52 protein-coding genes and 1 tRNA gene (1 of these 53 running past the window's edge) are annotated in these 57350 nt (G+C 70.0%); 26 read left to right on the plus strand and 27 right to left on the minus strand.

All coding sequences use genetic code 11. The features are described from left to right. Window positions 1-157, minus strand: the start of a protein-coding gene (locus tag DT073_RS11545; RefSeq protein ID WP_124293517.1) for a CDP-glycerol glycerophosphotransferase family protein. 1136 nt of this gene lie to the left of the window's left edge; only the first 157 of its 1293 coding nucleotides appear in the window; its start codon is at window positions 155-157; its stop codon lies off the left edge, out of view. 109 nt (window positions 158-266) lie between these two features. On the opposite strand from DT073_RS11545, the gene DT073_RS11550 reads away from it, so the two are divergent. Continuing rightward, the gene (locus DT073_RS11550; RefSeq protein ID WP_124294490.1) at window positions 267-1292 is read left to right on the plus strand and encodes a glycosyltransferase family 2 protein; all 1026 of its coding nucleotides are present in this window, start codon (window positions 267-269) and stop codon (window positions 1290-1292) included. Window positions 1293-1313: 21 nt separating this feature from the next. Here the strand turns inward: DT073_RS11550 and DT073_RS11555 are convergent, their stop codons facing one another. The 3 genes from DT073_RS11555 to DT073_RS11565 are packed head-to-tail and all read right to left on the minus strand — an operon-like array spanning window position 1314 to window position 5557. Then, entirely contained in the window at window positions 1314-2762 is a 1449-nt protein-coding gene (locus DT073_RS11555) for a CDP-glycerol glycerophosphotransferase family protein (RefSeq protein WP_124293518.1), read from the minus strand. Then, a complete protein-coding gene (locus DT073_RS11560) occupies window positions 2759-4030 on the minus strand; it encodes a CDP-glycerol glycerophosphotransferase family protein (RefSeq protein WP_124293519.1) in 1272 nt (423 codons plus the stop codon). Before DT073_RS11560 ends, DT073_RS11555 begins: the two co-directional genes overlap by 4 nt. 42 nt (window positions 4031-4072) lie before the next feature. Then, the gene (locus DT073_RS11565) at window positions 4073-5557 is read right to left on the minus strand and encodes a S1C family serine protease (protein WP_124293520.1); all 1485 of its coding nucleotides are present in this window, start codon (window positions 5555-5557) and stop codon (window positions 4073-4075) included. Between the two features lie 156 nt (window positions 5558-5713). Here DT073_RS11565 and DT073_RS11570 point away from each other — a divergent pair, with 156 nt between their 5' ends. Next, on the plus strand, window positions 5714-6943 hold the full coding sequence (locus DT073_RS11570) for an aminotransferase class I/II-fold pyridoxal phosphate-dependent enzyme (RefSeq protein ID WP_124293521.1): 1230 nt from the start codon (window positions 5714-5716) through the stop codon (window positions 6941-6943). Here DT073_RS11570 and DT073_RS11575 read toward each other — a convergent pair. Together DT073_RS11575 and DT073_RS11580 are read right to left on the minus strand one after the other, a co-directional pair. Next, window positions 6940-7749: a carbon-nitrogen hydrolase family protein gene (locus DT073_RS11575; RefSeq protein ID WP_124293522.1), complete on the minus strand. Its 810-nt coding sequence runs from the start codon at window positions 7747-7749 to the stop codon at window positions 6940-6942. The two genes, DT073_RS11570 and DT073_RS11575, sit on opposite strands and share 4 nt — an antisense overlap. Beyond that, a complete protein-coding gene (locus DT073_RS11580; protein ID WP_124293523.1) occupies window positions 7746-8279 on the minus strand; it encodes a DUF6328 family protein in 534 nt (177 codons plus the stop codon). The genes DT073_RS11575 and DT073_RS11580 overlap by 4 nt, the downstream gene beginning before the upstream one ends. Window positions 8280-8373: 94 nt before the next feature. Between DT073_RS11580 and DT073_RS11585 the strand changes: the two genes are divergently transcribed. From DT073_RS11585 to DT073_RS11620, 8 genes are all read left to right on the plus strand, one after another. Then, a tRNA-Met gene (locus DT073_RS11585) sits at window positions 8374-8447 on the plus strand. Window positions 8448-8647: 200 nt separating this feature from the next. Continuing rightward, complete coding sequence (idi, locus tag DT073_RS11590) at window positions 8648-9199, plus strand: isopentenyl-diphosphate Delta-isomerase (protein WP_124293524.1); 552 nt, start codon at window positions 8648-8650, stop codon at window positions 9197-9199. Then, complete coding sequence (locus tag DT073_RS11595; RefSeq protein WP_124293525.1) at window positions 9196-10251, plus strand: polyprenyl synthetase family protein; 1056 nt, start codon at window positions 9196-9198, stop codon at window positions 10249-10251. The genes idi and DT073_RS11595 overlap by 4 nt, the downstream gene beginning before the upstream one ends. Continuing rightward, complete coding sequence (locus tag DT073_RS11600) at window positions 10248-11129, plus strand: phytoene/squalene synthase family protein (RefSeq protein ID WP_124293526.1); 882 nt, start codon at window positions 10248-10250, stop codon at window positions 11127-11129. Before DT073_RS11595 ends, DT073_RS11600 begins: the two co-directional genes overlap by 4 nt. Next, the gene (crtI, locus tag DT073_RS11605) at window positions 11126-12700 is read left to right on the plus strand and encodes a phytoene desaturase family protein (RefSeq protein ID WP_124293527.1); all 1575 of its coding nucleotides are present in this window, start codon (window positions 11126-11128) and stop codon (window positions 12698-12700) included. The genes DT073_RS11600 and crtI overlap by 4 nt, the downstream gene beginning before the upstream one ends. Before the next feature lies 1 nt (window position 12701). Next, on the plus strand, window positions 12702-13055 hold the full coding sequence (locus tag DT073_RS11610; RefSeq protein ID WP_124293528.1) for a lycopene cyclase domain-containing protein: 354 nt from the start codon (window positions 12702-12704) through the stop codon (window positions 13053-13055). After that, window positions 13052-13372, plus strand: a complete 321-nt coding sequence (locus tag DT073_RS11615) for a lycopene cyclase domain-containing protein (protein ID WP_124293529.1) — start codon at window positions 13052-13054, stop codon at window positions 13370-13372. The genes DT073_RS11610 and DT073_RS11615 overlap by 4 nt, the downstream gene beginning before the upstream one ends. Beyond that, window positions 13369-14268 carry a prenyltransferase gene (locus DT073_RS11620; protein ID WP_124293530.1) on the plus strand — a complete coding sequence of 300 codons (900 nt, stop codon included), beginning with the start codon at window positions 13369-13371 and terminating at the stop codon, window positions 14266-14268. Before DT073_RS11615 ends, DT073_RS11620 begins: the two co-directional genes overlap by 4 nt. Window positions 14269-14368: 100 nt before the next feature. Here the strand turns inward: DT073_RS11620 and DT073_RS11625 are convergent, their stop codons facing one another. Together DT073_RS11625 and DT073_RS11630 are read right to left on the minus strand one after the other, a co-directional pair. After that, entirely contained in the window at window positions 14369-17299 is a 2931-nt protein-coding gene (locus tag DT073_RS11625) for a UPF0182 family membrane protein (protein WP_124293531.1), read from the minus strand. Window positions 17300-17378: 79 nt separating this feature from the next. Continuing rightward, on the minus strand, window positions 17379-18521 hold the full coding sequence (locus DT073_RS11630; protein ID WP_205782934.1) for a YlbL family protein: 1143 nt from the start codon (window positions 18519-18521) through the stop codon (window positions 17379-17381). 197 nt (window positions 18522-18718) lie between these two features. Between DT073_RS11630 and DT073_RS11635 the strand changes: the two genes are divergently transcribed. After that, the gene (locus tag DT073_RS11635; protein ID WP_124294492.1) at window positions 18719-20032 is read left to right on the plus strand and encodes a zinc-dependent metalloprotease; all 1314 of its coding nucleotides are present in this window, start codon (window positions 18719-18721) and stop codon (window positions 20030-20032) included. Between the two features lie 765 nt (window positions 20033-20797). Here the strand turns inward: DT073_RS11635 and DT073_RS11640 are convergent. Beyond that, window positions 20798-22612: an ATP-dependent helicase gene (locus DT073_RS11640; protein WP_124293532.1), complete on the minus strand. Its 1815-nt coding sequence runs from the start codon at window positions 22610-22612 to the stop codon at window positions 20798-20800. Then, the gene (gene nudC, locus DT073_RS11645; protein WP_124293533.1) at window positions 22609-23526 is read right to left on the minus strand and encodes an NAD(+) diphosphatase; all 918 of its coding nucleotides are present in this window, start codon (window positions 23524-23526) and stop codon (window positions 22609-22611) included. The genes DT073_RS11640 and nudC overlap by 4 nt, the downstream gene beginning before the upstream one ends. A 77-nt stretch (window positions 23527-23603) precedes the next feature. On the opposite strand from nudC, the gene DT073_RS11650 reads away from it, so the two are divergent. Continuing rightward, window positions 23604-24836 carry a phosphotransferase gene (locus DT073_RS11650; RefSeq protein ID WP_124293534.1) on the plus strand — a complete coding sequence of 411 codons (1233 nt, stop codon included), beginning with the start codon at window positions 23604-23606 and terminating at the stop codon, window positions 24834-24836. A 12-nt stretch (window positions 24837-24848) separates the two neighbouring features. Here the strand turns inward: DT073_RS11650 and DT073_RS11655 are convergent, their stop codons facing one another. Both DT073_RS11655 and DT073_RS11660 read right to left on the minus strand, forming a co-directional pair. Beyond that, window positions 24849-28169, minus strand: coding sequence for an ATP-dependent DNA helicase (locus DT073_RS11655; protein WP_240638592.1), 3321 nt, complete (start codon window positions 28167-28169; stop codon window positions 24849-24851). Continuing rightward, complete coding sequence (locus tag DT073_RS11660; protein WP_240638593.1) at window positions 28166-31381, minus strand: ATP-dependent helicase; 3216 nt, start codon at window positions 31379-31381, stop codon at window positions 28166-28168. The genes DT073_RS11655 and DT073_RS11660 overlap by 4 nt, the downstream gene beginning before the upstream one ends. 150 nt (window positions 31382-31531) lie before the next feature. Here DT073_RS11660 and DT073_RS11665 point away from each other — a divergent pair, with 150 nt between their 5' ends. Together DT073_RS11665 and DT073_RS11670 are read left to right on the plus strand one after the other, a co-directional pair. Then, window positions 31532-31756 carry a DUF3107 domain-containing protein gene (locus DT073_RS11665; RefSeq protein WP_124293535.1) on the plus strand — a complete coding sequence of 75 codons (225 nt, stop codon included), beginning with the start codon at window positions 31532-31534 and terminating at the stop codon, window positions 31754-31756. 10 nt (window positions 31757-31766) lie between these two features. Then, the gene (locus DT073_RS11670) at window positions 31767-32057 is read left to right on the plus strand and encodes a hypothetical protein (RefSeq protein ID WP_124293536.1); all 291 of its coding nucleotides are present in this window, start codon (window positions 31767-31769) and stop codon (window positions 32055-32057) included. Between the two features lie 37 nt (window positions 32058-32094). On the opposite strand, the gene DT073_RS11675 is transcribed toward DT073_RS11670, so the two are convergent. After that, window positions 32095-32811 (minus strand): ferritin-like fold-containing protein, encoded by a 717-nt coding sequence (locus tag DT073_RS11675; protein WP_124293537.1) that lies wholly within the window; start codon window positions 32809-32811, stop codon window positions 32095-32097. A 189-nt stretch (window positions 32812-33000) separates the two neighbouring features. On the opposite strand from DT073_RS11675, the gene DT073_RS11680 reads away from it, so the two are divergent. After that, the gene (locus DT073_RS11680) at window positions 33001-34464 is read left to right on the plus strand and encodes a DEAD/DEAH box helicase (protein WP_124293538.1); all 1464 of its coding nucleotides are present in this window, start codon (window positions 33001-33003) and stop codon (window positions 34462-34464) included. A gap of 89 nt (window positions 34465-34553) precedes the next feature. Then, window positions 34554-34979 carry an SHOCT domain-containing protein gene (locus DT073_RS11685; RefSeq protein WP_240638594.1) on the plus strand — a complete coding sequence of 142 codons (426 nt, stop codon included), beginning with the start codon at window positions 34554-34556 and terminating at the stop codon, window positions 34977-34979. A 27-nt stretch (window positions 34980-35006) separates the two neighbouring features. Here DT073_RS11685 and DT073_RS11690 read toward each other — a convergent pair whose 3' ends face one another. Then, complete coding sequence (locus tag DT073_RS11690) at window positions 35007-35867, minus strand: PHP domain-containing protein (RefSeq protein WP_124293540.1); 861 nt, start codon at window positions 35865-35867, stop codon at window positions 35007-35009. A gap of 96 nt (window positions 35868-35963) precedes the next feature. On the opposite strand from DT073_RS11690, the gene DT073_RS11695 reads away from it, so the two are divergent. From DT073_RS11695 to DT073_RS11705, 3 genes are read left to right on the plus strand one after another with little or no spacing between them, the layout of a single operon-like run. Continuing rightward, window positions 35964-36986: an endonuclease/exonuclease/phosphatase family protein gene (locus tag DT073_RS11695; protein ID WP_124293541.1), complete on the plus strand. Its 1023-nt coding sequence runs from the start codon at window positions 35964-35966 to the stop codon at window positions 36984-36986. Between the two features lie 56 nt (window positions 36987-37042). Further along, the gene (locus tag DT073_RS11700) at window positions 37043-38455 is read left to right on the plus strand and encodes an aminopeptidase P family protein (RefSeq protein WP_124293542.1); all 1413 of its coding nucleotides are present in this window, start codon (window positions 37043-37045) and stop codon (window positions 38453-38455) included. After that, window positions 38452-40272, plus strand: a complete 1821-nt coding sequence (locus DT073_RS11705; RefSeq protein ID WP_124294495.1) for a gamma-glutamyltransferase family protein — start codon at window positions 38452-38454, stop codon at window positions 40270-40272. Before DT073_RS11700 ends, DT073_RS11705 begins: the two co-directional genes overlap by 4 nt. On the opposite strand, the gene DT073_RS11710 is transcribed toward DT073_RS11705, so the two are convergent. After that, window positions 40254-40949 (minus strand): alpha/beta hydrolase family protein, encoded by a 696-nt coding sequence (locus DT073_RS11710; RefSeq protein ID WP_124293543.1) that lies wholly within the window; start codon window positions 40947-40949, stop codon window positions 40254-40256. The two genes, DT073_RS11705 and DT073_RS11710, sit on opposite strands and share 19 nt — an antisense overlap. Beyond that, window positions 40946-41629, minus strand: a complete 684-nt coding sequence (locus tag DT073_RS11715; RefSeq protein WP_124293544.1) for a YflT domain-containing protein — start codon at window positions 41627-41629, stop codon at window positions 40946-40948. Before DT073_RS11715 ends, DT073_RS11710 begins: the two co-directional genes overlap by 4 nt. Before the next feature lie 35 nt (window positions 41630-41664). On the opposite strand from DT073_RS11715, the gene DT073_RS11720 reads away from it, so the two are divergent. The 3 genes from DT073_RS11720 to DT073_RS11730 are packed head-to-tail and all read left to right on the plus strand — an operon-like array spanning window position 41665 to window position 44641. Further along, window positions 41665-42960, plus strand: a complete 1296-nt coding sequence (locus DT073_RS11720; RefSeq protein ID WP_124293545.1) for a magnesium transporter MgtE N-terminal domain-containing protein — start codon at window positions 41665-41667, stop codon at window positions 42958-42960. Continuing rightward, window positions 42960-43487, plus strand: coding sequence for a DUF1003 domain-containing protein (locus DT073_RS11725; protein ID WP_124293546.1), 528 nt, complete (start codon window positions 42960-42962; stop codon window positions 43485-43487). Before DT073_RS11720 ends, DT073_RS11725 begins: the two co-directional genes overlap by 1 nt. Further along, on the plus strand, window positions 43484-44641 hold the full coding sequence (locus DT073_RS11730; RefSeq protein ID WP_240638595.1) for an Mrp/NBP35 family ATP-binding protein: 1158 nt from the start codon (window positions 43484-43486) through the stop codon (window positions 44639-44641). Before DT073_RS11725 ends, DT073_RS11730 begins: the two co-directional genes overlap by 4 nt. Before the next feature lie 33 nt (window positions 44642-44674). Here the strand turns inward: DT073_RS11730 and DT073_RS11735 are convergent, their stop codons facing one another. Further along, window positions 44675-45055, minus strand: coding sequence for a twin-arginine translocase TatA/TatE family subunit (locus DT073_RS11735; RefSeq protein WP_124293547.1), 381 nt, complete (start codon window positions 45053-45055; stop codon window positions 44675-44677). A gap of 85 nt (window positions 45056-45140) precedes the next feature. On the opposite strand from DT073_RS11735, the gene DT073_RS11740 reads away from it, so the two are divergent. Further along, window positions 45141-45779, plus strand: a complete 639-nt coding sequence (locus DT073_RS11740; protein ID WP_124293548.1) for an O-methyltransferase — start codon at window positions 45141-45143, stop codon at window positions 45777-45779. A gap of 80 nt (window positions 45780-45859) precedes the next feature. Here DT073_RS11740 and DT073_RS11745 read toward each other — a convergent pair whose 3' ends face one another. From DT073_RS11745 to dapE, 3 genes are all read right to left on the minus strand, one after another. After that, window positions 45860-46030 carry a DUF3117 domain-containing protein gene (locus DT073_RS11745; protein ID WP_124293549.1) on the minus strand — a complete coding sequence of 57 codons (171 nt, stop codon included), beginning with the start codon at window positions 46028-46030 and terminating at the stop codon, window positions 45860-45862. Between the two features lie 90 nt (window positions 46031-46120). Then, window positions 46121-47350 carry a hypothetical protein gene (locus DT073_RS11750; RefSeq protein ID WP_240638596.1) on the minus strand — a complete coding sequence of 410 codons (1230 nt, stop codon included), beginning with the start codon at window positions 47348-47350 and terminating at the stop codon, window positions 46121-46123. Further along, window positions 47335-48408, minus strand: a complete 1074-nt coding sequence (gene dapE, locus DT073_RS11755; RefSeq protein WP_124293550.1) for a succinyl-diaminopimelate desuccinylase — start codon at window positions 48406-48408, stop codon at window positions 47335-47337. The genes DT073_RS11750 and dapE overlap by 16 nt, the downstream gene beginning before the upstream one ends. A 71-nt stretch (window positions 48409-48479) precedes the next feature. Here dapE and dapD point away from each other — a divergent pair, with 71 nt between their 5' ends. Then, window positions 48480-49436, plus strand: a complete 957-nt coding sequence (dapD, locus tag DT073_RS11760) for a 2,3,4,5-tetrahydropyridine-2,6-dicarboxylate N-succinyltransferase (protein ID WP_124293551.1) — start codon at window positions 48480-48482, stop codon at window positions 49434-49436. Between the two features lie 10 nt (window positions 49437-49446). Further along, the gene (ppk2, locus tag DT073_RS11765; protein WP_124293552.1) at window positions 49447-50289 is read left to right on the plus strand and encodes a polyphosphate kinase 2; all 843 of its coding nucleotides are present in this window, start codon (window positions 49447-49449) and stop codon (window positions 50287-50289) included. A gap of 29 nt (window positions 50290-50318) precedes the next feature. Here the strand turns inward: ppk2 and DT073_RS11770 are convergent, their stop codons facing one another. The 6 genes from DT073_RS11770 to DT073_RS11795 form a co-directional block, all read right to left on the minus strand. Beyond that, entirely contained in the window at window positions 50319-51614 is a 1296-nt protein-coding gene (locus DT073_RS11770; protein WP_124293553.1) for a citrate synthase, read from the minus strand. 171 nt (window positions 51615-51785) lie between these two features. Next, window positions 51786-52901 carry a succinyldiaminopimelate transaminase gene (gene dapC, locus DT073_RS11775; RefSeq protein ID WP_124293554.1) on the minus strand — a complete coding sequence of 372 codons (1116 nt, stop codon included), beginning with the start codon at window positions 52899-52901 and terminating at the stop codon, window positions 51786-51788. A 2-nt stretch (window positions 52902-52903) separates the two neighbouring features. Next, window positions 52904-53224, minus strand: a complete 321-nt coding sequence (gene fdxA / locus DT073_RS11780; protein WP_124293555.1) for a ferredoxin — start codon at window positions 53222-53224, stop codon at window positions 52904-52906. A 4-nt stretch (window positions 53225-53228) separates the two neighbouring features. After that, window positions 53229-53621: a histidinol dehydrogenase gene (locus DT073_RS11785; protein WP_124293556.1), complete on the minus strand. Its 393-nt coding sequence runs from the start codon at window positions 53619-53621 to the stop codon at window positions 53229-53231. Between the two features lie 37 nt (window positions 53622-53658). Further along, window positions 53659-53973 (minus strand): AzlD domain-containing protein, encoded by a 315-nt coding sequence (locus DT073_RS11790; protein WP_124293557.1) that lies wholly within the window; start codon window positions 53971-53973, stop codon window positions 53659-53661. Continuing rightward, a complete protein-coding gene (locus tag DT073_RS11795; protein ID WP_124293558.1) occupies window positions 53970-54686 on the minus strand; it encodes an AzlC family ABC transporter permease in 717 nt (238 codons plus the stop codon). The genes DT073_RS11790 and DT073_RS11795 overlap by 4 nt, the downstream gene beginning before the upstream one ends. Before the next feature lie 105 nt (window positions 54687-54791). Between DT073_RS11795 and DT073_RS11800 the strand changes: the two genes are divergently transcribed. After that, the gene (locus tag DT073_RS11800; protein WP_124293559.1) at window positions 54792-55340 is read left to right on the plus strand and encodes a helix-turn-helix domain-containing protein; all 549 of its coding nucleotides are present in this window, start codon (window positions 54792-54794) and stop codon (window positions 55338-55340) included. A gap of 27 nt (window positions 55341-55367) precedes the next feature. Here DT073_RS11800 and typA read toward each other — a convergent pair whose 3' ends face one another. Next, window positions 55368-57281, minus strand: a complete 1914-nt coding sequence (typA, locus tag DT073_RS11805; protein WP_124293560.1) for a translational GTPase TypA — start codon at window positions 57279-57281, stop codon at window positions 55368-55370. Between the last annotated feature and the right edge of the window lie 69 nt (window positions 57282-57350).

The following is a 57350-nucleotide window of genomic DNA, read 5'->3' on the forward strand; positions in this document are numbered from 1 at the left end:
CCGCGCCGTCGGCGAAGTACACCGCGATCCGGTAGTGATCCTTCGGGAGAGGCGGCGCCGCCGCCTGCCGTCGACGGACATCGGCGACGGCAGCCCGATTGTCCAGAGCCCGCCGCACCAGGGCGAGGGCCTTCCCCGCGTCGGACACCCATCTCACCCGTCCAGACTAGCCAGCGGTCGCGTGACATGATCGACGGGTGGAGGCAGACGACCGGAAACGACGGGATGCGCCCGCCGTCCCTGCCGACGCCGGAGTGTCGTTCGTCATGCCCGTGCTCAACGAGCGCGACTATCTGGCCCGCGCGGTCGAAACCGTGCTGATGCAGGACCTCGACGTCCCGATCGAGCTGATCCTGGCCCTCGCGCCTTCCAGCGACGGCACCACCGAGCTCGCCTCCGCGCTCGCCTCCGCCGACTCCCGCATCGTTCTCGTCGACAACCCCGCCGCCGACATCCCGGTCGGATTGAACATCGCGATCCGCGCGAGCAGGTACCCCACGATCGTGCGGGTCGATGCGCACTCCGAACTCGAGCCCGGGTACACCCGCCGCGCCCTGGACACCCTCTCGCGCGTCGGAGCCGCCAACGTCGGCGGTGTGATGCGAGCCGACGGACGCACGCCCTTCCAGCGCGCGGTGGCACGGGCCTACAACTCCCGAATCGGCCTGGGTGGGGGCGCCTATCACGGAGGGGCCGACGAGGGCGACGCGGAATCGGCGTATCTCGGTGTCATGCGACGCACGGTCCTCGACGAGGTGGGCCTGTTCGACGAGTCGATACGCCGCGGCGAGGACTGGGAACTGAACCTGCGCATCCGCCGAGCAGGTTACCGCGTATGGTTCGACCCGACCCTGTCGGTGACGTACTGGCCACGGGAGAGCTGGACCCGCCTCGCGCGGCAGTTCTTCGCCACGGGAAGGTGGCGCGGCGAACTGGTACGCCGCTACGGCCTCGTCAACTCGCTGCGCTTCTTCGCACCGCCCGCCCTCGTCATCGTCGCCGCGGCATCCGTCGTCGTGGCCGTCCTTCAGGTCACCGGCGTCCTCAGCGGCATCCCATCGATCCTCGCCTCCGCCGTGCACCTGCCGGTGCTCGCATACCTCGTGCTCCTCCTGGCCGTAGCCGCGGGCCCCGGTGGCGGGAGAGGGTGGCGCGACAAGACGTGGACGCTCGCGGTGCTCCCGACGATGCACCTCTCGTGGGGCACGGGGTTCCTCATCGGCCTCGTCCGCGGAGCCGACGACACCGTCGACACCTCGCGCATCGGGGATCGCAACACACCGCTGCCGTGACCGCGCGACGGCGCCGCCGTCTCACTCGCGTTCGATGAGCCCCTGGTCGAGGATGCGACGGACGACGCGTTCGGCCGCCCGACCGTCATCGCGGGCATTGAACGCCCGCCGCCACGCGTCGTATTTCTCGGCGAACGGCGCGGTCTCCTCCGCCGTCAGCGCGGCGACGAGCTCAGGCTGCGTGCGCACCACGGGCCCCGGGGCGCGAGCGGCGAGGTCGAAGTAGAAGCCCCGCAGCGTACCCCGGTAATGATCCATGTCCGGCACCAGGAAGTACATCGGCTTGCCGGTGACGCTGAAGTCGAACATCACCGACGAATAGTCCGTGACCAGAGCGTCCACCGCCAGGAGAAGCGCTGACGTGTCGGGGTAACCCGTGACGTCGATGACCCGGGGACCGGCGAGGTCGTGACCGGGCTGAAGCGTGCGGGAGTGACCGCGCACGAGCACGACCGACCCGGTGTCGGCGGCCAGGCTCGTCGGATCGACGAAGTCGACGATCTCGTCGCGGTCGTCTCGCCAGGTGGGGGCGTAGAGGATGACCCGCTCCTCGGCACCGATCCCCAGCGCCGCGCGCGTGCTCGCACCGTCACCGGTCACCAGCACGTCGTTGCGCGGGTACCCCTCGACCCACAGCGGCCGACGCAGGAAGGCGTAGGCCTTCCGCAGCACCGACGCGGCGTACGGGTTCTGCGCCAGCAGGATGTCCCACCGGAACGACTCGCGGAGGACCGCCGCCGCCCGTCGTGGGTCGAAGCCCGGCCGGTGGAGGGCCAGCCGCTTCAGCGGCGTGCCGTGCCACGTCTGCAGGACGACCTGCCCGCCGCGGCGCGAGAAGCGACGGCGGAGCCAGTCGTTGACGACGAGGAGCCGTGAGACGCCTCGGGCCCGCCACCACTCGGGGCTCCCCTCGACCACGGCCACCGCGCCCTCCGGGACGACGACGGAAAGATCCGCGACACTCCAGTAGCGGGTCACCCCGGGAGCCCGCCGAGCGATCTCGCGATCGATGGCGAGCGGGTTGCAGCTGGCGTTGCGTCCGTAGAAGCTCTCGAAGAAGACCGCGTTCTCGAGCTCCCCCGGCCTGGTGGCGTATCGACGTTCGAGCGCGGCCTGGCCCTCACCGGAGTCGTACACCGGATCGATCGGCGGGCCGATCTCGACCGCACCGTCACGCAGCTCGGCGCGGAGGGTGCCCAGCACGCGCAGGGGGACGTCCGGCAGCTCGGCGTCATCGATCCCCGCCCCGCTCACGCGCAGAGCGTACGAACCGCGGGGAAGCGGAAGATCCGGTCCGCCCCATCGCGCGACGTGCAGGGGCAGATCCGCCCGCCAGCCGTCATCATCGGCGACGACCTCCGCGGACACACGGGCCCGCGGCCCCTCGAGGCTCGCACGCTCGGGCGCGGGGCCGGTGCCCGACAGCACAAGGGCGGGCGCGGGGTCGGCGTGGAACCGGGCGTCTGTCATCTGCGTCCTCTCGTGCGGCCGTCGGCGGTGGCGGCGCCCGTGGCGTTCAGGATGGCACGGTGGACCCGTGCGGTGTTGCCTCCGTCGCGGAAGGCATGGACATCGGCGCTGCGCGCCGCGGAGCGATCGGCCATGCGCGCGCGCTCCGGGCCGTCGGTGATCGCAGAGCGGAGTCGCCGCACGATCTCCGTCCAGTCCGACGCGAGGTCGCCCGCGGCGATCTCCTCGAAGGAGCCGTAGAAGCCGCGGCGGGCCGAGTACTCCTCGATGTCGGGCGCGAGGAAGAGAACGGGCGTGCGGTTGAGCCCCGCATCGAACACCAGCGACGAGTAGTCGGTGATGAGGAGATCGACGCCGGGGAGGACCGGCGTGACATCACGCAGAAGGTCGCTGCCGAGCATCCGGATACGCGGCGTCGGAACGGGCGGTGTGTACTCCCCCGCGCCGAGCGGGTGCGATCGAACGAGCAGGATGGCGTCCTGCGCCTCGAGGACGTCGCCGAGCGCCGACCAATCCGCCGGCGACGGTACGGCCGGATCCGGTGCGCCGTCTCGCCACGTCGGCGCGTAGAGGATGACCCGCGTTGCGGCCTCGATCGTCCCCACCGTCGTCGACAGCAGATCGCGAGCCAGACGGCGACGCTCCGCGGCCGAGCCACGCGACAGCACGTCGACACGCGGCTCGCCGGTCACGGGCACCCGTTCGTCGGTGAGCGAGAAGGCGGACTCCAGACGGCCGCGCACCAGGTGCGAGGCGGCGGGGATGAGCCCGATGCGTCGGGTCGCACCGCGATACATGGCGCGGATGAGTGCGCGCATCGCGCGCGATCGGGGCAGGATGCTGCTGCGCAGCGTCTCCGGGGAATCGAGGCCGATGCGCTTGAGCGGGATACCGTGCCACAGCTGCACCACGAAGGCGCCACCGGTGGCGTATCGGTTGACGTCGCCGAACCCATGGGTGACCACGAGCACGCGTGCCCGGGCGGTGAGCCAGAAACCCCGGAGTGTGGATTTCCTGACCGTCGGGATGCCGCGGGCCGCGGCATCCCGCTCCTCGCCCTGCGACGCGGTCAGCCACACCGCGCGCCGTCCGTGCGCCTCCGCTTCCTCCCAGAGAGCGAGAGCCCCATCGGCGATGCCCACCGCGCAGCCGAACACCCACAGGTCGGGCCGGCGCGGGACGACGAGCGTCACGACACGACCGAGCGCGTACAGCGGAATGCTCGCCACTTTGCGTGCATTTCCCGCGCCGAACGAGAAGGACGCCATCCCGCGAGCCTATCGCGGGATGGCGTCCGAACCGGGAGGACCCTACTGCTCGAGCTCGCCCAGGGTCACATCCGCGGTGGCGTCACGACCGTCGCGGACGTAGGTCAGCGAGACCTCGCTGCCGGCGGCGAGTGCGCGGACCTGCGCGGTGAGGTCGACGGAGTCGGTGATCGGAACGCCGTTAAACTCGGTGACGATGTCGCCCGCGCGAAGTCCCGCGGCCTCCGCCGCACCACCGGCGGTGACCTCGGCGATGTAGGCGCCGGTGATGTCCGCGTCGTCGACGTAGGCGGCGGACTGCACGTTGGCACCGAGCAGGCCATGGGTCGCCGAGCCGTTCTCGATCAGCTCATCGGTCACGCGCTGGACGATGTCTGACGGGATGGCGAACCCGACGCCGATGTTGCCCTGCGTGGACGAGGTTCCCCCCGCGGAGGCGATGGCCACGTTGACGCCGATGAGGCGGCCCTGCGAGTCGACCAGTGCGCCGCCGGAGTTCCCCGGGTTGATCGCTGCATCGGTCTGGATGACGGCGATCTTGATGGACTCCGCCGGCTGACCCGACTGCTGACCCTGGCCGAAGTCGAACGAGAACGGCGGAGCCTCGCCCTGGTTCTCATCGGCATCATCCTCGTCGGGAGCGGCGGAAGACGCGATCTCGATCGACCGGTTGAGCGCGCTGACGATTCCCGTCGTGACGGTGTTCGACAGCCCCAGGGGTGCTCCGACGGCCGTCGTCTCGTCACCGACGTTGAGGTCCGACGAGTCGGCGAACTCGATCGGGGTGAGTCCGTCGGCGTCCTGGAGCTTGATCACCGCGAGGTCGTACAGCGGATCGGTGCCGACGATCTCGGCGTCGAACACTCGCCCGTCCGAAGTGGTCACCCGGATCGCGGCGTCTCCGGTCGCCCCATCGAGGGTCACCACGTGCGTGTTGGTCACGACGTATCCATCACTGGAGAGGATGACGCCCGACCCGGTGCCGCTTCCCGCACCACCCGCAGCCTCGATCGTCACGACGCTTGGCACCACTTTGGCGGCGATCGCGGTGGTCTGGTTGACGTCGTCGGTGTCGTTGACCGTCACGCTGGTCGGTCCGGTCGCCGTGGTCGCGGTCGATGCCGGCTGGAACAGGGAGACTCCGGCGTAGGCGCCGCCGAGCCCGGCGGCTCCGCCGACGACGGCGGCCGCCACCAGGAGCCCGGCGACGCGGACGGCGCCGGACTTGCGCTTGGTCGACGTCGCCGTCTCCTGCGCTGCGGCGGGCGTCTCGCCGTACCCGCGCCCCCCCTCACCGAGCGGAAGGGTCGGCTGGGTCGGCTGAGTCGGCTGGCTCGGCGAGCCGAACGAGGCCCCGGCGCCCACCGGATATGGCGCACCCGACGTGGGGGTCGGCGGCGCCGGGCGCGGCGGAACGTGCCAGCCGGCGGGCGGAGTGTGCTGGGCGGCCGCCGCCGCCGGCGTCTCAGGGACGGGGGGCGTGGCAGGGACGTCTTCCGGCTGACGGTCGCTGGTGTTCTCGCTCATCTTCGTTCCTCCTCGGGCCGAAGGCCCATCGAAACCTTCGATCGCGTGTTGTTCGATCTGCTGACCAGCGTGGTCATCCATCCTGTGGGTTTCTTATGATCCGCCCGCGATGCGCCTATGCAATGCTGAGGAACCCGTGCAGGAGGGATGCCCACGATGCCGCGAATCGTTCCCGGAGCCTGGCGGCGCACGGCCGAGGGTGCCGGGCTGCTGTCCTCGGACGGACGCCCCCGCCCCACCATCTTCGCCGACATGTCGGCACTCGCGGCCCGAACCGGCGCCATCAACCTCGGTCAGGGATTCCCCGACGAGGACGGGCCGGCGATCGTTCTGGAGACGGCCCGCGCAGCCATCGCCCACGGCGTCAATCAGTACCCGCCCGGACGAGGCGTCGCCGAGCTGCGGGAAGCGATTGCGTTGCACCAGCAGAGGTTCTACGGGATGCACCTCGACCCCGAACGTCACGTCCTCGTCACCGCAGGCGCGACCGAGGCGCTCGCGGCCGCCCTCCTGGCCCTCGTGGACGGTGCCGACGACGAGGTCGTGGTCTTCGAGCCCTTCTACGACGCGTACGCGGCACTGGTCGCGCTGTCGGGCGCGCGCCTGGTCACCGTCCCGCTGCGCTTCCCGCACTTCCAACCCGATCCGGACGATCTGCGGGCCGCCGTGGGCGAGCGGACCCGGGTCATCCTCGTCAATGATCCGCACAACCCCACCGGAACGGTGTTCTCGGATGAGCTCCGCGCCGAGGTGGTGCGGCTCGCGCACGAGCACGATGCCTGGATCGTCACGGACGAGGTCTACGAGCATCTGGTCTTCGACGGCCGGCACGCGCCGATCGCTGCGATGCCGGGGGCGTGGGAGCGGACCGTGTCGATCTCGTCCGGGGGGAAGACCTTCTCCACGACCGGCTGGAAGATCGGTTGGGCCACCGGACCTGCTGATCTGATCGACGCACTCGTCGCCGTGAAGCAGTACCTCACCTACTCCGGGGGCGCACCCCTCCAACCCGCCATCGCCGCGGGGCTGCGGCTCCCCGACGACTGGTTCGCCGCGGTCGCGGATTCGCTCCGGCACAAGCGGGATCTGCTCGGCGAGGGGTTGCGCGCAGCCGGCTTCGACGTGCCGGTCCCCGCGGCCTCCTACTTCACCGTCGTGGATGCCCGGGCCCTCGACGTGGATGACGCCGACGCGTTCTGCCGAGAGATGGCCGAGCGGATCGGGGTCGTCGGCGTACCTCTCACCGCCTTCGTCCGGCCCGAGGAGCGTCCCGCTGTGTCGAGCCTCATCCGTTTCGCCGCCTGCAAACAGGCGTCCGTCCTGGATGAGGCCGTACGTCGTCTGTCGAGACTGCAGGACGGGCGAGCCGGCGGCGGGCCGGGCTAGGAGTCGACGATCACGCGGAATCGACGAAGCCCGAGCGCGGGGTTCTGTCGACGAACGCGGTCGACCAGCGCGGGATCCAGGTGCGCGATCGCGACATCCGTCCCCGACCCGACACCCGCGACGACGACCCCCTGGGGGTCGACCACGCTCGACAGCCCGACTCCGAGGGGCGGCGGGTGGTCAGCGGCGACCACGTAGACGATGTTCTCGATCGCGCGGGCCTGCAGGAGGGTCTGCCAGTGATGCTCTTTGAGCGGGCCCCGCACCCACTCCGCGGGCACGAGGAAGGCGGTGGCACCGGCATCGACGAGCATCCGTCCCATCTCGGGGAATCGCAGGTCGTAGCAGGTCATCAATCCGAATCGGATGCCGGCGACGCTGAAGGTCTCCGGCGCAGAGGTCTCGCCCGGCTGGATCCAGTCCGACTCGCGCTGTCCGAAGGCGTCGTAGAGGTGGATCTTGCGGTAGACCGCGACCACGCCGCGATCGGCGACGGCGACGACGGTGTTGCGGACGCGACCTTGCTCGCCGCGCTCCAGGAACCCCGCGACGATATGGGTCCGCGTCTGACGGGCGAGCTGCTGCAGCGCGGCGACGAAGGGCCCGTCGAGGGTCTCGGCGTGCGCGGCCAGCGACTGGTCGAAGGGGTCGATGAAGTAGTTCGAGTATTCGGGGAGGACGATGACGCGGGCGCCCCGGTCGGCGGCGGTGCGCACGAGCTCAGCGACCGTGCGGCGATTGGCCTCGACATCGGCGGCGGGCGCGAACTGCACGACCGCCGTGGCGACGGTGCTCACGGCCGTCATCGTCCCTTTCCTTCCGATGTCGCGTGGATGGTCGCGCGATGGCGGAGCCGGACGACAGCCGGGACGACGATCCACAGCACGATGACCAGCAGCACGAGGCCCGCTGCGACGAACGCAGCCCACGCCGTGTCGAGGACGACGTCGAACACGAACGCGACGACACCGGAGAGGAGGAGCGCGACGATGGTGAGGGCGGTCAGGAGCGCCCCGTGACCGAATCGTACGACCGTGGCCTTCAGACCCTGCCCGAAAAGCACGCGATGCAGCGCCACCGGAGCGAGGGCGATGATGGCGCTCAAAGCGGAGAGAACGACGAGCACGAGGTAGAACCCCCGCTGCGCGCCACTCAGGTCGGCGAAAGCAGGCTGGAACGCCAGGGCGAGCAGGAAACCGGTGAGGATCTGGGTGCCGGTCTGCAGCACGCGCAGTTCCTGCAGCACCTCGTTCCAGTTCCGATCGGCACGCTCCGCCGGCGATTCGTCGCGCCCGTCGAGCCTGTCGTCGACGACGTTCTCGGGCACAGCGGGCATGCAGCTACCCTGCCCGTCAGCGGGGGCGTTCGGCAACCGCGGCCCGTCCCGGTTCGACGACGGCGGTCTCGCGTGCTAGGCTTTTCTCTTGTGCCGCGGGGTGGAGCAGTTCGGTAGCTCGCTGGGCTCATAACCCAGAGGTCGTAGGTTCAAATCCTGCCCCCGCAACAAAAGGAAGGCGTCCCGGAAGGGGCGCCTTCCGCATTTTCCAGGGCATCATGGAACTGCAGGCGCCTGGGGCGCCCGCCATCGCCGCGCGCGCGGGGGTGCGGAGCAGCAGGGGCGCCGTGTAGACACCCCTACAGCCTCCTTGTATCATCGACCAACCGATATCGCTAGGAAAACTAGCGAAATGATCAGGAGGTGCCATGACGGAGATCGACCACGTCGTCCTTCTCGACGAGGCCGGCCGCGCCATCGGCACCGCGCCCAAATCGAGCGTGCACGGCAGTGACACTGCGCTTCACCTGGCCTTCTCGTGCCACGTCGTCAATGACGCCGGCGAGGTTCTCGTGACTCGCCGTGCCCTGTCGAAGAAGACCTGGCCGGGCGTGTGGACCAACTCGTTCTGCGGCCACCCCCGACCGGCTGAGCCCGTGCTCTCGGCCGTGCGACGCCACGCCGATTCCGAGCTGGGACTCGTTCTCAGCGACATCCAGCTCGCCCTCCCCCTCTTCCGCTATCGCGCCACCGATGCCAGTGGCGTCGTGGAGTACGAGGTGTGCCCGGTCTACACCGCTCGCGCCGAGCACGAACCCGTGCTCAACCCCGCGGAAGTGATGGATGCCCGCTGGGTCGACCCCGCCGATCTCGCGGCGTCATTGGTGACCACCCCGTGGGCTTTCAGCCCGTGGCTCGTCCTCCAGGCGCAGCAGCTGCACCTCTTCGACGCCTCAGAACCCCAACGACGGGCCTCATGATCCCCGCTGCCACCAGTGCCGAGATCGACCTCGCCATCGACTCGGCGGTGCAGCGCATCAGCGACCGCGCCGCGCGCCTGGGTGACGGTTTCTGCGTGCTCGGCGAGGCCATCGCCCGCGCGGCGTCCGGGGGCAAGCGTCTTCGACCCGCCCTCGTCGTGGCGTCCTTCCACGCCTTCGGCGGCGATGAAGGTCAGTTGCCGACCGTCTACCGAGTCGCGGCGGCGTTCGAGCTGCTCCACACCGCGTTCGTCGTTCACGACGATGTGATCGACCACGATCTCATCCGTCGCGGCATCCCCAACGTGGGCGGCGAGTTCCGCCTGCGTGCGCTCACGGCGGGGGCAAGCCCCGGCGGTGCCGCGACCCTCGGCGACGCGGCCGGGATCCTGGCGGGCGACCTCCTGCTGCACGAGGCCGGCCGGCTCATCGCGACCTCCGACGCCACCTCGCATGCACGCGAGGCGCTCTTCGGGCTTCTCGACGACGCGGTCTTCGTCTCCGCGGCCGGAGAACTCGCCGATGTCGAGAACGCCGTCGTCCCCGATCTCGCGGAAGACGCCGCACTCATCGCGGCGGCGCGGGACAAGACCGCCGTGTACTCCTTCAGCGCACCTCTGCAAGCCGGTGCCGTTCTCGCCGACGCCGACGAGGCCTCGATCGCGGCGCTGGGCGATGCCGGCGCGCGCATCGGGCTGGCCTTCCAGCTCGTCGACGACCTCATCGGCGCCTTCGGGACCGCCGACCAGGCCGGGAAGGAGGAGGGCGGCGACCTCCGCGAAGCCAAGCGCACCCCGCTCATCGCTTTCGCCCGGCAGACGGCGGCGTGGTCGCGCGTCAACGATGCACTCGCGGTCGCCCACACCGGTCCGATCGCCATCCGCGAAGCGCAGGAGGCTCTCGAGGCCAGCGGCGCCCGCACCCGCCTGCGCGAACTCATCGACGACACACTCGCCGGAGCGGGAAAGCACTCCGCCGCCCCGGAGCTTCCCGTCGCTGCGAGAATGCTGTTGCAGGACCTCTGCGTCCGCATTCAGGAGAGGATTCCGTGACCGCATCCGGCGATCGTCCCACCGGGCTCGCACAGTACGACCGCACGGCTGAGGACGCATCCGCTGCCGTCATCGCCGCGTACTCGACCTCGTTCGGTCTCGCGACCCGGCTGCTGGGCACGCGGCCGCGACCGCACGTGCGCAACGTCTACGCGCTGGTCCGAGTGGCCGACGAGATCGTCGATGGCCCCGCGCATGAGGCCGGCCTCGATCCCGCTGCCGAGCGGGCGGTCCTGGACGATCTCGAGAGCGAGACGATGGCCGCGATCGAGCGCGGTTTCAGCTCCAATCTGGTCGTGCACGCCTTCGCCCGTACAGCGCGCGAGTGCCTCATCGGCGCCGATCTCATCGCCCCCTTCTTCCAATCCATGCGCACCGACCTCACCGTTGCGAACCACGACGACGCGTCGCACGACTCCTACGTGTACGGGTCAGCCGAGGTCGTGGGGCTGATGTGCCTTCACGTGTTCGTCAACGCCGACAACCCCCGTCCCGCCCTCCCCGATCCGGCTCTGGTCGAGGGCGCGCGGCGCCTCGGAGCCGCGTTCCAGGACGTCAATTTCCTCCGAGACCTCTTCCACGACGAGGGGGCTCTCGGCCGGGACTACCTCGGTGTCACCACCGGGCGTCGCAGCCGTACCGAGGTCCTCGACCGCATCGACTCCGACCTCGCCGCCGCCGCCGCGACGATCCCCTCGCTTCCCGCGGACTGCCGACGAGCCGTGACGGTCGCCCACGACCTTTTCGCCGAGCTCTCGCGACGGCTCCGCCGCGAGGGCGACGACAGCCGCACCCGGGTCCGCGTACCCGACACCGTCAAGGCCGCTCTCGCCGCGCGCGCGATGCTGGGCCTGCACCCGAGAGGAGCCCGCGCATGACCGCCGAACGAACCGTGGTGATCGGCGGCGGGATCGCCGGGCTCGCCACAGCGGCACTGCTTGCCGCCGAGGGTCACGACGTGACCGTCCTGGAGGCACGCGACGACGTCGGCGGGCGCGCCGGCTCGTGGGAGAGCGATGGCTTCCGCTTCGACACCGGTCCGAGCTGGTACCTCATGCCCGAGGTGTTCGACCACTTCTTCCGGCTGGTCGGCACCACGGCCGACGCCGAGCTCGATCTGGTCAAGCTCGACCCGGCGTACCGGGTCTACCGCGAGCCCCAGACCTCCGGCACTGCGGGCGAATCCGTCGACGTCCGGTCCGGCCGGGAGGAGGCGACCGCCCTGTTCGAGTCGATCGAGCCGGGCGCGGGGAAGACCCTGGCGACCTATCTCGACTCAGCAGGGAGCGCCTACGATCTCGCGGTCTCGCGGTTCCTCTACGACACGTACGAGACCACGGCGGGCCTGCGCGACCCGGCGCTCCTCAAGCGCCTCCCCCAGCTCCTGCCGCTGTTGACCACGACGCTGGCGCGTTTCGTCGATCAGCGATTCCGCGAGCCCATGCTCCGTCAGATCCTCGAGTACCCCGCGGTCTTCCTCGGCGGCTCACCCTACGGTGTGCCGAGCCTCTACCACCTGATGAGCCACCTCGATCTCGATGACCGCGTGCTCTACCCCCGCGGGGGTTTCACCGAGGTCATCCGCGCCGTCGAACGCGTCGCACGCCGACAGGGCGTCACGATCCGCACAGACGCCGAGGTCGGTGCGATCCTCACCTCCACCGACACCGGACCGGTGCGGGCGACGGGCGTTCGGTTGCGCAGTGGAGAGGTGATCGACGCCGACCTCGTGGTCTCGGCCGCCGACCTGCACCACACCGAAACCGCCCTCCTCCCCCGCGAGCTCCAGACCTATCCTGAAGAGTGGTGGACCCGCAAGCAGCCGAGCCCCGGGGCGCTGCTGCTCCTTCTCGGAGTCGAAGGCGAACTGCCCGAACTCGCCCACCACACGCTGATGTTCGTCGACCAGTGGAAGGCGAACTTCGAGGCGATCTTCGGCGCCAATGCACACATCCCGGACCCCGCGTCGATCTACATCTGCCGGCCGAGCGCCACCGACGAGACCGTTGCGCCCGCGGGGCACGAGAACCTGTTCGTCCTGGTTCCCATTCCCGCCGACCCCTCGCTCGGACGAGGCGGGGTCGACGGAGACGGAGATCCGCGCATCGAGGCGGCCGCCGACCACGTGATCGCGCAGATCGCGCAGTGGGCGGGTATCCCCGACCTCGCCGATCGCATCGTCGTACGCCGCACGATCACGCCCGGCGATTTCCTGCACGATCTGCACGCGTGGCGAGGCAACTCGCTCGGGCTCGCCCACACGTTGAACCAGAGCGCGATCTTCCGACCGCGCAACGCGTCGAAGAAGGTGCGGGGTCTGGTCTATGCCGGGTCCTCGACCCTTCCGGGGATCGGTCTGCCGATGTGCCTCATCTCGGCCGAGCTCGTGCTGAAGCGGCTGCGGGGCGACCGGAGCCCGGGGCCGCTCCCCGAGCCTGCGAGGGTCTGAGGTGCCGGGACTCTACCTTCTTGCGATCGTTTTTTCGGGCGCGGGGATGGCGGTGATCGACGCGCGCTTCCGCCTGGCCCTGTGGCGGACGCCGCTGGCCACGGTCGTCTCGATCGCCGTCGGCGTGCTGTTCTTCCTCGCGTGGGATGTCGTCGGCATCCTCACCGGGGTGTTCTTCCAGGGGGACAGTCCCCTCTACATCGGGATATCGATCGCGCCCGAGCTGCCGATCGAGGAAGTCTTCTTCCTCACCTTCCTCTGCTATCTCGCGGTGCTGTTCTACAGCGCCGCGATGCGTCTGGGAGAGCACCGGGCCCGCCGCCGCGCGGCCCGTGATGAGGAGCGACGGCCATGACCTACGTGCTGATCAACATCCCGTTCCTCCTCCTCGCGGCCGCCACGACCCTGGCCACCGTGCGATTGCCGCGATTCCGCGAGAGGATGGGAGCATCCCTCGCCGGTGCGGTGGTGCTCGTCATCCTCACCGCCATCTTCGACAACGTGATCATCGGAACAGGACTCGTGGCCTACGACGAAGAACACCGCAGCGGCATCCTCATCGGGCTCGCGCCCATCGAGGATTTCGCCTACGCGATCGCCGCGGCGTTCCTCGTCCCGGCCGTTCACACCCTGCTGACCGCCCGACGGCCCCGCCGGGAGCAGACCTCATGACAACCCCGACTCCCCTGCGCCCGGGCCCCGTCGTCCGTCAGCTCTTCGTCTCATCGCGCCCCGTCAGCTGGATCAACACCGCCTACCCGTTCGCCGCGGCCTACCTGCTGGCGACCCGACAGGTCGACCTGACGCTCATCCTGGGCGCCCTGTTCTTCCTCATCCCCTACAACGTCGCGATGTACGGCATCAACGACGTCTTCGACTACGAGTCCGACCTGCGTAACCCTCGGAAGGGCGGGGCGCACGGCGCAGTGCTCGATCGACGGCTGCATGCGCTCACCCTGTGGGTCTCGGGCCTGCTGTGCCTGCCCTTCGTGGCCTACCTGGTGTGGGTCGGCTCACCCGCGTCGTGGCTGGTCCTGACGGCGAGCCTGTTCTTCGTGGTGTTCTACAGCGCCCCGCCGCTTCGGCTGAAAGAGCGGCCCTTCGCGGACTCGATCACCAGCAGCATCCACTTCTTCTCCCCCGCCGTGTACGCCCTCGTCCTCGCCGGGGTCGCGTGGACCTGGCAACTCGTCGCCGTCGTGGTCGCCTTCGCCCTCTGGGGGATCGCCTCCCACGCCTTCGGGGCCGTACAGGACGTGCTCGCCGATCGAGCGGCGGGCATCAGCTCCATCGCGACGGCGCGCGGTGCGCGATGGACCGTTCGATTCGCCCTCGCCTGCTACTTCGCCGCCGGCCTGGTGATCCTCGCCACGGCGTGGCCCGGTCCCCTGGCGGTCATCGCGGTCCTCCCCTACATCGCGATCGTGTGGCCCTACCGTTCCGTCACCGACGAGACCGCCGAGACGGCGACGACCGGCTGGCGCCGCTTCCTCTGGATAAACCAGATCGCGGGCTTCATCGTCACGGTGCTGCTGATCTCCTACGGTCTTCTCACCGCCGACGCCTGATCTTCCAGCCGCAGAGCAGGAAAGAGAGGATGCCCCGGTCCGGCGCCCCGGTGGGGACGCGGTGCCGGGGCATCCGCTCTGCTCTCGCTCGTGTCGAGGTCTACTGCTCTCCGAGCTCGATGAGCCGCTCGACCGCCGCGGTCAGTCGCGCGTCGGCTTCGCCGTAGGCCGCCCAGTCGGCCGCCTGAAGGGCCGCCTGGCGGTCCATCATCGCGTCCTGGGCCTCCTGCAGCGCAGCCTGATACTCGTCGGCCGGGGGCACCGTCGGCGCCGGGGTCTCGCCGGCGTCACCGGTCTCGGAGGGCGTCGGCGTCGGCGTCGGCGTCGGCGTCGGCGTCGGGTTGGCGTCCGGTGGCACATCCGTGTCACCGGCCGTGGCCCCCGAATCCCCGCCGAAGAGGGTGTCGAGCGCCTCGTTCAGAGTGTTCTCGAAGGCGATCCGATCACCGAAGGCGACGAGCACCCGCTGGAGGGTGGGCAGCTGCGTGCCGCCCGAGGACTGCACGAACACCGGCTGGACGTAGAGCAGACCGCCGCCGACGGGGAGCGTCAGCAGGTTGCCGTTGAGCACGTCCGACTGTCCCTGCGACAGGATGTTGATCTGCGCGGAGACGGTGGGATCGGCGTCGAACGTGTTCTGCACCTGTCCAGGTCCGGGAACCGGGGTCTCGGCGTCGATCTCCAGCATCCGGAGCTTGCCGTAGCCCTCGCTCTTGACCCCCGCCTCGGAGCCGGCATTGGAATCGACCGCGAGATACCCCATCAGGACGTTCCGGCTCGCGCCGCCCTCGGACGAGGGGATGAAGGTCGTGAACATCGAGTAGCTCGGCGCCTCCTGGCCCGGCATCTGAATCGTGGAGTAGTACGGCGGCTGGAAGCTGCCCGGGTCCTGCGGATCCTCGGGGGTCGCCCAGGCGTTGTCGCGCTGGTAGAAGGCCCGGGCGTCATCGACGTGGTACACCCCGAGCATGGCGCGCTGGATCTTGAACAGATCCGTCGGGTAGCGCACGTGGCTCATCAGGTCTGCCGACATCTCGCTGATCGGCTGCACCGTCGACGGGTAGACCTTCTGCCAGGCCTGGAGGATCGGGTCCTCCTCGTCCCACGCGTACAGGGTCACCGACCCGTCGTAGGCATCGACCGTGGCCTTGACCGAGTTGCGGACGTAGTTGATGTCGTCGATCGCGAACCGCGGCTGGACGTTGTTGGCGTCGGCGATCGCCTGCTGCAGACTGACCGTCGTCGAGTACGGGTAGTTGGCGCTCAGGGTGTAGCCGTCGACGATCCACACGATCCGGCCGTCCACAACGCTCGGGTACGGGTCGCTGTCGAGGGTCAGGTAGGGGGCCACCTTCTCCACGCGCGTCAGCGGATCGCGGTCGTAGAGGATCTGCGATTCCTCGTTGACGAAGTCCGAGAAGAGGATCTGCTCCGACTGGAACTTCAGCGCGTAGATCAGGCGGTTGAAGACGTTGCCGACGCTCGGTCCCCCGTCGCCGGTGAAGGTGTAGCGGGTCTCGTTCTCGCCATCCGCGCCCGACGGGTAGTCGAGCTCGAACGGCTCCGTTCCCGCCGGAGCGCCCACGATCGAATAGGGCGGGGAATTCTCGCCGAAGTACACACGCGGCTGGTACTCCTCCTCCTCGGTGAGGACGCCCGAGACCGGGATCCCGCGCTCGATGAACTCGGGGAAGCCCTCGACGGTGCGCGCGTTGCCACGCGCGGCGACCATGCCGTAGCCGTGCGTGTAGACCACGGTGGTGTTCTGCCAGGTCGAAGCCTGCCCCAGACGCTCCACGTCCAGCTCGCGCACCGAGACGATGGCGTCTTGCGACTGGCCATCGATTTCGTAGCGGTCCACATCCAGCGTCTCAGGGAACTGGTAGAACGCGCGGTACTGCTCCTGCTGACGCACGGTCGGGCTGATGATGGCCGGGTCCATGATGCGGATGGATGCCGTCGTCTCGGCGTCCTCGCGCAGCTGTCCGGGCTCGACGTCGGTGACGGCGGAGAAGTCCGTCTTCTCCAGCCCGTCGATGCCGTAGGCCATCTTGGTCATGTCGATGTTGCGCTGGTAGTACTCGCTCTCGAGCGTGAGCTGATTCGGCCTCACCTGGAAGGTGTTCAGCACCCACGGGTAGCCGACACCGACCACGATGGCGGAGATGACCAGGAGCGCCGTGGCGATGAGGGGATAGCGCCACCGACCGATCACGGCCGTGATGAAGAACAGGATCGCGACGATCGCGGCGACGATCGCGAGGATCGTCTGACCGGGGATGACGGCGTTGACGCCGGTGTAGCCGGGGCCGGTGATGCGGTCGTAGGGCTCGACGAGTGTGCGGTACCGGTCGAGCCAGAGGCTTCCCGCCTGAACGAGGAGGTACAGGCCGGCGATGATCGCGAGCTGGATGCGCGCCGCCTTGGAGATGCGCAGTTCGCGCTGGCCGACGCGGACCGAACCGTAGAGGTAGGCCACGAGCCCCGACACCAGGAGGCACACCAGCAGCACGGCCGACGCGAAACCCAGGACAGCGCCGTAGAACGGCATCGCGAACATGTAGAAGCCGGTGTCCAGACCGAACTCCGGGTCGGTGACCGTGGTCTGGACCCCGTTGAACCACAGCCAGGTCACCTCCCACTGCGTCGAGGCGGCGAAGCCCGCGAAGAAGCCGAAGAAGACCGGGATCCCCCACATGGCCAGCCGGCGCAGCGGCTCGACGACCTCCTGGTACCGATCGAGTTGCGAGCTCAGGCGTGCATAGACCGGCCGCAGTCGATAGGCCAGCTGGATGGCCAGCCAGACCGGGATCCCCATGGCGAGGAAGCCGACGGCGAACATCACCACGCGCGCGACCCACTGGGTCACCAGCACCGATGTGAACTCCAGTTGGTCGTACCAAAGCCAGTCGGCGTAGAGGTTGGCGAAGATGAAGAAGGCCGCCACAAGCGCCGCGATCACGGCGAGGGTGATGGCGATCGCCCGTCGGGATCGGGAGGGTGCGGCCTGCGGCGCGGGGGTCGTGGTCACAGAGTCAATCCTAAGAGGGCGTTTCCCGGCCCACGCGCGAGCCGGGTGTGGTCAGGGTGAACGCTCAGCCCGCTGTCGGTCAGCCGGCCGCGGACGTCGTCGCGGTGCAGGTGGGAAGCGCGTCGAGGTCGCCGCCATCTGCCACGGTCTCGACGGCGGTGAGGGCGTCATCGAGGTCTTCCACGGCGAAGACGCGCAGCCCGTCGGGGACGTGCCCGACCACCTCGTCGCAGTTCGCCTGCGGGGCGAGGAACCACTCCGCACCGGCGCCCACCGCGCCCCACATCTTCTGGCGGATGCCGCCGATGGGGCCGACGGCGCCATCGGCGGTGATGGTGCCGGTGCCGGCGACATCCTCTCCGCCGGTCAGGTCGCCGGGAGTGAGAAGGTCGACGATGCCGAGGGCGAACATCATTCCGGCACTCGGGCCGCCGACGTTGTTCAGCTGGATCTGCACGTCGATGGGAAAATCGAACTCGGTGGCGAGGACGACGCCGATGACCCACGAGGTGGTGCCGTTCGCGTCCGTCTGTTCGGTCGGGGTGACCGAGACCGTCTGCTCCGCTCCGTCTCGCAGAATCGTCAGTTCGACGTCGTCGCCGTCGCCGTCGTTGATGACCTCACGCAGATCGACGACCCCGTCGACAGGGGTGCCGTTCGCCGCCAAGATGACGTCATCGACCTCGAGGACGGCCTGCGAGACGGAGCCTTCGGAGAAGTCGTAGACGACGATGTCCGACGGCACATCGAATCCCGCCTCCGTGAGCGCTGCCGCCGTGGCGTCCTGCTGGGAGTTGACCATCATCGTGGTGCTCTGATTCCGACGCTCCTCCGTGGTCTGCCCCGCGGGGAAGACCGACTCGAGGGGAAGGACCGCGCGGGTGCGGTCGAACCACGCGCCGGCGAGCTCCAGCCACGAGGGCGTCCGCTGCGGGTTGCCCACGACCTGCACGGTGAGAAGGTCCAGCGACCCGTCGGTGGGATAGGTCTGCGCACCGTCGACGGTGATGAGCGGAACGTCCTCACCGTCGGCGTTCTGCGCGGTGCCCAGGGTGTTGTACACCGGTCCGGGCTGCTGGATCACGTAGGCGGTCGGGAGGAAGGTGAGGACCAGCAGCACGACCAGCGCGACCACCAGCGCCCAGATGCCCGCCAGCGTGGCTCGGCTCATCGGCCGCCGTGGCGGCGGCGTGACCGTCACCTTCTCGTCGAACAGCACCACCGGTGTCCCTGCTTCCTGCTGTGAGCCTCGTGCCGATGTCGCTGATCGTTCGCGACCGGCGTAAGGGTTCGCCCGGTCTGTTCGGAGAGTGCGATCATCCGTGGGACTAGCGTAGACACCACGTCTTTGACCCGGCTGAGAGGGCGATACACGTGCCAGACGACGACCGCAGCCCCGAGGATGAGTTCCAGGAGCTCATGCGCCAACTGTTCGGCGGAGGTGGCGGTGCTCCCGATCCGGAGGCGCTCGCCCGACTGTCGGGGATGAACATCGATCCCGCCATGATGCAGACGATCATGTCGCAGCTGCAGGGGGCGTTCGCCGCCGGCAGCGACGGCATCCCGTGGGACATGACGAAGCGCGGCGCCCTCCACATCGCCAACCAGGACGGCCTGAGCGTCACCGGCGGCCAGCGGACCGACCTCGATCAGGCGTTCTCGCTGGCGAACCTGTGGCTCGGCGAAGCGACCTCGGTGTCGGACCTGTCGACGACACCGAAGGTCATCACGCGTGGCGCCTGGGTCGAGGCGACGCTTCCTGTCTGGCAGGAATTGGCCGAGCCCGTGGCCACGAGCATCACCGACGCTCTCACCCGGGCCCTCAGCGAGCAGGCTCCGGAGGAGATGAGGGCACTGATCGAGGGCGCCGGCCGGCTCATGCGCACCGTCGGCGGGTCGCTGTTCGCCTTGCAACTGGGTCAGGTCGTCGGAAACCTGTCCAAGGAGGTCGTCAGTGGCGGAGACGTCGGCATTCCGCTCATGCCCGACGGCGAAGCGGCGATCCTGCCGCAGAACTTCGCCGACTTCGGGCGCGACCTCGAGATCCCCGACGATCAGCTTGCGCTCTACGTCGCCGCCCGCGAGCTCGCCCACGCCCGCCTGTTCCGTCACGCCCGCTGGTTGCGGCTGCACGTCATCTCGCAGGTCACCGAGTTCGCTCGTGCGATCCACGTCGACACCGATGCGCTGGAGGACCTGGCGACGCGATTCGATCCGTCCGAGCCCGACGAGCTGCGCCGGGCCCTGGAGAGCGGCGCTCTTCTCCCCCCGCGCACCGATGCGCAGAACGCTGCCCTCGCCCGCCTGGAGAACCTTCTCGCGACCATCGAGGGATGGGTGGATGTGGTCACCGAGGACGCCACCTCCCGCCTCCCCTCCGCCGCGCGGATCGCGGAAGCGGTCCGCCGTCGCCGCGCGGTCGGGGGACCTGCCGAGCGCGCACTGGGCTCGCTGGTGGGCCTCGAACTCCGGCCGCGGCGCATGCGGGAGGCCGCCGCGATGTGGCGTGCGGTGACGGACGCGGTCGGCATCGCCGGTCGAGACAGCCTGTGGGACTACCCCGACCTCATGCCCGGAGCCGATGACATCGACGACCCGTCGGCGCTCGTCGCGCGACTGCAGGCACGTGCGCGGGGCGAAGTACCGGCGCGTGACGAGATGGACGATGCGCTGGAACGTCTGCTGTCGGGTGAGGCGGACTCGGGCGAGCCGGAGGATCCCCGGCCGGTGTGACCCCCGACCTCTCCTGCACAGGCGTGCGGTGAGGGGCAGGAGCACCCCGGATCTGTGGACAGTCGCCGCACGACGATCGCGGCGACGAGGATCGGGGCATGCTCCGATTGGATCCGGCTTTCCCTCCGCTGTGGCGCTCCCCCTGGGCGGTGCAGTTCGGGCTTGATCCGGTGGCGACACTGACCGCTCCGGCCGTGTGGCAGGAGCGTCTGATCCACGAGCTGGGGAACGGTGTTCCCACCGCGGCTCTGCCTCTCGTGGCGGCGTCGGTGGGCGCCCCCGCAGGAGCCGCCGAAGATCTCCTCGCCGAGATCTCACCGGCGCTGGAGAGACCACGCCCGCCGTCTCCGACGCGAGTGGTCATCCAGGTGGGAGATGATGTCGCCCCGGCGGTGATCGAGACGCTCCAAGATGCGCTGTCGTGCTGCGGTCTCGCGTGGGAACGCGCCGTCTGGCCCGGCGACACGCCATCGGATCCCGCCGTGCCGGTGATCGCCCTCGCGGCTCACCTCGTCCACCCCGCTCGGGCGGCCGCTCTGATGGCCTCAGACGTGACACATCTGCCCGTCATCCTGGCCGGGAGCCGTGTGCGCGTCGGTCCCCTCGTCGTGCCGGGTGTCACGGCCTGCCTCAGCTGCCTGGCTCTGGCGTCGACCGATGCGGACGGCGGCTGGCCCCTGCTGGCTGCCCAGCTCTGCGGGCGGCCGATCTCCGAGGTCGCGGCGACCCTCCTCGTCGAGGCCGCAGCGGGAGCGGTGCGGCTCCTCAGCGGCGAGGGGACGACGCCGTCGACGACGACGACGACGACGACGACGACGACGACGACCGAGCTTGTCTTGTCGACCGTGTCGGTGCTCCGATCCCTCCGGCACCACCCGCACGAACGGTGCGGGTGCCGATCTCCTGCAGGAAGCGCGACGGGCGGCGATCACGCGCTCCGCGCGACCAGCTGAGATCCAGGGTCCGCACGGCGCGCGTGATGCCCACGTAGGCCAGTCGTCGCTCCTCGTCGATCGTCTCGAACGTCTGCGCATAGGAGATGGGCAGCACGCCCTCCGCGAGGCCGACGAGATACACGTGATCCCACTCCAAGCCTTTCGCGGCGTGGAGGGTGGCGAGCGTCACCGTCCGGAGCGTGGGCTCCTCCTGCACCTTCGCCCGCCGGAGCAGATCGTCGGCGAACTCCCGCAGGGTCGTCCCCTCCGGCGCCTCCTCCGCCAGACGGAGCAGAGCCGCCCGCGCCTCCCACGCATCGCGCACGGCGCCGCCGGCCGGCGGCGGGTCGTCCGTCAGACCGAGCGAGCGCAGCACATCGCGAACCGCCTGCACGAACGTCCCTGTCAGGGGTGCCACGGCGGCGGCGCGCAACGCCATGACCGCTTGACGCACCTCGGGGACGTCGAAGAACCGTCGACCGCCGAGCACGCTCGCCGCGATCCCGACGTCCGCCAGCGCCCGCAGGAGCTCGGCCGACTGCGCGTGGGCCCGGTAGAGCACCGCGATCCCGGCGGGATCGGCGCCCGCCGCGATGCGGGCGCGGATGCGAGCAGCCACCGCCCGAGCCTCGTCACGCTCATCGTCGAAAGCGGTGACCGTCGGCAGCGGCGCGGCGTCGGCGCCATCCGCGTGCCCCGCGGGATGCTCTCCCGCGTTGCGTCCGGCAGCCACCAGGCGCAGCGCACCGGGACGGTCCTTCATCAGCGCGTTGGCGACCCCGAGGATGGCCTGCGTCGAGCGGTAGTTGCGTTCCAAGCGGATGACGCGGGCGTCGGCGTGGCGCCGCTCGAAGTCCAACAGGAACGTCGGGTCCGCTCCTGCGAAGGAGTAGATGGTCTGGCTGGCGTCGCCGACCACGCACAGGTCGCGTCGATCGCCGAGCCACAGCTCGAGGAGGCGGGCCTGGAGCGGCGAGACGTCCTGATACTCATCGACGGTGAAGTGACGGTACTGCTCGTGGATGGTCGCGGCCACGCGCGGCTCGGCCTCGATCATCCCCGCGCACGCCAGCAGGACGTCTTCGAAGTCGATCTGCCGACGCTGGTCCTTCAGCTCCTCGTAGGCACGCTGCAGGCGCGTCACCCGCTCGACGTCCAGGCCCCCCACCCCCTGGGGTCGAGCGCGGACGTAGTCCTCGATCGAGCGCATCGTGACCTTCCGCCACTCGATCTCGGAGGCGACATCCCGCAGAGTCGCGGTGTCGGGCTCGAGCCCGATTCCGTCGGCAGCGTGTGCAAGAAGTCGCACCTTGTTGTCGACGATCGACGGCATGGAATCCCCCGCGAGCGTCGGCCAGAAGTAGTTCAACTGCGCCAGCGCCGTCGCATGGAAAGTCCGTGCGGAAACCCCTTCGACGCCGAGGGCCCGCAGACGTGCGCGCATCTCCCCGGCGGCTTTCGTGGTGAAAGTGACCGCCATCACACGACCTGGCGAGTAGGCGCCGATATCGACTCCGTGTGCGATGCGGTGGGTGATGACGCGGGTCTTGCCGGTTCCGGCTCCCGCGAGCACCACGACGGGTCCGCGCAGCGCCGTCACCGCCTCGAGCTGCTGCTCGTCGAGGTGTTCGAGCGGACCGTTCACGGCGATCCCGCCGCATGCCACTCGCTGATGAGCCGATGCGCGATCGACGCCGGTCCAGGAAGCAGAAGATCCCCGCGTCCGCCGAGGGCGTCGCCGATCTCCTGGCGGTGGAACCAGCGCAGGCTCACGATCTCTTCGCCGTCCGGCCGGGCTGCGCCGGCGTCGACGGCCTCGGCGGTGAACCCCACCATGAGCGAACGCGGGTACGGCCACGCCTGCGAGGCCCGGTATCGCACCTCTCCGACCTCCACACCGGCCTCCTCCCGAACCTCCCGACGGACCGCGCCCTCGAGGGACTCGCCCGCCTCGACGAACCCCGCGAAACAGGAGTACCGCTGATCGGGCCATGCGGCATTCGACCCGAGCAGCAGAAGATCCGGGTCATGGCGATTCGTGATCGCGACGATCACGGCCGGATCGGTGCGGGGGAAGTGCTCACGCCCGCAGGACGGGCAACGGCGCGACCACCCCGCGTGGAGGACCTCGGTGCGAGTGCCGCAGGCGGGACAGAACGGCGCCTCGAGCAGCCACCGTCCGAGGCTCACCGCCGTGACGGCAAGCGCCGCCTCGGTGCGATCGAGATCGGGGGCGGCGACCCGCAGCGACTCGTTCGTCACCGATGCGTCATCGTCCCCCGGCGCGCCCTCATCGGCGAGCACGGCCATCAGCATGGCCGCGCCACGCTCGTCCCGACCCAGGAACGCCCACTCCGCGACCTGACCGGCAGCCGACGGGCCGACCCACCCGTCCACCGTGTCCCACGCGAGACCCCCGTCGCGCAGGCGCACCCGCTCCCCCGAGATCGCGAGCACGCGCGTCGCGGGATCGCCGAGGACCGTCGGAAGCAGCTCCGCGATGATGCGTTCGTCCGCAGCACGGTCCCACCGCGCTCGGGCGCTGTCGGAGGATGTCATCGAGACCTTCCCGCGTTGGTCGATGAGCCAGGGCGTGGCGCGAAGGCCCGGCGGCATGCCCGACCTACCCTGGGCTCATGGCACGCTCACCCCTCACTCTAGCCGCGTCGGTGACCTCGGCTCTGCCCGGCGCAGGCGTCGTCGGTGTCGCCGCGCTGACAGAGAACAGCGCTGGACGATACGACTCCGCGCTGGTCGATCTCGATGACGGACGCCGCGTGGTCGTGCGCGCCCCGGTCGATGACGGCGCCGCGACGGAGACCGCGGCCGAGGTGCGCGCACTGACGGTGCTCACGTCCGGTGTGCGCGGGCTTCTTCCCTTCCGTGTGCCGACCGTGCTGGGTCAGACACCCCTCGTCGGCGGTCGTGCCGTCGTGGTCGACTTCCTGCCGGGGTATCGGGTCGATCCGCCGCACCTGCCCGCCGGCCGCGGGGCCGCCACGTCTCTCGGAGAGGCGATCGCGGCCATCCACGCCCTTCCCGTCTCGGTCGTCCGCGACGAGGGGCTCCCTGCCCGCACGACCCGCCAGCTGCGCGACGACATCGAACGGACCGTCGAGCGCGCCGTGGCGACTCGCCGTCTTCCCCCGAGCCTCGATGTGCGCTGGAGCCAGGCTCTGAACGCCGAAGAGCTGTGGCGCTTCGAGACCACCGTCGTGCTCGGCGGCGCCGGAGCCTCGTCTTTCCTCTTCGAGGACTTCGCCGGCGAGCCCCGTATCACCGGCGTCCTGGACTGGCACGGGCTGAGCGTGGGCGATCCGGCGGGCGACTTCATGTGGCTGGCCTCGGCCCCGGACGCCGCCGACGACGTCTTCGCCTCCTACCTCGCCCGCAGCGTTCACGCGCCCGACGGTCTGCTGCGCGAACGTGCTCGGCTGTACGCCGAGCTGGAGTTCGCCAAATGGCTCGTGCACGGGCATGAGGGGGGACGCTCCGACATCGTCGACGACGCGGTGGAGCTTCTGGAGTCGCTGGCAGCCGGCGTGGCCGGCGACGACATCGTGCCGCAGGATCGCGGAGACGTCGACGATGCGATCGCGCTGCTCGACCGGGTGCCGGGGCCCGCTGCGACGGTCGTGGACACCTCCATGCAGACCGACGCCTACGACCCCGCCGAGGTCTCGGCGTGGTTCGGCGACGATGCAGACGAACAGGACGCCGCCGAGGACGCTCCTGCACCCGGTCGCTCGGCGGCGCCGGCCGACACCGCACCCCTGGACCTCGGGCCGATCCGCGAACGACTGGACGACGTGGGCGAAGCGGAGCGGGCGTCGCAGGCGGCGCTGCGACGCTGGGCCGTGTCGGAGTAGCGCCGGCGCCGCTCAGCCTCGGAGGACGAGGTTGTCCGCGACGTAATAGAGCGCCACGTCGATCTGCGACACGGGGATACCGTGCTTGGCGTGATACGCCCGACGGTAGAGCTCCAGCTGCACCATGCGCTCCTGGCGTTCTCGCGCGTTCTTCGGGGGCGCGCCGGTCTTCCAGTCGACGATCTCCACGCGCTCGCCGCGGCGGTAGACGGCATCGAGCTTGCAGATGATGATGTGGGGGCGGCCGTCAGGACCCTCCATGGTGAAGTCGATCTCGGTCTCCACCTCGATCGGCTGGAGGTCCGCCCACTCGGAGGCCAGGAAGCGCTCCTGCAGCCGAAGCAGCTCATCGACTCCTCGGGTTCCGGGCACAGCGGCGTCGCCGTCGATGGGTCCGGTGTCTCCCTCATCGAGGTCGTCCCAGAGCGCGTCGTCCAGTGACGCCGCGCTCCCGGCGATCCCCGATCGCCGTTCCACCCACTCATGGAAGAGCGTGCCGATACGCGTCTGGCGGTAGGGGCGCTCAGGGAGCGGGCGGGAGCCCGCATCGGCGGGTGCGCCATCCACCCGAACGACGTCTTTGTACCTCGAGGCCGGAATGCGGGTAGGGAGGGGTCCGGCGCGGTGTCGTGCACGCGCACGACGTTCCGCCAGCAGCATCCGCACCTCGTCGTCCGGGGTGACCGCAGGCGCATCCAGCGCCTCCCGCACCAGGCGCGCCGCCTCCTCGACCCGCTCCCGACGGGCCCCGAGCGGATCGATGGGCCACGGGAGGACCCTCCGGTCGCCGTCGTACGGATTGGACTCGAGATCGGGCTCGTCGATGTCGATGCCGAGTGCGTCGGAGATCTCGCGCAGGAACACCCCCGTGGTCCTCGGCCGTTTCGTCCCCGACCAGGGCGAGGCGGTCAACAACAGATGCTCACGCGCGCGGGTGACGGCGACGTAGGCCAGCCGTCGGTCCTCGTCGAGCTGCCGGGAGCGATGGGCGGCGATGAAAGCGTCGATCTCGCGCTTGAGGTCCTGCTGGGTGGGAGCGGCCGCCGCCTGCCAAGACAGGGGCGGAAGCCATGCCGCATCACCCCGGAACTCGTAGGGCAGAACCCCGAAGCCCAGCCACCCCTTCGTATCCTTCGCGGCGGAGGGGAGTTCGTCGGTGACCATGCGGACCACGGCGACGGCATCCCACTCCAGCCCTTTCGATCCGTGGATCGTCAGCAGCTGGACGACATCGTCCTCGGGAGGCTCCGTCCGGGGAGCGAATTCATCGACCTTCTCCGCGTGATCGAGCCATGCCAGCAGGCTCGCCAACGACCCCGTGTCGTCGGCGGCGAGGAAGGCGTGCACCTCATCGAGGAAGGCCCGCAACTGTGCGGAGGCGATCCGCATGGGGCCGCGCGTCTCGTTCGAGGCCAGTTCGATGTCCAGCAGCAGTTCCGACTCGATCAGGCGGATGAGCTCGGGCAGGGGCGCACCGGCGGCATGGCGGAGCCCCGCGAACACCGCGCCCGCCTCCTTCAGCCGCCCACGCGCCTCGGGCGTGAAGCCCGCCAGCCAGCCGTGATCGGGGGCGGTGCGCACCACGAAGTCCAGGGCGTCCACGAGCGATGCTCGGTCCTCCCCCGCGCCGGCGCGGACCCGCTCGGCGACGACGTCGTCGAGGGGTTTCAGCGCGGAATCGTGGGTTGCAAGACGACGGGCGAGCTCGGCGAGCGCGCGGAGATCGGCCAGCCCGATGCACCACCGCGGACCTGCGAGCAGGCGGATGAGGGACGAACCGGCGGTGGGGTCGCTGATGACGCGGAGGGCGCTGACGACGTCGACCACTTCGGGCGTGGAGAGCAGTCCGCCCAGGCCCAGGATGCGATGCGCGATACCTCGTCGCCCGAGGGCATCGCCGAAACGCACCATGTGCTTCTTGCTGCGGAAGAGGATGGCGCCGGTGGTGGGGAGACCGGCACGGCGCCGCTCGGCGCGCACCCGATCGAACCACTCGGCCACCCGCTCGGTCTCGGCGTCGATATCGGCTTCGACGGCGATCTCGACTGCTCCCTCCGGCGCGTCCGGCCGCGGGCGGAGCTCCGCCACGGCCACCGGCGAGCGCGGGGCGAGCGGGGCGAGAACCGCGCCCGCGGCGCGCAGGACGTCACGGCTGTTGCGCCAGCTGGTCATGAGGGCGTACGCACCACAGCCGGCCTCACCCGAGAAGGCGGCGGAGAATCCGCCCAGGTTGCCCGCACTCGCTCCGCGCCAGCCGTAGATCGCCTGATGGGGGTCGCCCACCGCCATGACCCCGGTACCGGCGAACAACTCGGCCAGGAGGTCGGACTGGATCACCGAGGTGTCCTGGTACTCATCGAGGAGGACGACCTGGAAGCGCTCGCGCAGCTCCGCGGCCACGCTGGCGTGCTGTCGGACCACCTCCAGCGCGCCGGCCACCTGGTCGGAGAAGTCGATGACGCCGCGTCGACGCTTCGCGTCGAGGTACTCCCGAGCGAGATCCGACAGCAGGGCGAGAGCAGACACCCGGCCTTCCGCGTCGGCCACGTCTTTGTAGACGGTGACGGACGCCTTGCTGGAGGGACGATCCAGAACTCCGGCGAACCTCTCGGGGAAGCGTCGCAGCTCCTCGAAGTCGACCAGGTTGTCGGCACCGTCGCGGGCGATGCGCAGTGCGGCGTCAATGATGGTGCGCAGCGCCTCGGGACGATCCTCGAGGCGGGGGTCGTCGGAATCGAGGACTACTCGCCTCATCAACAGCCAGGCGGCCGACTCGGACAGGACGGCGGTGTCGGTGTCGCGACCGATCCGAACCGCGTGCTCGCGGACGATCTGGTCGGCGAAGCTGTTGTAGGTCGCGACGACCGGCCGCTCGAGGAGGTCATCGCCGGCACCGCCGCCCCCGCTCACGCCGGCACGCTCGGCGAGCGAGCGCAGGTAGCCCCGCCGGGTCGCCTCGTGGTGCGCACTCTCGGTGGAGAAGAAGTGCAGCGCGCCGGCGGCGTGCAGTTCGGGCAGAAGGGGGAGCAACCCGACAGCCTCGAATTCACCGAGCCGACGCAGGCGACGCTGCACGCGCTCGGCCAGCTCGCCGGCTGCCTTTCGGGTGAAGGTCAGTCCGAGGACGGCGTCGCGGCGCACGAAGCTGTTCGCGATGAGCCACACGACCCGACCGGCCATGGTCTCGGTCTTCCCGCTGCCGGCTCCCGCGACGACGAGCGCGGGACGCAGTGGCGACTCGATCACCGCCGCCTGCTCGTCCGTGGGCGGGAACTGTCCGAGCGCGGCGGCGATCACCGCGGCCGTCAGACGCGCCGGTCCTGCGACGGTCACGACGCGCTCACCGCCCCGATGGTGTGGATCCGGCACAGTCCATGACTGTGCTCATCGCGGCAGTGCTCCTCGTACGGGGCGCGGAAGGACTCGCCGGTCATCACCGTGATGGCGGCGTGGATGCGGGAGAGGAAGGCGGTGCGACGTTCCTCGTCGAAGGGCGGCTGCGTCGGAGTCACGAATTCCCGCTGGGAGGTCGGCCGGAGCACGAGCAGGCGGGCGCCTCCGGAGGGCAGCCCCTCCGTCCCGGCGATGGAGCCGGCTTCGAAGGCCAGCTGATAGGCCGCGAGCTGAGGGTGATCGATGACCTTCGCGTCCGTCTGCGGCTCGCTCTTGCCGGTCTTCAGATCCACGATGACCACGGTGCCGTCCCCGGTGAGCTCGACACGGTCGATGTATCCCGACAGCACCGCCTGAGCCGTCGTCGCACGCTCGCCGACGGTGAGCCCGGCCGGGTCTTGGGGGTCGAAGTTCAGCGGGATCTCGAAGTGGGGTTCGGCGTCCAGGAGCCGTCCCCCATCGGCATCGAACCGGTGGAGGTAGCGCGCCAGTCGCCGGACGAGTTCGCGTGCCCGGGCCCGCTCGGCACGACCCTGCCATGCCGCGTCGAACGCCAACTCGTGCCAGCGCCGCTCGACCACCTGCCAGAGGGTTTCTTCGTCGGTCCCCGCGGTGGCGACCTCGAGGGCGGCGTGGATGATCGTCCCGACGCCCGCGGTCGTGCTGCCGGGGTCGCCCCCGAGCTCGCCGATGAGCCAGTTCAGTTCGCACTCCTCGAGGGTGTGCAACCGGGACGGCGACACCCGCACCCGCTCGCGCGCGAGGTCGCGCAGCGGTCCGCTCGATGTCGGCGGACGCACCCCGTACCACTCCTCCGGCGACGCGCCGGGCACCTCCGCGGCCGCCAGCAGGGCCAGTTGCCCGGCCGCGGCGCGTACGTCGGCCGGGTCGGCCAGAGCGCCGGGCGCCGTCAGCGTGCGACGGTGGACCGCGACGAGGCCTCGCAGGCTCAGAGGATGCTCCGAGGATGTGGTGGGTGCCTCGGGATCGGGAAGAAGATCGAAGAAGACGCTCGGTCCCCGATCGTCGTCGTCGACAGCGGTGATCACCGTCTGCGACCGTGAGCGCGACAGCGCCCGGGCGAAGAGGCGGAGTTCATCGTGGAGGGCCGCGCGCCGCCGGTCCGGTCCGGCGATGCCGACACCGGTTCCGTCGGGATGATGCGCAGCGTCGGCGAGCCGCCAGGTCTCGAGCAGACTCCCGCGGTGGCGCGTGTTCGGCCAGACCCCGTCCTGAACGCCGGCGACGATCACCGTGTCCACGTCGAGGCCGAGTGCCGCTGCCGGCGTCAGCACCGCGACGACGTCGTGCGCGAGCGCGGCATCCAATCGGTCGTCGGCCACCGCGCTGTCGAGGATGCTTCGGATGAAGGCGCGCGCATCTGCGTCGACGGAACGTTCGACGAAGCGCTTGGCCGCCTGGAAGAGCGCGACCATCGCATCGAGGTCACGACCCGCCTGATCGGCGAGGGGGCCGTGTCCCTTCGCCTGCTCCACCCACGCACGCTCCAGGCGACTGCGCTCCCACGCCGTCCACAGCAGCTCGTGAACGGTGGCGTCCTGCGCCACCTGTTCCCGAAGGCGCGCAAGGGTGTCGGCCACCGCAGCAGCGCGTCGGGCCTCCCGCGTGTCGACCAGCTCCCACTCGAGCGGATGGATCATCGCCGACAGCAGCAGGTCGCGCCCCGATCGGTCGCCGCCATCGGAGATCTCCCGATGCCGGAGCCCTGTGCGCAGTCTTCGCAGCTCGATGGCATCGAGGCGGCCGCACACTCCCTCGAGGGCCGCGGAGACATCGTCGGCCGACCACTCCTCGACCGGTCGATGAGCGAGTTCCACGAGCCGGAGGATGTCGCGGACGGCGCGCACCTCCCCCAGCGCACGACCCGTACCCTGGGAGCGCGCCGGGACCTCTCGCGCTGCGAGCTCGGTCTCGAGCGCCGCGACCTGGCGACTGTCATGGGCGATCACCGCCAATTCGCGCCACGGCACGCCGGCGAGCAGGTGACGTTCACGCAGGATCCGCGCGACGGTGTCGAACTCCTCCGCGGCAGACCTCAGCAGGAGCGCCCGCACGGAGGAATCCCCCGCGGTGGGGTCGGGCACGCGGCGGTGCGCCACGACCCCGGCGGCACCGATCCGCTCGACCACTCGGCGTACCGTCTCACGCTGGGCGCGCGTGCCACGGTGGCCCTGGCCGAGCACATGCACCGTCTGCAGTGAGGCGGCGAGCCGGGCGAAGTTCTCCGGCGACGCTCCCCGGAAGGCGCCCGCCCCGACGTCCGGGTCGCCGAAGGCCAGCACGGCGACGCCCCGGGCGGCGCAGGCCTCCAACAGTTCGATCGCGCCGAGCGTGAGCTCCTGTGCGTCGTCGACGAGCAGAACACGCAGCCCGCCGGCGGCCGCGCCCGCGGCTTCGGCGTCGCGCGCTCCACGGATGAGCCCGACGGCTTCGCGGACGAGCCCCGCGGCGTCGCGATGCGCCCCTCGCATCGCCGCCCGCACGTCGAGGTACTCCCGGAAGAACGTCGCCAGCGGATGCCACACCTCCACCCCGTGCCTTCGGGCCAGGCGCTCGAGTGCCGTCGGCTCGACGCCCAGGGTCGTGCATTCGGCGAGGAAGGTGCGTACCTCGGTGCGGAATCCCGCCGTCGCCCGGATCTCGGGCCCGAGCCATTCCGGCCACCCGCGGGGGCGACCGGCTGCCTCGTCCTCGGCGTCACCGTCGAGCAGGTCGCGCAGCAGCTGGTCTTCGTCGCCGCCCGTCAGCAGCTGCGGCGCCTCCCCACCGGAGGCGACCTCGGCGGCGCGCACGATCTGGAACGCGAACGAGGGCACCGAACGGGCGGGAGCACCGGAGGTCGCCCTCCCCGCGGCCAGCGACAGCCGGTCGCGCAGGACCGTCGCGGTCTGCCGGGTGGGCGTGAGGACGAGGATCTCATCCGGGTCGGTGCCCTCGTCCACGAGGCGTCGGAATCGCTCGATGACGGTGAGGGTCTTGCCCGATCCCGGGGCGCCCACCACCACGCCCGAGGCGTCTGCAGGCAGTCGGACCACCGCCGACTGGTCCTGATCGAGGATCGGGGCGGCACCGCCGTCGGCCCCCGCGTCTCCCGGTGCGGGTACCAGCGCGAGAAGGTCGGTCGATGTCACGCTTCGACGCTAACCCGAGGCTCCGACAACCCCTGTCACCACACCGACGGGGCGTTCGCCCAGAGCGTGCCTGACCGCCCTCTCCCTCTCGGCCGGTGTCGTAGAGTTGCCATGCGCATCGAGGTCCGAGCGCGAGAGGAAGGCAGACACGTGGAGATCCGTATCGGTATCGCGAACACCGGCCGCGAGCTCAACTTCGAAACGAGCGAGTCGGCGGCGGACGTGAAGGCGTCGGTGGCAGCCGCGCTCGATGCCGGCGCGACCCACGTGAGCTTCGCCGACAACAAGGGCAACACCTACATCGTCCCCACCGCCGCACTGGCCTACATCGAGGTCGGGACCGAGGAGTCCCGCCGCGTCGGTTTCGTCGCCTGAGGACCCGCGCGTGCAGATCCTCCTGGCCTTCATCGCCGGCGCCGCGATCGGGATCTCGATCCACTTCCTGCTGCAGGGCCGCGACAGCCGCGGGGTGGTGCTCGCGCCGGTGATCGGCGCCGCAGCGTCCGGGATCGTCTGGTCGGCACTGACCTGGTCGGGCGTGGGGATCGACAATCCATGGATCTGGCTGAGCGCCCTCGTCGCCCCGGTCGTCGTGACCGCTCCGGTCGTGGCCCTGCTCGCCCGTGCTCGCGTCGCCGCCGACCGGCGGGAGCGCGAGCGGCTCGGCATCGCCTGAGCGGCGCCCGGACGGTCCACTCCCGTACCGCGATCGCTCAGGCGGCGAGGCCCATGTCCTCCATGCGGCGCGAGTGGGCCGCCATCAGCGCCGTGAACACCGGTTCGACCCGCTTCTCGTCAGAGGCGGCGAGCGTCGGCGGACGCAGGGCGGCGCGTGCGATCAAGAGGGTGTCGCCCACCAGACGCCGGCCCCACATCGCCAGCAGTGAGCGCCATTCGGGGTCGCTCTGGATCGTCTGCACGACCAGGTCGACGATCGCCTGCCGGTCATCGTCGGCGCGGAGGATGCGTGCGACCCGCCGACCGGTCTCGCCGTAGCTGGCGGAGAGGGCGAGATAGAAGTCGTCGAGCATGCCGGCGGTGATGTGCACCGAGAGCATCGTCTCCTCGGGCCTGACCCCGTGTGTGGCTCGACGGAACGCGTCCAACGGCTCCCGGAACGGGAGCATGAGCGAGGTGGGGTCCTCGCCGCGGTCGCGGATCAGCGCCACGAGCTCCTCGTGCTTGGTCAGCGCCGCGCCCGCCGCCCGCGAGAGCGATTCCTTCTCGGCCAGCGAGGGGGTCATGGCGATCAGCTCGGAGAGGGTCTCGAAGAAGCCGAGCTGCAGATAGGCCGCCTGACCGAGGAAGGTGGTGACGTCCGGAGCCAGCTCGGCGAAATCCACGCGGCGCGCGTCGCCGAAATCTCCACGCGACCGCAACGACAGGGTCCGAGCGGTGCCACCCTGCCTGCGCCAGAACCAGTTCACCACGCAGGTCACCTTACCGTCGCGGCTCGCCGCGGAAAGGCCCTCGGCGGCCTTCCGGTCGTCGACGGGTATCCTGGGACGCGTTCCGGCATCGGATCGGAACCCCCGCGCCTGCGGTCGACGAAGGGCGTGGATCCATCACGCGGCCCGCGTGCCACCATCCGGGCCCCTTCGACAGACAGGCATGACATCGTGACGACTTTCGCCGAACTCGGCGTGGATCAGGACATCGTCGATGCGCTCTCCGCGCGCGGCATCATCGACTCCTTTCCCATCCAGGAGCAGACCATCCCCCTCGGCCTCCCCGGCCAGGACATCATCGGGCAGGCCAAGACCGGCACCGGGAAGACCTTCGGCTTCGGCATCCCGGTCGTCCAGCGTCTGGGGCTCGATCCCGCACCGGGCGTGAAGGCACTGATCGTGGTCCCGACCCGTGAGCTGGCGGTGCAGGTCTACGAGGACATCGACATGCTCACCCGGAACCGCTCGACCTCGGTCGTGGCGATCTACGGCGGCAAGGCCTACGAGGGCCAGATCGAGCAGCTGCAGGCGGGCGCGCAGATCGTCGTGGGAACGCCGGGCCGACTGATCGACCTCGCCGGTCAGCGCCTCCTCGATCTCTCCGGCGCGACCGAGGTCGTCCTCGACGAGGCCGACAAGATGCTCGATCTCGGCTTCCTCCCCGACATCGAGAAGATCTTCCAGAAGCTTCCCGCCGTGCGTCACACCCAGCTCTTCTCGGCCACGATGCCCGGGCCGATCGTGACCCTCGCGCGTCGATTCATGTCGAACCCGATCCACATCCGGGCGAACGACCCCGACGAGGGGCTCACGCAGGCGAACATCAACCACCTCGTGTATCGCGCGCACTCGCTCGACAAGGACGAGGTCATCGCCCGCATCCTGCAGGCGGAAGGGCGCGGCAAGACGGTGATCTTCACCCGCACCAAGCGCGCCGCGCAGCGGCTCGTCGACGAGCTCGGCGACCGGGGCTTCTCGGTGGTGGCGGTCCACGGCGACATGAGCCAGGAGGCCCGGGAAAGGTCGATGGCGGCGTTCAAGGCGGGAAAGAAGGAGATCCTCATCGCCACCGACGTGGCTGCCCGCGGCATCGACGTCGACGACGTCACCCACGTCATCAACCACACGATCCCCGACGACGAGAAGACCTACCTGCACCGTGCGGGGCGCACCGGCCGCGCCGGCAAGACAGGCATCGCCGTCACCTTCGTGGACTGGGAAGACCTGCACAAGTGGGCGCTGATCAACCGTGCGCTGGAGTTCGGTCAGCCCGAGCCCCTCGAGACCTATTCCTCCAGCCCTCATCTGTTCGAGGACCTCGGCATCCCCGCCGGCGTGCGAGGCCGGCTCACCACCGCCCCGCGCGCCGAGACGACGAAGACCTCCGGCGCCGCGTCCGATCGTTCGGCGCGCGCAGATGCGCCCCGCCGCCGCCGTCGACGGAGTGAAGACACGGCATCGCCCGACGCCGCGAGCGTGCAGGCCGAGCACGGCGCGGCAAGCGCGGCCGAGACCGCCGGCCAGGGCACGCACGACGGCGGCGGAAAGGAACACCACGACGGCAACGCCGCCCCGGCACGCCGTCGGCGCCGCCGCCGGGCTCCCCGCACCGGCGGCGCACCCACGATCGGCTGACAACGTCCCGACGGTGAACCCGTTCGAGCGATATGGTGAGCCAGACGCCGCAGGATGCGGCGTGTCACCTCGCTAAGAAAGGCACGACCGTGCGCTTCACCGACGTCATCGAGTACCAGGGATTCTGGGGATCGTTCTGGGACCTGATCTGGTGGTTCCTCTGGGCCTTCGCCTTCATCGCCTACCTGTTCGCGCTGTTCGCGATCATCGGCGACCTCTTCCGCGATCACAAGATGAAGGGGTGGGCCAAAGCGATCTGGATCGTCTTCCTCATCTTCGTCCCCTTCCTGACGGCCCTGGTCTATCTGATCGCACGCGGCGGCGGCATGGCCGAACGCAGCGCCGCCCAGGTGCGTGCCATGCAGAAGGCGCAGGACGAGTACATCAAGTCCGTCGCCGGCACCTCGGCTCATCCGAGCCCGGCCGATGAGATCGCCAAGGCGAAGGCCCTGCTGGATGCGGGGACCATCACCCCGGAGGAATACGAGCGCCTCAAGGCCCGCGTCATCTCCTGACCGCAGCGGAGCGCCGCTCCGTCCTGGTCACCCCAGGACGGGGCTGCTTCCTCTCCCCAGCGCGATGATCCGCTCGATCATCGCCGTCTCGGTGCTGTTCTCGCCGGGGACATTGGGCTTTCCCTGCCCGTGGTAGTCGCTGGAGCCGGTGACGATGAGATCCCGCTCGTCCACGATCCGGCGCAGCTGACGAACCTGGTCGGCCATGTTCTCCCGATGGCGCAGCTCCAGCCCCGCCAGGCCTGCGTCGAGCATCCGCTGCATCACCCCGTGCGGCAGCATCCCGCGTCCGGCCGGGTGTGCCACCACAGGCACACCGCCCGCCCCGGCGATCCGCTCGACGGCGGTGACCGGATCAGGCGCGTAGAGGGCGACGTAGTAGTCGCCTCCGGGGTGCAGGATACGCGAGAAGGCCTCGGTGCGGTCGCGCACGTATCCGCGCGCGATGAGGGCGTCGGCGATGTGCGGTCGCCCCACGGTGGCTCCGTCTGCGGTCTGGGCCAGGATGTCACTCCAGTCCAGATCGAAGTCGGCGCTGATGCGCTCGGCCATCTCCTGCGCGCGATCCATGCGCGAGGAGCGGATGCGGTCGGTGAGGACACGCAGCTGCGCGTCATCCGGATCGAAGAGGTAGGCCAGGATGTGCACGCTCCGCCACTGGTACTTGGCCGACAGCTCCATCCCCGGCAGGAACGTCACCCCCAGCGCAGACGCGGCGTCGGCGGCCTCACTCCAGCCCGCCGTGGTGTCGTGGTCTGTCAGCGCCGCCGTCCGCATCTCATGCCGGTGTGCGGCGGCCATCACCTCGGCCGGCGTCTCGGTGCCGTCGGAGTAGACGGAGTGCAGGTGCAGATCCCCCGGGCCCTGGGGTCCGCGAGAGGGGTGCATCCTCCCACGCTACCGTCGGCCGCAGGGCACGGGCCGCCACTGCGCCCCCGGCGTCGGGCAGACGGATCTTTCAGACTCATCGCATAGTGTCGCGATGTGCTTCGCCTGGTCGGGATCCTGCTTGCCGTGGTGGCGGCGATCGCCGCCGCGGTCCTGACGTGGCCGTCGTTCTTCCGGCTCGACCGCACCTTCCCGGTGGCCCAGATCGTCTCCTTCCGCCCCCTCCTCGTCGTGGTGTTCGCCGCTGCGGCGATCCTCTTCCTCCTCGTGGCGATCATCCGGCCGATGCGGGCCCTCGCGCTGAGCCTCGCCCTCATCTGCGTCGCAGCATCGGCGGTGAGTCTCGGCACCGTGCTCGGCCGTGGCATCGGCGCCGAGACCCTCCCGGAGAAGGGCGAGGGCAGCATCCGGGTCATGACGTGGAACACCGCCGGGGAGGCGACGACGGCCGAGAGCATCGCGCGGGTCGCCGTGGCGATGGATGCCGACGTCGTCACCCTCCCCGAGACGACCATCGAGACCGGAGAGCAGGTCGCGATCGCGATGCGGGAGCTCGGGCATCCGATGTGGGCGCACCACACCGAGTACTTCGCCGGCGAGGGATGGGACGCGCACTCCACCACCCTGCTCATCACTCCCGAGCTCGGCGACTACAGCGTGATCGAGTCGTCGGTCAACGGCACGACGAACACCTCCACGCTGCCGAGCGCGGTGGCGATGCCGGTCGACGGCGAGGGGCCCATCGTCGTCGCCGCGCACGCCGTGGCCCCTCGCCAGGAGTACATGGACCAGTGGCGCACCGACCTGCAGTGGTTGGCCGATCAGTGCGCCGATCAGAACGTCATCATGGCGGGCGACTTCAACGCCACCCTCGATCACATGGGTGGACTGGGCGTGGACGGGGGTGACATGGGTCGGTGCCGTGACGTGGCCAGTCGCACCGGCAACGGCTCGGTGGGAACGTGGTCCACGTCGGTGCCGGCGCTGCTGGGAACGAGCATCGACCACGTGATGGTCTCCCCGCAGTGGACGCCGACGGCGTCCGTGGTGCTGCGCACCATGGACGACTCCGGCAGCGACCATCGTCCCCTGATCGTGCAGCTCGACCCTGCGAGCTGAGACGCGGACCGGATGATTCCCGATCGGATGCCGCGGCGGAGTGCGACACTGGAGGGATGAGCACCTCCGGCGACACCACCTCGAACACGACCACCAATCGCCGTCAGCCGTTCCCCCGGGGCTTCCTCGACAGCATCTCCTCGGGGTGGGCCGAGCGGCCCGACTCCCTCCCGCCGCGGCGGCCTCAGGCGCCGTACGCCGCGGCGCGGCGCGAACGGCTGTCGGCAGCCTTCCCCGGGCGTCGCCTGGTGATCCCCGCGGGCGAGATGAAGCAGCGCAGCAACGACACAGACTTCCCCTTCCGCGCCCACTCGGCGTTCTCCCACCTGACCGGCTGGGGCTCGGATTCCGAACCGGGTGCGGTGCTGGTGATGGATCCTCTACCCGAGGGCGGCCACCGCGCCACTCTGTACTTCCGTGAGCGCGCCGACCGCACGACGGCGGAGTTCTACGCCGACGCGTCGATCGGCGAGTTCTGGATCGGACCGCGGCCCGCTCTCGCCGGCGTCGCTGCAGACCTGGGCCTCGAGACCCGCCATGTGGACGACTTCCTGACGGCCGACGGAGACCTGCTTCTCGACGTCGACGCCGAGCTGACCCGCGCGGTCTCCGAGCTCCGCCTGGTCAAGGATGCCTTCGAGGTCGAGCAGATGCGCCTGGCGGTGGCGGCGACCGCCCGCGGGTTCGACGACATCGTGGCCGAACTCCCCCGTGTGCTCGCCCATCCGCGCGGAGAGCGCGTGGTGGAGGGGGTCTTCCACCTGAGAGCACGCACCGACGGGAACGGGGAGGGCTACGACACGATCGCGGCGTCGGGTCCTCACGCCTGCTACCTGCACTGGACCCGCAACGACGGAACGGTCGCCCCCGGCGACCTCATCCTCATCGACGCCGGGGTCGAGGTCGACAGCCTCTACACCGCCGACATCACCCGGACGATCCCGGTGAGCGGACGATTCACCGATGTCCAGCGGCGGGTGTACGAGACCGTCCGGGAAGCCGCCGACGCCGCGTTCGCCGCGGCACGCCCCGGGGTGACCTTCCGCTCCGTCCACGAAGCGGCGATGAGAGTGATCGCACAGCGGACGGCCGAGTGGGGCCTTCTCCCGGTGACCGCCGAGGAGGCTCTCGACGCCGATCGCGGCGGACAGCACCGCCGGTACATGGTGCACGGCACCAGCCATCACCTCGGGATCGACGTGCACGATTGCGCCCAGGCGCGCCGGGAGATGTACTACGACGGCATCCTCGAACCGGGAATGGTCTTCACGATCGAGCCGGGTCTGTACTTCCAGATCGACGACCTCACCGTTCCGGAGGAGTACCGAGGCATCGGCGTCCGCATCGAGGACGACGTCCTCATGACCGCGGACGGCCCCGAGAACCTGTCGGCCTCGATCCCGCGGACCGCGGACGAGGTCGAGGAGTGGATCGCCCGGCACGCCTCGACCGCTCCGACCGCCCTGTGACCTTCACCCCTCCCGCCCCGTTCACCACCCGGCCGACGCTTGCGGGAACCTTCGGGATGGCGGCCTCCACGCACTGGATCGCCACCGCATCGGCACAGTCCGTTCTCGAGCGCGGCGGCAACGCGTTCGACGCGGCGGTGGCCGGCGCGTTCGTGCTGCACGTGGTCGAGCCGCACCTGAACGGACCCGGCGGTGATCTCGTCGGCGTCTTCGCCACCGCCGAAGATCCGACCCCCGTCGTGCTGATGGGTCAGGGTCCGGCGCCGGCGCGCGCCAGCATCGCCCACTACACCGCTGAGGGGCTCGATCTCGTGCCCGGGGCAGGAGGCCTGGCCGCCGCGGTCCCCGGAGCCGTCGACGCCTGGCTCGTCCTGCTGCGCGACCACGGCACATGGGAGCTGTCCGAGGTGCTGTCCTATGCGATCGGCTACGCGCGCGACGGACACCCGTTGATCGCCCAGGCGGCCGCCACGATCGCACGGGTCGCCGATCTCTTCCGTGACGATTGGACGAGTTCGGCCGACCTGTGGATGCCGGGGGGTGAACCCCCGCGCGCGGGCGACGTCGTGCGCAATCCGGCCTACGCGTCGGTGCTCGAAGGTCTCGTGCACGCCGCGGGCCCCGTGCGCGACGAGGGTGGGGTCGGTCGGGCGGCGCGTATCGACGCCGCGCGCCGCGAATGGCGCGAAGGGTTCGTCGCCGACGAGGCCGCGACCTTCCTGCGCACGCCCCACCGGCACTCCGGCGGGGGGATGCACTCCGCCGTCATCGACGCATCCGACTTCGCAGCCTTCGAGGCGGGATACGAACCGGCCCTCACCCGCGATTTCCGCGGTGTGACGATCGCCAAGGCAGGCGCGTGGACGCAGGGTCCGGCACTCGTGCAGACGCTGGCGCTCCTCGAACCCTTGACCGACGACCTGCTCGACCCCTCCACCGAGCGCGGCGCGCACACCATCTTGGAGGCCCAGAAGCTCGCCTTCGCCGACCGCGAAGCGTGGTTCGGAGACGCGTCCGACGCCGGCGCGATCACCGGTCTGTTCGACGAGGACTATCTCGCTGCGCGTCGGGATCTCATCGGTGAGGAGGCGGCCACGACCTTCCGACCCGGGCGTCTGAGCGGGGCCGAACCCTGGACACCGCCGCTGCGGACCGCCTACGACCGCACCGGCGGCGCAGGAACCGGTGAGCCGACTGTCGACCGTCGTGGGCAGACCCGGGGCGACACCTGCCACATCGACGTCGCCGACCGCTGGGGCAACATCATCTCGGTGACGCCCTCCGGCGGATGGCTGCAGTCCTCCCCCACGATCCCCGCGCTCGGCTTCTGCCTCGGCACGCGACTGCAGATGACCTGGCTCGAACCCGGCCACCCCTCCTCACTCGAGCCGGGTCGGCGCCCCCGGACCACTCTGACACCGACACTGACACTCCGCGACGGGCGACCCTGGTTCGCCATGGGCTCACCGGGCGGCGACCAGCAGGATCAGTGGCAGCTGCTCGCCCTGCTGCGCATGATCGTCGGCGGCTATCGCGCGCAGGAGGCCATCGACGCCCCCGCACTGCATTCCACCGCGCTGCCCGAATCGTTCTGGCCCCGCACGTGGACTCCCGCCGGAGCAGTGGTGGAGGATCGACTCGGCGACGCGGTGGTCGGCGGTCTCGAGCGGCGCGGTCACGTCGTCACCCGTGCCGGGGACTGGTCGCTCGGTCGTGTCTCGGCCGTCGGCCGCGAGGCGTCGGAAGGCTCGGACGCGACTCTGCTGTGGGCCGCCGCCAACCCCCGGGGCATGCAGGGTTACGCCGCCGGTCGCTGATCCGACCGCTGTCTCAGCCACGTCGCGATCAGGTCTCCGAGCTCGCCGCCGATCGCCTGCGCGGGACGCCGATGCCCGGCGATCTCGAAGGAGTGATCCCCCCCGGGAATCCAGGTCAGGGTCGCCTCGCGGCATCCGGCGACCACGCGCTCCCACGCATCGGCGGGGTGGACGAAGGGGTCGCGGGTGCCCGACAGGAACAGCTGAGGCGGTGAGATGTCGGGAAGGTGGCCGGCACGCTCCTTCTCCGGCTCACCGGGCGGGTGGAGGGGGTAGCCGAGGTAGACCAGGGCGGCGGGGTGGATCATGCCCGCCGCGGCAGCCAGCGACGCCATCCGACCGCCGTACGACTTCCCCACGGCGAAGAGGGGCACCTCCGGGCACCAGCCCGAGAGAGCCGCCATCACCGCGGACCAGGTCGCCGTCGCGTGCGCGACCGGACCCGGCATGCGACGCCCGGCTTCGCGGTAGGGGAAGGCGAAGCGCACCACGCCGAGGCCCTGACGCGCCAGCGCGTCGGCGACGCCGATGAGGAAGGGATGCTCGGGCCCCGCTCCCGCGCCGTGAGCCAGTGCCACGCCACCCCAGGGCGCCTCGGGGAGCGTTACGATGGCCGTCACGTCGACGGTGCCGCGCGGAAGCTCGACCCCGATGCGTTCGGCGCGCGTCAGCGTCATCTCGGCTCGGACGCAGAGCCCTCGTCGGCATCTCGTCCGGACGACACGGGAGGAGACACCCGTTCGCCGTAGCGGGGAGGCTCGGCATCAGCGGGCGTCGCGGCGCCCGACCCGGCATCCGCCGTCTCACCGGTCCCCGGCCCGGCCGGAGCCGCGGGGGCGACCGCGGCCGCGTCGACCGGTTCGGCGGCCGGCGCGGGCGAGTGCGCACGCGGACCCAGCACGCCGCGTGCCTTCGCGACGTCGGACGCGCTGACAGTGACGTCGTAGCGTTCGGCGATCACCTGCATGACGGAGGCGAAATCGCGCCGGCGGCGCACAAGCGAATAGGTGATGAGGCTCAGGAGCATGCCGATGGCGATGCCGACGAACAGCACGCCGACGAAGGCCTGGATCGGGACGGAGGGAGACCCGAGGACGAGGATCGCGGAGAACAGCATGCCCAGCAGCAGACCGTTGATGGCGCCCGATCGCGCCGCCTCGGCATATCCCAGCCGCCCGGTGACGCGTTCGACCGAGCGCAGGTCGTGGCCGACGATCGCGATGTCGCGGGCGGGGATCTCCGCCGCGATCAGGGTCGAGACGGCCTTCTGGGCTGCTTCGTACGTCGGGAAGCTCGCGATGGCCTGACCCGGTTCCCCCAAACCCTGCGGCAGGCGCCCTCCACCCATCATGCTCATCTCATCATCCTCCCACGCGCGACTACGCTTGACCCGTGAGCACGCAGAGGGTTTTCGTCGCGCGCCTGGCGGGGTGCTCCGTCTTCGACCCCACCGGCGATCGCCTGGGCAAGGTCCGCGATGTCGTAGTGATCTATCGGAAGGACGATCCGCCCCGCGTCATCGGACTCGTGGTCGAGATCCCGGGCCGGCGGAACGTCTTCCTCTCGATCAACCGGGTCACCTCCATCGCCACCGGGCAGGTCATCACGACCGGTCTGATCAATGTGCGGAAGTTCCAGCAGCGCGGCGGCGAGGTGCGCGTGATGTCGGAGCTGCTGGGCCGCAAGGTCTACTTCCGCGACGGTTCGGGTCACGCGGTGATCGAGGATGTGGCGATCGAGCGCAACCGGCTCGGCGAATGGGACGTCGGCCAGCTGTTCCTCCGCAAGCCCAAGACCAGCGCCTCGCCGTTCGCCAAGGGGCCGACCACCTTCTCGTCGTGGGCCGACGTCCGCGAGGATCACACCTCCGGCGAGGCGCAGTCCGCGGAGCAGCTCGTCGCGACCTACTCCGAGCTCAAACCCGCCGACCTCGCCAACACCCTTCTCGACCTTCCCGACGACCGACTGCTCGAGGTCGCCGAGGAGCTCTCCGACGAGCGCCTCGCCGACGCGCTGGAGGAGATGCCCGAGGACGAGCAGGTCCACATCCTCGAGCAGCTCGGCGATGAGCGCGCCGCGCACATCCTCGACAACATGGAACCCGACGACGCCGCCGATCTCCTGGGGCAGCTTCCCGAGGAGCGTCTGGAGGAGCTCCTCGAGCTGATGGAACCCGAAGAGGCCGAGGACGTCCGCGAACTGCTGAAGTACCTGCCCGACTCCGCGGGCGGACTCATGACCAGCGAGCCGATCGTGCTCTCCGCCGACGCGACCGTCGCCGAGGCCCTCGCCCTCATCCGGCGTCACGAGCTGCATCCGGCCCTCGCCGCGGCGGTCTTCGTCACCCTGCCGCCCTATGAGACGCCGACGGGCCGCCTGCTCGGAACCGTGCATTTTCAACGGATGCTGCGCTATCCGCCCCACGAACGACTCGGCACCATCATCGACGACACCCTCGATCCCGTCCCGGTGACCGCATCGGCCGCCGAGGTCGCACGCATGCTGGCCAGCTACAACCTCGTCTCGCTGCCGGTCGTGGATCGGGCGCACCGGCTCGTCGGCGCCGTCAGCGTCGACGACGTGTTGGACTACCTCCTCCCCGAGGACTGGCGCTCGCACGACGGCGACGACGGCGCCCGACCTCCGCTCACCGCCGCCCCGGCGGCGCGCCCGACGGGGCGGCGCTGATGGCGCGCGGCAATCGCGGCGCCGTGTCGCTGGACGCCCCGCGGGGACGGTCCGGGGTTCTCAGCCGCACCCCGCAGCCCTCACGCGACCGATTCGGGCGATTCACCGAGTGGATCGCACGCAACATGGGCACGCCGGTGTTCCTGCTCGGCCTGACGCTCTTCTGCGTCAGCTGGATCGCCTGGAACACGCTCATGCCGATCTGGCTGCGGTTCGATTCCGCGGAGTTCGGGTTCACCGCCCTGACCCTCGTCCTCTCGCTGCAGGCGTCGTACGCCGCGCCTCTCATCCTGCTCGCGCAGAACCGTCAGGACGACCGCGACCGGGTGCAGATCGAGCAGGACCGTCAGCGCGCTGAGCGGAACCTCGCCGACACCGAGTACCTCGCCCGTGAGATCGTCGCCCTGCGGATGACGCTGCGCGATTTCTCCGACGAGGTGGTCACGAAGGACACCCTCCGCAGCGAGCTGCGAGCGCTGCTGGAGGACCTGGACCAGCGACGCGACGCCCCCGGCGAGCCGCCGTGAGCGACGCCGCGTTGACCTCGGCCGTCGCCGACGCCGTCGGCGCGGTGACCGACCCCGAACTCCGGCGTCCGCTCTCCGAGCTGCAGATGGTCAAGGACGTCCGCACCGCCGACGGGGTCGCCCACGTCGCCATCGCGCTGACGATCGTCGGCTGCCCCGCGTCCGATCGCATCGAATCCGACGTGCGCCGCGCCGCGGCATCCGTCCCCGGCATCCACGACGTCGACGTCACCCTCGGCGTGATGACCGCCGATGAGCGGGCAGCGCTCACCGAGCGCCTGCGCGGAGGCCGCGCGCGTCGCGAGATGCCCTTCGGACCCGGCTCCCTCACCCGGGTCATCGCGGTCACGAGCGGCAAGGGGGGCGTCGGAAAGTCGACGCTCACCGCCAACCTCGCCGTCGCCCTTGCGGCATCCGGCCTGTCGGTCGGTCTCGTCGACGCCGACGTCCACGGCTTCTCGATCCCCGGACTGCTGGGCTTGGTCTCCGAGGACGGATCCGTCCCGCAGCCCACCCGGATCGACGACCTCATGATCCCCCCGATCGCGCACGGCGTGAAGGTCGTCTCGATCGGGATGTTCCTGCGTCGCGGTCCCGAGGACGCCCCGCTCGGCGCGGTCGCGTGGCGCGGGCCGATGCTCCATCGCACGGTGCAGCAATTCCTCACCGACGTGTGGTTCGGCGACCTCGACATCCTGCTGCTGGACATGCCGCCCGGCACGGGTGACATCGCCATCTCGGTCGGCCAGCTCCTCCCCGACGCCGAGGTCCTGGTGACCACCACCCCGCAGTCGGCAGCAGCCGATGTCGCCGTGCGCAGCGGACTGGTCGCCCGGCAGACCGGTCAGCGAGTCGTGGGCGTGGTCGAGACCATGGCGCCGATGACGCTCCCCGACGGAACAACCCTCGACCTCTTCGGGTCCGGAGGGGGGGAAGCGGTCGCCCGCGCCCTGTCGACACCTGACGAGCAGGTCGATCTTCTCGCTTCGATCCCGCTGAGTCCTGCTCTGCGCGCAGACGGTGACGCCGGAACGCCGATCGTCCTGGCACACCCGGACGACCCGGCCGCGCGAGCGATGACCGACCTCGCCGCGCGGCTGGGACGCTCGCCGCGGGGGTTGTCGGGCCGCGCAGTCCCCCTGCGCACCCGCTGAGCCCGATCGGGCCCGCTGCCACGCCGACGGGCGTCAGGTGGCTTCGCTGTCGAAGGGCGGCTGCTCGCCGGCGGCGAGCGACGTCTTACGCGCGGGCGCGGCTTCCATCGCCGTCACGACCGACGCGGCCTGTGCCGCGCGGACGGTGGCCACGGGCGCGTCGTCGAGAAGTGCCTCCCGGATGATGCGACGGGGATCGTACTGGCGGGGGTCCAACGACCGCCAGTCGACGTCGTCGAAATCCGACCCCATCTCGTCGCGCACCCGCGTCTTCGCCCCCTGGAGGAAGTCGCGGGTACGGCGGGTGAACCGGGCCAGCGACTCGGCGTAGCGGGGCAGCCGTTCGGGGCCGATGAGCAAAGCGGCGATCACGCCGATCAGCAGAAGCTTCTCGATCGTGATCCCGAAGAACATGCGTCCAGATTACCGCCGCGCCTGAGGAGTCAGCCCGCAGGATCACCGTAGGCTGAGGCGGCAGGCCGGCAGGAAGGACGAGCGCATGGGCGAACACGACGCGAACCACCGTTTCGCCGACGAAGCGACTCCCGAACCCGACCACATCGCCCGCGCGAGAGCCCATGCCCTCGAGCTCGGCGCCGCGCCGATCAGCGCCGCTGTGGGCGCGCAGTGCGCGCTCATCGCCGCGTCGTCCCGCGCTCTGAACATCGTCGAGATCGGTACCGGGGGCGGAGTCTCGGGCCTGTGGCTCCTCCACGGATCGCCGCGGGCGACCCTCACGACGATCGACAACGAGCCCGAGCACCTGGGTGCGGCCCGCCAGGCCTTCGCCGAGGCGCGCATCCCCGCGGCCCGCGCACGCTTCATCACCGGTCGAGCCTCCGACGTGCTCCCCCGCATGAACGAGGCGTCCTACGACATCGTCCTCATCGACGCCGATCCCGACGGCGTCCTGGAATACGTCGAACACGGGCTGCGCCTGGCCCGCACCGGCGGCACGGTACTGGTGCCCCGGGTCCTTCGCGGCGGCGCCGTCGCCGATCCGGTGCGCCGCGACGCCGTGACCACCGCCTACCGATCGCTCATTCAGGAGACGTTGGCCTCCTCCGCCGTGATCGGCGCGCTCTCCATCGTCGGAGAGAGCCTCCTGCAGCTCACCACCGTCGGCTCGGACGCCTGACCAGACGCCGAGGGCCCCAGGTCAAACGGAAACGACCGGTCCGAGGACCGGTCGTTTCACTCAGAATCTGTGGCGAAGGCTCAGGCGCCGACGACCTCGCCGAGGACGTCGTAGAGCTCCTTCGCTTCCGCGTCGTTGACGGAGACCACCAGACGGCCACCGCCTTCCAGCGGGACACGCACGATGATGAGGCGTCCTTCCTTCACGGCCTCCATCGGCCCATCCCCGGTTCGCGGCTTCATGGCTGCCATCGCGGCTCCCTTTCGTCGTCGGTATATCAGTCGAGTTTATCGGGTGCACCGCGTGCCGCGGCATCACCCCGTGCCCGTGCCGTGGATCGCTCAGGGGATCTGCCAGAACGAGGTGCCGAGTCCGTACATGTTCCAGATCCACCACCACTGACCGACCACGCACAGCACCAGGACCGATCCCCGCCAGACCGGATGGCGAGGCGCCGCGAAGGCCCCCCACAGAGGCGAGAGGGGGAACAGCAGCCGGAAGACGCTGGACTGAGGGAAGAAGACCGCCAGCAGGTACACCAGGTAGCTCGCCGCCCAGAGCCGCACCTCGATTCCGAGGCGCGCCACGTGCGGCTCGAACAGCAGAAGGCCGCCGACCACGACCACTCCGAGCCCCAGGACGACGAATCCGAGCCACGCGGGCAGGCCCCACACGACGAACCAGAACTGCGCCGCCTGCGCCCATCCTTCGAACGGAAGGAATCCGCCGGTGTCCCCCACCCATACCCGCCGCCAGGCCAGCTCGGTGTCCAGATACGCCGTGGGATCGGCGGTGACGGCGCCGGCGATGAACGTCCATGAGAACCCGGTGGCCGTGGCCAGCGCCCCGAGCGCGATGATGTGCACGATCTCCACCCTGCGCAGCGGCTCGCTCCGCCGCGTGGCGAGACGCCAGATCCCGTAGAGCCCGAACAGCAACGCCACAGCGAGGACTCCGGGGCGGGTGTACGCCATCAGCACCACCGCCGGGTAGATCCAGCCGTATCGACGAGTCTGCAGACACCGCAGGATCCACAGCAGGAGGAGAAGGAACAGCGTCTCGGCGTAGGCGACCTGGAACATCGCCGCGAGAGGTGCGAACGCGAAGAAGGCCACGGCCCACATCGCGGCGATCCGACCGATGCGCTCGCGCAGCAGCATCCACATGAGAACGCAACAGCCGTAGCCGGCGGCGAGGGCGACGAGGACCCCGCCCGCCCCCCACGCTCCCAGGGGCGCGCCCACCACTCGCGCCAGCAGGGCGAACACGGGCATGAAGGCCCAGGCGTTCTCCCCGACCGTGCCCTCGTCGTCGCGGGGCAGCTGGGCGGGATACCCTTCGACGGCGATCAACCAGTACCACTGCGCATCCCACCCGACGATGTAGTCGGCCAGGCCCGCACCCGGGCCGAAGCGGCTGCCCGCGGGAGCCCACGCCGAGGTGAGGAGGAAGAGGCCGGTGGTCACCCCCCTCGCAGCGATGTAGAGGAGGAGGATGAAGAGCGCCGGATGACGGAACAGCACCGCCCCGGTGCGACGCCCGGTGAGCGAGGCGGTCAGTCCGCCAGCCACGCCCGGAGCCCGCGCTCGACGTCCTCGATCTGCGCGAGCGCAACCCGCTCCTCGTCGTGGTGCGCAAGGTGCGGATCACCGGGCCCGTAGTTGACCGCGGGCACTCCGAGGGCCGAGAAGCGCGCGACGTCGGTCCAGCCGTACTTGGGGCGGGGCTGGCCGCCGACAGCGTCGACGAACTCCTGCGCGAGCGGTGCGTCCAGCCCCGGTCGGGCCCCCTCGGCCAGATCGACGACCTCGACATCGAATCCCGCGAAGACGTCGCGGACGTGTCTCTCGGCCTCCTCACCGCTGCGGCTGGGGGCGAAGCGGTAGTTCACCTCGATCTCGCAGGCGTCGGGGATGACATTGCCGGCGATGCCGCCGTGGATGCGGACGGCGTTCAACCCCTCGCGATAGACCAGCCCGTCGACGGTGACATCGCGCGGACGGTACTCGGCGAGCCGCGCCAGTGCGGGCGCCGCGGCGTGGATGGCGTTGACCCCCACCCAGGCCCGCGCGCTGTGGGCCCGCACGCCCGAGGTGCGCACGATGGCGCGGAGATTGCCGTTGCAGCCACCCTCGACGGTTCCGTTGGACGGTTCGCCGAGGATGGCGAAGTCGCCGGCGAACAGATCGGGGCGCGTCCGAGCGAGGCGGGTCAGGCCGTTGAGATCGGCATCGACCTCCTCATGGTCGTACCACATCCACGTGAGGTCCACGCGGGGCGCGGTCAATTCGGCGGCGAGCTTGAGCTGCACCGCGACGCCCGCCTTCATGTCGACCGTCCCGCGGCCCCACAGGAAGGCCTCACCGTCGACGTCGACGTCGCGGGTGGGCACGTTGGCATTGATCGGCACGGTGTCGATGTGCCCGGCGATCACGACCCGCTGAGCCCTTCCGAGATTCGTCCGCGCCACGATGGTGTCGCCGTCGCGGTAGATCTCCAGGTGAGGGAGGTCTGTGATCGCCGCGAAGATCGCATCGGCCAGCGGAGTCTCCTCACCGGAGACGCTGGGGATGTCGCAGATGGTCCGGGTGAGATCCACGGATGACGCGGACAGATCGATCGCGGGCACGCCCTGGAGTCTACCCAGCGCGCACGAGCCCGACTGTCTGGTGGTCGGCTCCGGTTCGCTACCGTGGAGGTATGAGTGAAGACCGCTGGGTGTGGGGCGTAGGGCTGTCGACGATCGCCGAAAACGGCACGGCTCTGGATGCCTGGTTCCCCGAGCCGCGCGTCGGGCGGCTCCCCACCGGCTTCGATCCGGCGCTGGCAGCCTCGGACATCGAGCGTCACGCCGTCCCCGACCCCCGTCGGGCCGTCGACATCGACGTCGTCGCGCTCGAGATCGATCTCGACCACCCGCCCACCTCCACGGCGGACGCCTATCTCCGCCTGCACGCGCTGTCGCACCGCCTCGTCGCGCCCAACGACCTGAACCTCGACGGCGTCTTCGGCCAGCTTCCGAACGTCGCCTGGACGACGGCCGGGCCCATGCATCCCGACGACCTCACGCGACTGCGTCCGTTCCTCATCCGCGACGGAATCCAGGTTCAAGGACTGGACAAATTCCCGCGACTGCTCGACTACGTCACGCCGACCGGGGTCCGCATCGCCGATGCGTCGAGAGTGCGTCTGGGCGCCTACCTCTCCCCCGGCACCACGGTCATGCACGAGGGCTTCGTCAACTTCAACGCCGGCACGCTCGGCGCATCGATGGTCGAGGGCAGGATCTCGCAGGGCGTGATCGTGGGCGACGGGAGCGACATCGGCGGCGGCGCCTCGATCATGGGGACGCTTTCGGGCGGCGGTTCGCACCGCATCTCCGTCGGCCGACGAACGCTCCTGGGGGCCAACGCCGGAATCGGCATCTCCCTCGGTGACGACTGCGTCGTCGAGGCGGGCCTCTACGTCACCGCCGGCACCAAGGTCGTGCTCGCCGACGAGCCCGTGCACGCCGACGGAACGCAGCCCCTCGCGAAGGGCGCCGAGCTGTCGGGCCGCAACGGCCTGCTCTTCCGCCGCAACTCGCTCACCGGCGCCGTCGAGGCGGTGCGCCGGGCCGGGGTGGGCGTCACCCTCAACGAGTCGCTGCACGCCTAAGGAAGCCGCCATGGCACGCCGGATCCCACGGGAACTGTATGAGAACGAGCTCGCCCGGCTGCAGGCGCGGCTGGTCGAGATGCAGGCATGGGTGCAGGCCACCGGCGCCCGCATCGTGGTGATCTTCGAGGGCCGGGACGCAGCGGGCAAAGGCTCCACGATCAAGCGGGTGTCGGAATACCTCAACCCCCGCGTCACGCGGATCGTCGCCCTGCCCGCGCCCACCGACCGCGAGAGGACCCAGTGGTACTTCCAGCGGTACATCGCCCACCTGCCCGCGGCCGGTGAGATCGTGCTGATGGACCGCTCCTGGTACAACCGGGCCGGTGTGGAGCACGTGATGGGCTACTGCACCAATGCCGAGTACCACCGGTTCCTGCACCAGGCGCCGATCTTCGAGCGGATGCTGGCGGAAGACGGCATCCTGCTGCTGAAGTACTGGTTCAGCGTCTCGGACGTGGAGCAGGAGCGCCGCTTCCGCTCGCGGGCGAAGGACCCGATGCGCCGCTGGAAGCTCAGCCCCAACGATGTGCTGTCGATCACCAGATGGGAGGACTACTCCCGCGCGAAGGACACGATGTTCGTGCACACCGACATCCCCGAGGCGCCCTGGTTCGAGGTGGACAACGAGGACAAGCGCCGCGGCCGGCTCAACATGATCGCGCACCTGCTGTCGCAGGTCCCGTACCGCGATATCGAGCGTCCTGTCATCGAGATCCCCGAGCGACCCGCCTCCGGCGGGTACGAGCGCCCACCGCGCAACCTCGAGAACGACGTGCCCGACCACGCGGGCGAGATGCTGCGACGCATCCACGCCGGGGAGAAGCTCCCGCCGCTGCCCCTGCTGGAATGATGCGGAGTGGAGTGAGTGACGCGGGCGGCTCAGACCTCGCCGGGATAATTCCGTTCCACGGCCCCGGTGTACAGCTGCTGCGGACGGCCGATCTTGGTCTGCGGGTCCTGCTGCATCTCGCGCCAGTGCGCCAGCCAACCGGGAAGGCGGCCGATGGCGAACAGCACGGTGAACATGCGGGTGGGGAAACCCATCGCCTTGTAGATCACGCCCGTGTAGAAGTCCACGTTCGGGTAGAGGCGACGCTCCTTGAAGTAGTCGTCCTCGAGCGCGATCGTCTCGAGCTCCTTCGCGAGGTCCAGCAGCGGATCGCTGACGCCCAGCGCCTCGAGGACCTCGTCGGCCGATTCCTTCACGAGCTTGGCGCGCGGGTCGTAATTCTTGTAGACGCGGTGCCCGAAGCCCATGAGCTTCACCCCGTCCTCCTTGTTCTTCACGCGCTCGACGAAGCGACGCACGCCCTCGCCCGAGTCGCGGATGCGTCCGAGCATCTCCAGCACGGCCTCGTTCGCTCCGCCGTGCAGCGGACCGTACAGCGCGTTGATGCCTGCTGAGATCGAGGAGAACTGGTTCGCGCCGGTCGAGCCGACGAGCCGCACGGTCGAGGTGGAGGCGTTCTGCTCGTGGTCCTCGTGGAGGATCAGCAGCCGCTCGAGGGCGCGGGTCATCACGGGGTTGACGTCGTAGATCTCCGAGAGCACGCCGAAGTTGAGCTTCAGGAAATTGTCGACGAAGCTCAGCGAGTTGTCGGGGTAGAGGAAGGCCTGCCCGACGCTCTTCTTGTGCGCGTAGGCGGCGATCACGGGGAGCTTCGCGAGCATCCGGATGGTGTTCAGCTCGACGTGCTCGGGATTGTTCGGATCGGACTCGCGCTCGTAATAGGTCGACAGCGCCGCCGTCGCCGCGGAGAGCACCGACATCGGGTGGGCCGTGTGGGGAAGAGCGGAGAAGAACCGCTTGAGATCCTCGTGCAGCAGAGTGTGGCGACGGATGCGGTTGTCGAATTCCGCGAGCTGATCGGCCGTGGGCAGCTCACCGTAGATCAGCAGCCAGGCGACCTCGAGGTAGGTGCTGTTCTTCGCCAGCTGCTCGATCGGATAGCCGCGATACCGAAGGATACCCTTGTCGCCGTCGATGAAGGTGATGGCCGACTTCGTCGCCGAGGTGTTCACGAACCCGTAGTCGAGGGTGGTGTGCCCGGTCTGGCGCATGAAGGTGGAGATGTCGACGCTGGGGATGCCGTCCGTCCCCGCCAGCACCGGGAATTCTGCGGTGCGTTCCCCGATCGTGAAGGTTGCCTTCTCCTGCTGGGTTCCGTCGCTCACGGCGCCTCCTCGCGATTCCTGGTCGTGCCGGGGGTGTCGTCCGCCCGAGCGTCACGATTCCCTGCTCGAGCGATGCGGCCCACGACGCGTGTCGCGACGCCGCCTACAGCCTATCGGGCCGCGACGCCTACTGTTGTCACCGCCAAAGCCCGACGGAATCGGCTGGAGGAATCAGACGATTCCCCGCGCGCGCAACCGTGCGGCCGCTGTCTGGATCCGCTCGTCCGACGCGGTGAGAGACAGCCGGATGTGCTGCGGATGGTGAGGTCCGTAGAACGTGCCGGGGCCGACGAGGATGCCGAGATCGGCGAGGTCCGACAGGCTCTCCCAGGCATCGCGTCCTTCCGTCGCCCACAGGTACAGGCCGCCCTCGCTGCGGTCGATCCGGAACCCGGCATCGATCAGGGCGGGTCGGAGGATGTCGCGGCGTCGGCGATACCGCTCGCGCTGTTCGTGCACGTGGCGGTCGTCGCCGAGCGCGGCGACCATCGCGGCTTGCACGGGCGCCGGGGGGATGAGACCGAGGTGCTTGCGGGCGGTGTGGATCCCGGCGAGAAGAGCGGCGTCTCCGGCGACGAAGGCTGCGCGGTAGCCGGCGAGGTTGGACTGCTTGCTCAGCGAGTAGACCGACAGCACGCCGCGCCGGTCACCGTCCGTGACGCGCGGATCGAGCACCGAGGGAATCGGGGTCGCGTCCCACGGGGCGTCCCAGCCGAGCTCGGCGTAGCACTCGTCCGAGGCGAGAATCGCGCCGACGGTGCGCGCGCGCTCCCGCGCCGCACGCAGGGCCGCGGCATCCTGCACCGCACCGTCGGGGTTGCCGGGCGAGTTCAGCCACACCAGCCGGGTCGCGTCGGGCCACTGCGCCGGGTCGTCCGAGGCGAACGGCGTCGCACCCACCAGCCGAGCGCCGACCTCGTAGGTCGGATACGCCGCGCGCGGGTGCACAACGACATCGCCGGGCCCGAGACCCAGGAGGAGTGGGAGGAGGGCGACGAACTCCTTCGACCCGACGGTGGGCAGCACCTCATCGTCGGCGAGGCCGGGGACCCCGCGCCGCCGGGCGTACCACTGGGCGATCGCGGTCCGCAGCGCGGGCGTTCCCGCGGTCTGAGGGTAGGCGTGCGCGTCCGTCGCGTCACGCAGCGCCGCGGCGACGACGTCGGGCGTGGGGTCCACCGGTGAGCCGACGGAGAGGTCGACGATGCCGTCGGGATGCTGCTGAGCCCGCACCGCGAACGGCCGGACGGCATCCCAGGGGTAGTCGGCGAGGTCGGCGACCCCCACGGTCAGTGGTCCTGGGGAGGAAGGGCGGCGATGATCGGGTGGTCCTTCGCGATGACGCCGACCTTGGCGGCACCGCCGGGCGAGCCCACGTCGGAGAAGAACTCGACGTTCGCCGTGTAGTAGTCCGACCACTCCTCGGGGAGGTCGTCCTCGTAGTAGATCGCCTCGACCGGGCAGACGGGCTCGCACGCACCGCAGTCCACGCACTCGTCGGGGTGGATGTACAGAGAGCGTTCACCCTCGTAGATGCAGTCGACCGGGCACTCGTCGATGCAGGCGCGATCCTTGACATCGACGCACGGGAGGGCGATCACATACGTCACGTGATCAGTCTATGGTCTCCGACCGGGCAGGCCTCGCCGGCACCGATATCCGGTCGGGCCACGCGACGACCACCGCGACCACGAGGGGCACCGAGAACGTCCACACGATTCCGAGACTCGTCTGCGGGACGATGACGCTCCCTCCCGGGCCCTCGCCGGAGAAGACCAGCGTGGCAGCGAGCATCCCGAGGCCGGCGGCGAGCGTCGCCCACCGGTCTGCGGTGAGGAGACGGATGGCGATCAGGAGCGCCGTCGACCCGATCATCGCGAGCGTCAGGCCGACGGGAAGGACCCACAGGGTGAAAGGGTGGGCGATGGTCCCCGCCAGTCCGTACGCTCCGCCGATCACGACCGCGACGATCCAGGTGAGGATGCGGGCGAGGGTGGACGTGCGCATCAGACCAGCGTAGGCGCTGCGCGTCACCCGGCGGCGATCAGGCCGCCCAGCCCAGCCACCGCAGGAGGGCGGCGGTGAGGGCGGCGGCGGCCACCACCACCAGGAAGGGGGCACGCACGAGGAGCAGGCCGGCAGCCACCAGCACGGCGGGCACCCGAGCGTCGACGACGATCGCCTGGCCGGCGCCGAGGGTCTGCACGGCCACGAGCGCCGCGAGCAGCGCGACGGTCAGCAGATCGGCGATCCGGGCCGGGCGGGGTGCCTCCAGGACCTTCGGCGGGATGAGGTAACCGACCGTCTTCAGCGCCACGCAGATGATCGAGGCGATGAGGACCGCCGTCCAGAGCGTCATGAGATCTCCTGCTTCGGCACCGCGCTGGTCGGGGCGCGGCCGAGGAGGTTCCCCCAGCCGATGATCACAGCCACGAACGCCGCCACCAGCACCGGGACACCGGGCAGGAGCACCGGGGTGAGCACCGTGGCGACCACGGCCGCGGCGATGCCGGTCGCGATGGCCTGCCGTTCCCGCAGACGCGGCCACAGGAGGGCCAGGAACGCCGCTGCGGCCGCGGCGTCGAGTCCCCAGGCGCGCGGATCGCCGAGGACGTCACCGAGAAGGGCCCCGGCGAGCGTGGACAGATTCCAGCCGACGTAGATGCCGACGCCCGTCACCCAGAAGCCGATCGCCCGTCCTCTCGAGGTGCCTCGCGCAAGGGAGACGGCGGTGGACTCGTCGATGGTGACGTGGGCGGCTGCGAGCCGCTTCATCGCACCGGGTCCCACGATCGCCGACATCCGCATGCCGTAGGCGATGTTGCGGACGCCCAGAAGCGCAGCGGAGGCGATCGCGGCGGGAGCGGCCGCCACTCCCCCTGCTCCGATGATGCCGACGAAGGCGAATTGCGACCCTCCTGTGAACATCAGCAGGCTGAGCACGCACGTCTGCCAGACATCCAGCCCCGCCGCCACCGACAGCGCGCCGAAGGACACCCCGTACGCGCTCGTGGCCAGCGCGACACCGAGTGCATCCCGCCAGGCCTGACGGGCGTCGGCGTGCTGGTTCATGACGTGAGCTCCTGTTCGGCGGGATGCTCCGGGAGGAGATCCGACATCATCCTGGACGACGAGGTTATTCCAGTCAAGCGAACGATCGTTTGACATACTGAACACATGGAGTCGCTTGGAGCCCGCATCGCCACCTCGCTCCGTCGCGAACGCGACGCGGCCGGCCTGACGGTCTCGGAGCTCGCGCGGCGCGCAGGGGTGTCCAAGGCGACGGTGTCTCAGCTGGAGAGCGGAGCGGGAAATCCCAGCGTCGAGACGCTCTGGGCGATTGCGACGGCGCTCGGAATCCCCTTCTCCGTCTTCGTGGACGACCCGGCCCCGGTGACCCGCCTCGTCCGAGCGAGCCAGGTGCCGGCGGTCCCCTCTGCTCTGGCGCCCTACGCCGCTGCGCTGCTGTCCGCGTGCCCCCCGGGAGCCCGGCGCGACCTCTACGTGATCCGGGCCGATCCCGGCGGCACACGCCGTTCGGCGCCCCACCCCCGGGGCACGGTCGAGTACGTCGTCCTCATCTCGGGGCGGGCGCTGGTCGGTCCCGAAGAGGACCCCGTGACCCTCGAGCCTGGAGACTTCCTCACCTACGCCGGCGACGCGCCCCACGTGTTCGAGGCACTCGTGCCTGCGACATCCGCCGTTCTGCTCTCGGAAGCGCGCTGAACCGGCCCGCGACGGACACGGTCCCGATCAGACGTTGGCGTCCTGGCGCTTCAGCCGCGACGCAGCGCGACCACGTTCGGTCGCATCCAGGATCACCTTGCGGATGCGCACCTTCTCGGGCGTCACCTCGACGCACTCGTCCTCTCGCGCGAATTCGAGGCTCTCCTCCAGCGACAGCTGACGCGGCGGGGTCAGACGCTCGAGCTCGTCGGCGGTGGACGAGCGCATGTTGGTGAGCTTCTTCTCCTTGGTGATGTTGACGTCCATGTCGTCGGCGCGGGTGTTCTCGCCGACGACCATGCCCTCGTACACCTCTTCGGTGGGCTGGACGAAGAAGCTCATGCGCTCCTGGAGAGCCATCATCGCGAACGGGGTCACGACGCCCGCACGGTCGGCCACGATCGACCCGTTCTGGCGGGACTGGATGTGTCCCGCCCAATCGTCGTAGCCGTGCGAGATCGCATTGGCGATACCAGTGCCGCGGGTGACCGAGAGGAACTCGGTGCGGAAGCCGATGAGGCCGCGCGACGGCACGACGAACTCCATGCGCACCCATCCGGTGCCGTGGTTGACCATCGTCTCCATCCGGCCCTTGCGTGAGGCGAGGAGCTGGGTGATGGCGCCGAGGTACTCCTCGGGGGCGTCGATCGTGAGGTGCTCGAAGGGCTCCTTGACCTTGCCGTCCTCACCCTTCCGGGTGACGACCTGAGGCTTGCCGACGGTCAGCTCGAAGCCCTCGCGCCGCATGTTCTCCACGAGGATGGCGAGGGCGAGCTCGCCACGGCCCTGCACCTCCCAGGCGTCAGGCCGGCCGATGTCGACCACCTTCAGCGAGACGTTGCCGATGAGCTCACGGTCGAGACGGTCCTTCACCATGCGGGCGGTGACCTTGTGCCCCTTGACCTTTCCGACCAGGGGCGAGGTGTTGGTCCCGATGGTCATCGAGATCGCGGGGTCGTCCACGGTGATCGCAGGCAGCGGCCGGACGTCCTCGGGGTCGGCGATGGTCTCGCCGATGGTGATGTCCTCGAAACCGGCGATGGCGACGATGTCTCCGGGGCCCGCCTCCTCGGCGGGGTAGCGCTCGAGCGCACGGGTCTTCAGCAGCTCGGTGATCCGCGCGGTGGAGTGCGAGCCGTCGTGGCGGACCCAGGCGACGGTCTGACCCTTCTTCAGCGTGCCGTTGAACACGCGCAGGAGCGCGAGGCGCCCGAGGAAGGGGCTGGAGTCGAGGTTCGTCACCCATGCCTGCAGCGGAGCCTCGTCGTCGTAGGACGGCGCAGGCACGTGCTGGAGGATCGCCTCGAACAGCGGCTCGAGATCGTCGTTGTCGGGGAGCTCGCCATTGGCCGGGCGCGTGCGCGAGGCAGCCCCTGCGCGCCCCGACGCGTACACGACGGGAACGTCGAGGAGCGCGTCGACATCGAGGTCGGGCACGTCGTCCTGCAGGTCGGAGGCGAGACCGAGCAGCAGGTCGTGCGCCTCCTCCTCGACCTCGGCGATGCGCGCGTCGGGGCGGTCGGTCTTGTTCACCAGCAGGATGACGGGGAGCTTGGCCTCCAGGGCCTTGCGCAGCACGAAGCGGGTCTGGGGAAGCGGACCCTCGCTGGCGTCGACCAGCAGCACCACGCCGTCGACCATCGACAGGCCTCGCTCCACCTCGCCGCCGAAGTCGGCGTGACCGGGCGTGTCGATGACGTTGATCGTGACCGGCACGTCGGTGTGCGCGCCGTTGTAGGTGATCGCGGTGTTCTTGGCGAGGATCGTGATCCCCTTCTCGCGCTCCAGATCGTTGGAGTCCATCGCCCGCTCTTCGACGTGGGCGTGGTCGCCGAACGACCCGGTCTGCCGCAGCATCGCGTCCACAAGGGTGGTCTTGCCGTGGTCGACGTGCGCGACGATCGCGACGTTGCGGAGGTCCGGACGGAGGGCGCGCGCCATGAGGGAATCCTTGAAGCTGTGGGAAGAGCCCGGAATCGGGCGGACCCCATCCTACCGTCCACGCCTGCG

It is taken from the genome of Microbacterium sp. ABRD28 (assembly GCF_003850245.1).
Classification (GTDB): Bacteria; Actinomycetota; Actinomycetes; order Actinomycetales; family Microbacteriaceae; genus Microbacterium.

Excerpts from the sequence above, each read along its gene's own strand:
- DT073_RS11575 (WP_124293522.1), bottom strand. The coding sequence starts at position 7,749 with ATGACGGCCGTGAGCACCGTCGCCACGGCGGTCGTGCAGTTCGCGCCC.
- DT073_RS11580 (WP_124293523.1), bottom strand. The coding sequence starts at position 8,279 with ATGCCCGCTGTGCCCGAGAACGTCGTCGACGACAGGCTCGACGGGCGC.
- DT073_RS11620 (WP_124293530.1), top strand. The coding sequence starts at position 13,369 with ATGACAACCCCGACTCCCCTGCGCCCGGGCCCCGTCGTCCGTCAGCTC.
- DT073_RS11650 (WP_124293534.1), top strand. The coding sequence starts at position 23,604 with ATGGCACGCTCACCCCTCACTCTAGCCGCGTCGGTGACCTCGGCTCTG.
- DT073_RS11635 (WP_124294492.1), top strand. The coding sequence starts at position 18,719 with ATGCGCCAACTGTTCGGCGGAGGTGGCGGTGCTCCCGATCCGGAGGCG.
- DT073_RS11595 (WP_124293525.1), top strand. The coding sequence starts at position 9,196 with ATGATCCCCGCTGCCACCAGTGCCGAGATCGACCTCGCCATCGACTCG.
- DT073_RS11740 (WP_124293548.1), top strand. The coding sequence starts at position 45,141 with ATGGGCGAACACGACGCGAACCACCGTTTCGCCGACGAAGCGACTCCC.
- DT073_RS11700 (WP_124293542.1), top strand. The coding sequence starts at position 37,043 with ATGAGCACCTCCGGCGACACCACCTCGAACACGACCACCAATCGCCGT.
- nudC (WP_124293533.1), bottom strand. The coding sequence starts at position 23,526 with ATGACATCCTCCGACAGCGCCCGAGCGCGGTGGGACCGTGCTGCGGAC.
- DT073_RS11735 (WP_124293547.1), bottom strand. The coding sequence starts at position 45,055 with ATGTTCTTCGGGATCACGATCGAGAAGCTTCTGCTGATCGGCGTGATC.
- DT073_RS11745 (WP_124293549.1), bottom strand. The coding sequence starts at position 46,030 with ATGGCAGCCATGAAGCCGCGAACCGGGGATGGGCCGATGGAGGCCGTG.
- ppk2 (WP_124293552.1), top strand. The coding sequence starts at position 49,447 with ATGGCACGCCGGATCCCACGGGAACTGTATGAGAACGAGCTCGCCCGG.
- idi (WP_124293524.1), top strand. The coding sequence starts at position 8,648 with ATGACGGAGATCGACCACGTCGTCCTTCTCGACGAGGCCGGCCGCGCC.
- crtI (WP_124293527.1), top strand. The coding sequence starts at position 11,126 with ATGACCGCCGAACGAACCGTGGTGATCGGCGGCGGGATCGCCGGGCTC.
- DT073_RS11565 (WP_124293520.1), bottom strand. The coding sequence starts at position 5,557 with ATGAGCGAGAACACCAGCGACCGTCAGCCGGAAGACGTCCCTGCCACG.
- DT073_RS11715 (WP_124293544.1), bottom strand. The coding sequence starts at position 41,629 with ATGAGCATGATGGGTGGAGGGCGCCTGCCGCAGGGTTTGGGGGAACCG.
- DT073_RS11795 (WP_124293558.1), bottom strand. The coding sequence starts at position 54,686 with ATGAACCAGCACGCCGACGCCCGTCAGGCCTGGCGGGATGCACTCGGT.
- DT073_RS11550 (WP_124294490.1), top strand. The coding sequence starts at position 267 with ATGCCCGTGCTCAACGAGCGCGACTATCTGGCCCGCGCGGTCGAAACC.
- typA (WP_124293560.1), bottom strand. The coding sequence starts at position 57,281 with ATGGCGCGCGCCCTCCGTCCGGACCTCCGCAACGTCGCGATCGTCGCG.
- DT073_RS11710 (WP_124293543.1), bottom strand. The coding sequence starts at position 40,949 with ATGACGCTGACGCGCGCCGAACGCATCGGGGTCGAGCTTCCGCGCGGC.
- DT073_RS11800 (WP_124293559.1), top strand. The coding sequence starts at position 54,792 with ATGGAGTCGCTTGGAGCCCGCATCGCCACCTCGCTCCGTCGCGAACGC.
- DT073_RS11560 (WP_124293519.1), bottom strand. The coding sequence starts at position 4,030 with ATGGCGTCCTTCTCGTTCGGCGCGGGAAATGCACGCAAAGTGGCGAGC.
- DT073_RS11725 (WP_124293546.1), top strand. The coding sequence starts at position 42,960 with ATGGCGCGCGGCAATCGCGGCGCCGTGTCGCTGGACGCCCCGCGGGGA.
- DT073_RS11785 (WP_124293556.1), bottom strand. The coding sequence starts at position 53,621 with ATGCGCACGTCCACCCTCGCCCGCATCCTCACCTGGATCGTCGCGGTC.
- DT073_RS11570 (WP_124293521.1), top strand. The coding sequence starts at position 5,714 with ATGCCGCGAATCGTTCCCGGAGCCTGGCGGCGCACGGCCGAGGGTGCC.
- DT073_RS11790 (WP_124293557.1), bottom strand. The coding sequence starts at position 53,973 with ATGACGCTCTGGACGGCGGTCCTCATCGCCTCGATCATCTGCGTGGCG.
- DT073_RS11615 (WP_124293529.1), top strand. The coding sequence starts at position 13,052 with ATGACCTACGTGCTGATCAACATCCCGTTCCTCCTCCTCGCGGCCGCC.
- DT073_RS11690 (WP_124293540.1), bottom strand. The coding sequence starts at position 35,867 with ATGCACCCCTCTCGCGGACCCCAGGGCCCGGGGGATCTGCACCTGCAC.
- DT073_RS11555 (WP_124293518.1), bottom strand. The coding sequence starts at position 2,762 with ATGACAGACGCCCGGTTCCACGCCGACCCCGCGCCCGCCCTTGTGCTG.
- dapD (WP_124293551.1), top strand. The coding sequence starts at position 48,480 with ATGAGTGAAGACCGCTGGGTGTGGGGCGTAGGGCTGTCGACGATCGCC.